The organism is Enterococcus sp. 3H8_DIV0648 (assembly GCF_002140655.1).
Lineage (GTDB): Bacteria > Bacillota > Bacilli > Lactobacillales > Enterococcaceae > Enterococcus_A > Enterococcus_A hulanensis.
On sequence record NZ_NGLG01000002.1, the window covers coordinates 196,978 to 238,752 of the forward strand.

46 protein-coding genes are annotated in these 41,775 nt (G+C 39.9%); 39 read left to right on the forward strand and 7 right to left on the reverse strand.

Features of this window, described 5'->3' with window-relative positions:
* On the forward strand, positions 1-592 hold a 592-nt coding region (locus A5875_RS17320; protein ID WP_369596962.1), incomplete at its 5' end, for a DUF6287 domain-containing protein.
* 234 nt (positions 593-826) lie between these two features.
* On the opposite strand, the gene A5875_RS17325 is transcribed toward A5875_RS17320, so the two are convergent.
* On the reverse strand, positions 827-1,228 hold the full coding sequence (locus tag A5875_RS17325; RefSeq protein WP_088934848.1) for an effector binding domain-containing protein: 402 nt from the start codon (positions 1,226-1,228) through the stop codon (positions 827-829).
* 97 nt (positions 1,229-1,325) lie between these two features.
* Here A5875_RS17325 and A5875_RS17330 point away from each other — a divergent pair, with 97 nt between their 5' ends.
* The 14 genes from A5875_RS17330 to A5875_RS17395 all read left to right on the forward strand — a co-directional run bounded on the left by A5875_RS17330 (position 1,326) and on the right by A5875_RS17395 (position 13,412).
* Positions 1,326-2,222, forward strand: a complete 897-nt coding sequence (locus tag A5875_RS17330; RefSeq protein ID WP_088934849.1) for a helix-turn-helix transcriptional regulator — start codon at positions 1,326-1,328, stop codon at positions 2,220-2,222.
* A 324-nt stretch (positions 2,223-2,546) separates the two neighbouring features.
* A complete protein-coding gene (locus tag A5875_RS17335) occupies positions 2,547-2,816 on the forward strand; it encodes a DUF2187 domain-containing protein (RefSeq protein ID WP_242551139.1) in 270 nt (89 codons plus the stop codon).
* The gene (locus tag A5875_RS17340) at positions 2,806-3,027 is read left to right on the forward strand and encodes a hypothetical protein (RefSeq protein ID WP_242551138.1); all 222 of its coding nucleotides are present in this window, start codon (positions 2,806-2,808) and stop codon (positions 3,025-3,027) included. The genes A5875_RS17335 and A5875_RS17340 overlap by 11 nt, the downstream gene beginning before the upstream one ends.
* 218 nt (positions 3,028-3,245) lie before the next feature.
* Complete coding sequence (locus A5875_RS17345; RefSeq protein WP_088934851.1) at positions 3,246-3,629, forward strand: hypothetical protein; 384 nt, start codon at positions 3,246-3,248, stop codon at positions 3,627-3,629.
* A 50-nt stretch (positions 3,630-3,679) separates the two neighbouring features.
* Positions 3,680-4,375 (forward strand): DUF2922 family protein, encoded by a 696-nt coding sequence (locus tag A5875_RS17350; RefSeq protein ID WP_088934852.1) that lies wholly within the window; start codon positions 3,680-3,682, stop codon positions 4,373-4,375.
* 439 nt (positions 4,376-4,814) lie between these two features.
* Complete coding sequence (locus tag A5875_RS17355) at positions 4,815-5,471, forward strand: YczE/YyaS/YitT family protein (RefSeq protein WP_088934853.1); 657 nt, start codon at positions 4,815-4,817, stop codon at positions 5,469-5,471.
* Between the two features lie 417 nt (positions 5,472-5,888).
* A complete protein-coding gene (locus tag A5875_RS17360) occupies positions 5,889-6,467 on the forward strand; it encodes an Asp23/Gls24 family envelope stress response protein (protein ID WP_088934854.1) in 579 nt (192 codons plus the stop codon).
* Positions 6,468-6,493: 26 nt separating this feature from the next.
* Positions 6,494-6,742 carry a GlsB/YeaQ/YmgE family stress response membrane protein gene (locus A5875_RS17365; RefSeq protein ID WP_088934855.1) on the forward strand — a complete coding sequence of 83 codons (249 nt, stop codon included), beginning with the start codon at positions 6,494-6,496 and terminating at the stop codon, positions 6,740-6,742.
* Between the two features lie 333 nt (positions 6,743-7,075).
* Positions 7,076-7,639 carry a hypothetical protein gene (locus A5875_RS17370; RefSeq protein WP_088934856.1) on the forward strand — a complete coding sequence of 188 codons (564 nt, stop codon included), beginning with the start codon at positions 7,076-7,078 and terminating at the stop codon, positions 7,637-7,639.
* A gap of 68 nt (positions 7,640-7,707) precedes the next feature.
* Positions 7,708-8,283: a hypothetical protein gene (locus tag A5875_RS17375; RefSeq protein ID WP_088934857.1), complete on the forward strand. Its 576-nt coding sequence runs from the start codon at positions 7,708-7,710 to the stop codon at positions 8,281-8,283.
* A 266-nt stretch (positions 8,284-8,549) separates the two neighbouring features.
* Entirely contained in the window at positions 8,550-10,598 is a 2,049-nt protein-coding gene (locus A5875_RS17380; RefSeq protein ID WP_088934858.1) for a PTS transporter subunit IIABC, read from the forward strand.
* A 23-nt stretch (positions 10,599-10,621) separates the two neighbouring features.
* Positions 10,622-11,605, forward strand: a complete 984-nt coding sequence (locus A5875_RS17385) for a hypothetical protein (protein WP_088934859.1) — start codon at positions 10,622-10,624, stop codon at positions 11,603-11,605.
* Between the two features lie 54 nt (positions 11,606-11,659).
* A complete protein-coding gene (locus A5875_RS17390) occupies positions 11,660-12,505 on the forward strand; it encodes a PRD domain-containing protein (protein ID WP_088934860.1) in 846 nt (281 codons plus the stop codon).
* Between the two features lie 334 nt (positions 12,506-12,839).
* Positions 12,840-13,412 carry a hypothetical protein gene (locus A5875_RS17395; protein ID WP_088934861.1) on the forward strand — a complete coding sequence of 191 codons (573 nt, stop codon included), beginning with the start codon at positions 12,840-12,842 and terminating at the stop codon, positions 13,410-13,412.
* A gap of 160 nt (positions 13,413-13,572) precedes the next feature.
* Here the strand turns inward: A5875_RS17395 and A5875_RS17400 are convergent, their stop codons facing one another.
* Positions 13,573-14,010 carry a MarR family winged helix-turn-helix transcriptional regulator gene (locus A5875_RS17400; RefSeq protein WP_088934862.1) on the reverse strand — a complete coding sequence of 146 codons (438 nt, stop codon included), beginning with the start codon at positions 14,008-14,010 and terminating at the stop codon, positions 13,573-13,575.
* 216 nt (positions 14,011-14,226) lie between these two features.
* Between A5875_RS17400 and A5875_RS17405 the strand changes: the two genes are divergently transcribed.
* The 8 genes from A5875_RS17405 (at position 14,227) to A5875_RS17440 (ending at position 22,478) form a co-directional block, all read left to right on the forward strand.
* A complete protein-coding gene (locus A5875_RS17405) occupies positions 14,227-15,966 on the forward strand; it encodes an ABC transporter ATP-binding protein (protein WP_088934863.1) in 1,740 nt (579 codons plus the stop codon).
* Positions 15,953-17,833 (forward strand): ABC transporter ATP-binding protein, encoded by a 1,881-nt coding sequence (locus A5875_RS17410; RefSeq protein WP_088934864.1) that lies wholly within the window; start codon positions 15,953-15,955, stop codon positions 17,831-17,833. The genes A5875_RS17405 and A5875_RS17410 overlap by 14 nt, the downstream gene beginning before the upstream one ends.
* A 131-nt stretch (positions 17,834-17,964) precedes the next feature.
* Complete coding sequence (locus A5875_RS17415) at positions 17,965-18,720, forward strand: hypothetical protein (RefSeq protein ID WP_088934865.1); 756 nt, start codon at positions 17,965-17,967, stop codon at positions 18,718-18,720.
* Positions 18,721-19,068: 348 nt separating this feature from the next.
* Positions 19,069-19,812 carry an SDR family oxidoreductase gene (locus tag A5875_RS17420; RefSeq protein WP_088934866.1) on the forward strand — a complete coding sequence of 248 codons (744 nt, stop codon included), beginning with the start codon at positions 19,069-19,071 and terminating at the stop codon, positions 19,810-19,812.
* A gap of 16 nt (positions 19,813-19,828) precedes the next feature.
* Positions 19,829-20,683 carry an aldo/keto reductase gene (locus A5875_RS17425; protein ID WP_088934867.1) on the forward strand — a complete coding sequence of 285 codons (855 nt, stop codon included), beginning with the start codon at positions 19,829-19,831 and terminating at the stop codon, positions 20,681-20,683.
* A 14-nt stretch (positions 20,684-20,697) separates the two neighbouring features.
* On the forward strand, positions 20,698-21,099 hold the full coding sequence (locus A5875_RS17430; RefSeq protein ID WP_088934868.1) for a MerR family transcriptional regulator: 402 nt from the start codon (positions 20,698-20,700) through the stop codon (positions 21,097-21,099).
* Positions 21,100-21,126: 27 nt separating this feature from the next.
* Positions 21,127-21,819: a flavodoxin gene (locus A5875_RS17435; protein ID WP_088934869.1), complete on the forward strand. Its 693-nt coding sequence runs from the start codon at positions 21,127-21,129 to the stop codon at positions 21,817-21,819.
* A gap of 80 nt (positions 21,820-21,899) precedes the next feature.
* Positions 21,900-22,478: a histidine phosphatase family protein gene (locus A5875_RS17440; RefSeq protein ID WP_088934870.1), complete on the forward strand. Its 579-nt coding sequence runs from the start codon at positions 21,900-21,902 to the stop codon at positions 22,476-22,478.
* 41 nt (positions 22,479-22,519) lie between these two features.
* Here A5875_RS17440 and A5875_RS17445 read toward each other — a convergent pair whose 3' ends face one another.
* Positions 22,520-23,392 carry a MurR/RpiR family transcriptional regulator gene (locus A5875_RS17445; RefSeq protein WP_088934871.1) on the reverse strand — a complete coding sequence of 291 codons (873 nt, stop codon included), beginning with the start codon at positions 23,390-23,392 and terminating at the stop codon, positions 22,520-22,522.
* 247 nt (positions 23,393-23,639) lie between these two features.
* Here A5875_RS17445 and A5875_RS17450 point away from each other — a divergent pair, with 247 nt between their 5' ends.
* From A5875_RS17450 to A5875_RS17530, 16 genes are all read left to right on the forward strand, one after another.
* A complete protein-coding gene (locus tag A5875_RS17450) occupies positions 23,640-24,659 on the forward strand; it encodes a Gfo/Idh/MocA family oxidoreductase (RefSeq protein WP_088934872.1) in 1,020 nt (339 codons plus the stop codon).
* A 21-nt stretch (positions 24,660-24,680) separates the two neighbouring features.
* On the forward strand, positions 24,681-25,658 hold the full coding sequence (locus tag A5875_RS17455) for a Gfo/Idh/MocA family protein (protein WP_088934873.1): 978 nt from the start codon (positions 24,681-24,683) through the stop codon (positions 25,656-25,658).
* An 83-nt stretch (positions 25,659-25,741) separates the two neighbouring features.
* Positions 25,742-26,722: an aldo/keto reductase gene (locus tag A5875_RS17460; protein ID WP_088934874.1), complete on the forward strand. Its 981-nt coding sequence runs from the start codon at positions 25,742-25,744 to the stop codon at positions 26,720-26,722.
* A 169-nt stretch (positions 26,723-26,891) separates the two neighbouring features.
* On the forward strand, positions 26,892-27,299 hold the full coding sequence (locus A5875_RS17465) for a MerR family transcriptional regulator (RefSeq protein WP_088934875.1): 408 nt from the start codon (positions 26,892-26,894) through the stop codon (positions 27,297-27,299).
* A 15-nt stretch (positions 27,300-27,314) separates the two neighbouring features.
* Positions 27,315-28,208 carry a MurR/RpiR family transcriptional regulator gene (locus tag A5875_RS17470; RefSeq protein WP_088934876.1) on the forward strand — a complete coding sequence of 298 codons (894 nt, stop codon included), beginning with the start codon at positions 27,315-27,317 and terminating at the stop codon, positions 28,206-28,208.
* Positions 28,209-28,659: 451 nt separating this feature from the next.
* Positions 28,660-30,516, forward strand: a complete 1,857-nt coding sequence (locus tag A5875_RS17480; RefSeq protein ID WP_088934878.1) for a beta-glucoside-specific PTS transporter subunit IIABC — start codon at positions 28,660-28,662, stop codon at positions 30,514-30,516.
* Positions 30,517-30,554: 38 nt separating this feature from the next.
* Positions 30,555-32,006: a 6-phospho-beta-glucosidase gene (locus A5875_RS17485; RefSeq protein WP_088934879.1), complete on the forward strand. Its 1,452-nt coding sequence runs from the start codon at positions 30,555-30,557 to the stop codon at positions 32,004-32,006.
* Positions 32,007-32,169: 163 nt separating this feature from the next.
* Positions 32,170-33,015 (forward strand): Cof-type HAD-IIB family hydrolase, encoded by an 846-nt coding sequence (locus A5875_RS17490; RefSeq protein WP_088934880.1) that lies wholly within the window; start codon positions 32,170-32,172, stop codon positions 33,013-33,015.
* Between the two features lie 151 nt (positions 33,016-33,166).
* Positions 33,167-34,048 (forward strand): LysR family transcriptional regulator, encoded by an 882-nt coding sequence (locus A5875_RS17495; RefSeq protein ID WP_088934881.1) that lies wholly within the window; start codon positions 33,167-33,169, stop codon positions 34,046-34,048.
* 96 nt (positions 34,049-34,144) lie between these two features.
* Complete coding sequence (locus A5875_RS17500) at positions 34,145-35,128, forward strand: aldo/keto reductase (protein WP_088934882.1); 984 nt, start codon at positions 34,145-34,147, stop codon at positions 35,126-35,128.
* Between the two features lie 26 nt (positions 35,129-35,154).
* Positions 35,155-35,676 carry a flavodoxin gene (locus A5875_RS17505; protein ID WP_088934883.1) on the forward strand — a complete coding sequence of 174 codons (522 nt, stop codon included), beginning with the start codon at positions 35,155-35,157 and terminating at the stop codon, positions 35,674-35,676.
* A 19-nt stretch (positions 35,677-35,695) separates the two neighbouring features.
* Positions 35,696-36,109 carry a cupin domain-containing protein gene (locus tag A5875_RS17510; protein WP_088934884.1) on the forward strand — a complete coding sequence of 138 codons (414 nt, stop codon included), beginning with the start codon at positions 35,696-35,698 and terminating at the stop codon, positions 36,107-36,109.
* Between the two features lie 12 nt (positions 36,110-36,121).
* Complete coding sequence (locus A5875_RS17515; protein ID WP_088934885.1) at positions 36,122-36,433, forward strand: carboxymuconolactone decarboxylase family protein; 312 nt, start codon at positions 36,122-36,124, stop codon at positions 36,431-36,433.
* A 47-nt stretch (positions 36,434-36,480) separates the two neighbouring features.
* Entirely contained in the window at positions 36,481-37,338 is an 858-nt protein-coding gene (locus A5875_RS17520; RefSeq protein ID WP_088935835.1) for an aldo/keto reductase, read from the forward strand.
* A gap of 190 nt (positions 37,339-37,528) precedes the next feature.
* Positions 37,529-38,062: a PadR family transcriptional regulator gene (locus A5875_RS17525; RefSeq protein ID WP_088934886.1), complete on the forward strand. Its 534-nt coding sequence runs from the start codon at positions 37,529-37,531 to the stop codon at positions 38,060-38,062.
* Positions 38,063-38,064: 2 nt separating this feature from the next.
* The gene (locus tag A5875_RS17530) at positions 38,065-39,132 is read left to right on the forward strand and encodes an alpha/beta hydrolase (protein WP_088934887.1); all 1,068 of its coding nucleotides are present in this window, start codon (positions 38,065-38,067) and stop codon (positions 39,130-39,132) included.
* Between the two features lie 37 nt (positions 39,133-39,169).
* Here A5875_RS17530 and A5875_RS17535 read toward each other — a convergent pair whose 3' ends face one another.
* The 4 genes from A5875_RS17535 to A5875_RS23820 form a co-directional block, all read right to left on the reverse strand.
* Positions 39,170-39,712 carry a serine acetyltransferase gene (locus A5875_RS17535; protein ID WP_088934888.1) on the reverse strand — a complete coding sequence of 181 codons (543 nt, stop codon included), beginning with the start codon at positions 39,710-39,712 and terminating at the stop codon, positions 39,170-39,172.
* A 130-nt stretch (positions 39,713-39,842) separates the two neighbouring features.
* On the reverse strand, positions 39,843-40,322 hold the full coding sequence (locus A5875_RS17540) for a DUF7000 family protein (RefSeq protein WP_088934889.1): 480 nt from the start codon (positions 40,320-40,322) through the stop codon (positions 39,843-39,845).
* Between the two features lie 297 nt (positions 40,323-40,619).
* Complete coding sequence (locus A5875_RS17545) at positions 40,620-41,231, reverse strand: Type 1 glutamine amidotransferase-like domain-containing protein (protein WP_088934890.1); 612 nt, start codon at positions 41,229-41,231, stop codon at positions 40,620-40,622.
* Positions 41,232-41,314: 83 nt separating this feature from the next.
* Entirely contained in the window at positions 41,315-41,467 is a 153-nt protein-coding gene (locus A5875_RS23820) for a hypothetical protein (RefSeq protein ID WP_171004838.1), read from the reverse strand.
* Positions 41,468-41,775: the final 308 nt, after the last annotated feature.

The window sequence follows — 41,775 nt, forward strand, 5'->3', positions numbered from 1 at the left end:
TTTAATGATTTCATTTATGAGTACTGTTTTAGTCGGCTGCACAAATAAATCAACTGATTCGGATAATTCTTCCAAAGAAACAAGTGAAAAGGTAAGTTCCAGTTCGGTTTCAGAAACTACTATAAGTATCAGTCAAGAGTCCAGTTCAACGTCAGTAGAGGTCCCAGAAGCTACTACAAATAGTTCAGAGCAGCAAATTGTGCCGATGGGATTGTCGGAAGAGGCAATCTTGAACAGCGATTATGCTTCATTGAATGGCACTTGGACAAACTCACATGGCTACCAACTAACCTTCAATAATGGTACCGTCACTTTATCTGGCGAAGGAACTGGAGGAAGAACTGAATTTTCATTGAGCGACCCCCAAAAGCAAAGTAATGTCATTTTTCTGTCATTTGATCCAGCTCCTCTACCAAATGGAATGAATTTAATGATTGCTTTAAAGGGGACTAGTCCAACAGAAGGCCTAGATGCAGATGGCACTGATTCAAATTATGATCGAATTATTATGGGAAATAATGGTGGAACTATGTTGTTTGCTCTTAAAGAAAACGGAGGCATTCCTGATACCGCCTATTATAGAGAAAAATAATAGATGGAGTGTTTTAATGACCTTTACAAACGCAATTCTCCCGAGTCAGTTGTGTTCTTGTAGCTAAGAAAGTTATTAATTACTACGTAAAGTTTTTTGATAAACATTTAATAAAGTGAAAATCGCCCTGTAAACCATCGATTTTGAGGGTTTATGGGGTGTTTGCTTTTGTAAAAAAAGACAGCGAACCCAGAAATTAAACGGGTTCTCTGTCTTTGGTAGGGCGTTGATAGTTTACTGAATAGCGATAAAAATAGAAATTTCCCCAGCAGGAGGATAGTTTTCAAAATCAAAATCATACACTCGCTGGATTATTTGTGCTTCTTCCTCTGACCATATCTTCTTCCAAGCATTTAGGACGCCCAATTCGTCAGAGCTATCTACTTTGTATTCTTTCCACTGATACTTCGAAGTATCAAAATCCTCCTCTGACTTGGTTTCTTTACAGATAGAAAGAGAATAGTCCCCTTTATAATCACTTTCGTAATCATGGTACACCGCTGCTATACTTTTTCCTTGTTCCTTCGCCTGTGCGATAAAGGCATTACTTTGCTGCCATAGGCCCATAATTTTTTTCTGAATAGCCGCGTCTTTAAAATTATTTGTTCTAATGGTATTCGAAATTGAAAATTTCATTTCAAAACCTCCTCTATAGTATGGTTTAATAGTACTATGGAAACTATGACATCTAATGTCATAGTTTATAAAAAAGTTTTTAAGAGGAGAAAATCTATTGAATAATGGTCGGTTATTTGGCATTATCTATCATCTTTTGAACGCAAAACGAACGACTTCCAGAGAATTAGCTACTATGTTTGAGGTGTCTGATAGAACCATTTTTAGAGATATAAACGCACTCAGCTCTCTAGGAATACCGATCTGTGCAGAAACGGGCAGAAATGGCGGCATTTATTTGATGGATCATTTTGTATTAGACAAGGTTTTATTTTCAAAAGAGGAACAAGAAAGTTTGTTGTTAGCACTTAAGGGCATTAAAGCTATTGAACCGGAAAAAAGTGAGCAGGCTTATTCAAAATTGCAATCCTTGTTCAAGCTTCCCGAGGATAATTGGCTGGAGGTGGATTTTTCTCCTTGGTATCAGGAAATCGACGGTGCCCAATTTGATAGGCTCAAATCAGGAATTTTAAATAAGAAGAAGGTCGAATTTGATTATATAAGTCAGTCCAATCGGCTGGAGAAAAGGGTGTGTAATCCACTAAAGCTGGTTTTCAAATCACAAACATGGTACCTGCAGGCCTTTTGTTTAACTAAAAAAGCTTTCAGAGTTTTTAAAATCAGCCGCATGCAGTCGCTCAAAATAATCGACGAAACTTTTACTCCGATGGTTGTTCCTGAGATAGCGGTTCCCGAAATGAAGGGAGAGGTGATTGATCTTTCGTTAGCCTTTTCTAAAGAAATTCTTTATCGAGTATTTGATGATTTTGATCATCAAGACATAACGATTCAAAAAGATGGGACTGCGATAGTAACCACTCAAGTAATTGATCAACGTTGGCTAATTAGGCATTTGCTGTCTTATGGGAAACACATGAAAATTTTGAGTCCAGACAGTATTAAGGAACGAATGAAGCATGAAATAGCGGAGATACGATCAAATTATGATTTTTAGGGTTGCTAGAAGACTATTTTTTAAAATCAGCTCTAAAGCTGCAGCAGGATTGTTTATAAATTAAAAGCGAATGACTGGAAAACCTTCGATAATGGAGGTTTTGTGGTTGTTGGCTTTTTTGTTGTCTTCCTTCTAAATATTAATTTTTCATTAAGCTTTTCTCAGTATAGCCTCTCTAATCAGTTAGAATAAGGAGAAATCACTAGCTAAAAGGCAGCGATAGTTATCGTAATGTCAGGTTTTGAACAGTTTTAAGATTGACTATTAAGAAACGATAAACGGTTTGCGTACTTTTTATAAAGAGTAGAAGAAGGGTGAGATGTTTTGAAAAATAGTCGTCAGGCAATTCCCAGCTCCATCATGGAGGTGCGAGAAAACACCTACAATATGCAGTTTATCGTTGGTGATGCGGTTGATTTTCTTTTCAACGAAGGCAAGAATGCTCTATCAGGCACGGTGCTCAAAAAATACACCAACAGCTGTTTGGTGGACATCAGTCAGGATTCTAGACTGACGAAGGATGAAATCGATCAATACAATCAAAGGGTAGTCGTCAATTATAAAAAGATCAAAGGAGTGGTTCATGATGAATGAAGCGGAGTTTGAAGATTTAGAGCTTCACGTACTTACACTTGCTTTTCAAATCAATGGCTTGAAGCAAAAGAAAAGCAGCTTGACTCGTGAACAACGGACGTCATTGGAAATTCTCGAAGAAGACTATCAGTATTATAAAAGCCGATATGACCAGAAAGTAAAAAAGGTGGAGAAAACAGTTCCCAATGAAGCGGGTTTTGGCGATTGGTAGCCTAAAATGAATCAGATGGACGATTATACAGGTGTATAGTCGTTTTTTTTTATCATGCAAAAACGCTTGATATAACAACGATTCGTTACTGATAATTACTATACTTAATTTAATATTAATTTTTGGGTGTGTAATTTGGTTGCAAATAAGCGTATTTTGATTATGTAGATATCTCACACCATAAAATTAAAACTATTTTTGATGAAAGGAGGAGTTTTTTGAAAGAGTATGGATTAAGCAACAAAAAATTGTTTTCGCTTTCACGTAAAACTTTGGAAAAAAGAATCAGCAGCTACTATCATAAAACAAACGATGGAACGGCCACCCTCGAGATGTTGATCACGCTGCAGGTCCGGCAAGAATTGTGTAAAGCGGATTTCTCATATGTATTAAGAAGTCTTGTGCAGCGAATCTTTTTAAAAACCAGATCTACTGCTGCCATGCGCCGCTATTATTTATATTTTATTGATTATTTCGGAAAAGAAGATTGGCAGTTATTGTCGGTCAAACTGTTTCCTGCGCAAACATTTATCTCAGAAAAGCTTGAGCATCTTTATAGCCAAGTCATTGGAAAGCCGCTGACAAGCATAGCAGAATCATGACGTAAGGGTTAGGAAGGAGGCAAAAAATACGAAAAAGAAGGGGTTAAAAAATGATGAATACATTTACTTTAGATGCAGAATTTGAAAATGGCAACGGCAAATCGCATCATTTTCATTTTAAAAATTTTGATGTGTCAAAAACTGGGGAGCAAATCCGTTCCTCATTAGAAAAATTAACTAAGCTTAGTCTGTTTGAAAAGGAGGGGGTTCAACTATTCAAACAGGTGAAGCATGCGACCGTCATTGAAGAAAGAGTAACTGATCTTTTTGATGATTCAGCGAAATTCAAGAATGCGCCAAAACCTGCAAATGATCCGTTGAGTGCGATGATGAAGGCGGCAACCAGCAGGCCGGTTGAAGAACCCGTAAAAACGGAGATTGAACCAACACCAGTAAAAGCAGCGGCTGATCTAGCAGCTATCCGTATTCCGGAGGACTTGCGGATTACAGAGGAACGACCAAAATCGGATGTTTTGATTCAACACATTGAATTTCCTGAAGGGCTCGATCCGTGGTCGCTAGATCAAGATCAAGCCATATCACTGATTTCGGCTTGTCTGCCAGAAAATACGGTGCCGGTCAATCTAGAGGTTGATGATAAATCAATACCTGCAAGCTTGATCGTTACAGCAATGGTGGAGGAAAAAGCGGCTCCGTCCAAGGCTCCAGCAGCCAATCCGTCGCCACCAGCGCAGCCAAAGAAAAAAAGAAAGCGGTTACTCGATCGCGTTCGCAGGCGAGAGTAGCTAATTGATTTCATCTCATCAAAAATCCAACGTTGGTATGGGCTGGAATAGTCAGTAAAAATCAGCATGAATAAAAATTTTAGCCCGTTTTATCGCGGGCTATTTGCCATGAGCGGATGCCAGCAGATTGAATAAACGTTTTTTTGAAAAGAACTCGATCGCATTGCCGCATCCTTTTTCAAGGAGGGAAACTGGGTGGACATCAAAAAAATGAACCGTTGATTTGATAAATCTTTTAAAGGAATGGATCAGCCGAAGCAGGTGAAGCGATCCTTTTTTTGAATTTCCATTGACAAATATAGAAAAGACCAGTAGCTTTGCACTATAACTGAAAAATTAATTCCAGTATCTTAAAACAGTGAACATCATTTCAGAGGATAGAAATGAGTCTAACAGTCGCTGCATATCGGCGGTTTTGAGAGTAGAAAGAAGGATGTTGATGAAGGGCTATAGTGTACGGTTGGCTCGCCTGATTTTTGGGCTGTTTTTATTTGCTTTGGGGTCGTTTCTGACGATTCAGGCAAATATCGGGTTGGCTTCATGGGAAGCATTTAGTATGGGGATCGCTAATTTAACGGGTCAAACATATGGAAATATTTTGATCATTAGCGGAGTTGTGATTCTAGGTGTGGATGTACTGTTGAAGGAAAAGGTCGGCTTTGGTACGATTCTGAATACGATTTTGATTGGTGTTTTTGTTGATATGATCCAAGCATTTGAGATTATTCCCCAGATGCACGGTTTTCTCTCTGGTGTCGTGATGTTGTTGTTGGGCCAAGTATCTATTTGCATCGGAAGCTTTTTTTATATCGGTGCCTCTATGGGCTGCGGACCGCGGGATGCGCTGATGGTGGCGCTTGGGAAACGTCTACCAAATGTTCCGATTGGAATCGTTCGTGGATGTATCGAAGGTGCGGTGCTTCTGATCGGCTGGTTATTAGGAGCTAAGGTCGGTATTGGAACAGTCATTTCGGTCTTTGGCATCAGCTTTATATTGGAGACAACCTTCAAAATCCTTCATTTCAATGTGACGAATGTGGAGCATGAAAGTGTTGTGGAGACGGTTAAGGCTATAAAAACTGAATATGTTAGATAAAACACTCAAATACTTTTTTCGAGTGTTTTTTTTATTGCGAGTGAAGAAACTTATTTGATAGAGTCGAACAATTTTTAGATATTGTTATTTATCTCTTTCGAAAAGTAAGTGAAAAAAATTGCTTAGGCTGCGTCAGTGATTTTTTTATTATTTCATTTTTCTGACAAACGCTTTTTTACTCAAAATTCAGCCTTATTTTTCAGGTTATTATGATGTTGCGAGCAGATTATTGTTAAAACTAAATAAAATAAGTTATGCTATTTAGTGAAGTTAACAAGTGATTCTGATAGCTTCAAAATTCATAAAATCAAAGCTTAGTTATTTTATCATGCGCATGATTGGAGCTCAGGTTGCTCAAATTGAGTTTTGTTTAATCGTTTATGAGAAACACTTTTATACTAACAGGAGGAAAATATCATGGTAGACAACTTTGAAAACAACCACGTAAATGAAAAAGCAGCACCTAAAACATCAGATCAAAATGTTCATGCCGACGTAAAAGGTGACGTTACTTATGACGACAAAGTGATTCAAAAAATCATCGGCGTTGCGATTGAACAAATTGATGGATTATTAACTGTCGACGGCGGCTTCTTCTCGAACGCTAAAGAAAAATTAGTTAATACAGATGATGTTACTGCCGGAATCGAAACAGAAGTCGGCAAGAAGCAAGTTGCTGTGGATATGGATGTTGTCATTGAATATGGCCGCGATATTACAGATGTTGCTGAAAAAATCCGTAAAGTGATTCGCGATGAAGTTGCGAAGATGACGCATCTAGATGTCATTGAAGTGAACATTCATGTGGTCGATGTGAAGACTAAGGCAGAATTCGAAAAAGATAGCGAGACCGTTCAAGACAAAGTAACGAGTGCTGCTAAAACCACTGGAGAATTCGCGTCAGAACAAACAGACAAAGCAAAAGATGCTGTGAACCGCGGAACGGACAAAGCACAAGAAAAAATCGAAAACAATCAAGACACACGAGTAAAATAATTACACACTATTAGGAGGAATTTATCATGGGTTTATTATGGTCATTAATTATTGGAGCAGTTATCGGAGCAATTGCCGGAGCAATTACAGGTAGAGGAAATAGTATGGGATGGATCGCTAACATCATCGCTGGTTTAGTTGGTTCATGGTTAGGACAAGCGTTATTAGGCTCTTGGGGACCATCATTAGCTGGGATGGCATTAGTACCATCAATTATTGGTGCGATCATCTTAGTATTAATCGTTTCTTTCTTCTTAGGTCGTTCAAATAGGTAATAACGATGTTAGTAATTGTGGATATGCAGAATCGAATTTTGGATGCTGATAACATTATTCTCAAGCCACTACACATCGCCGACAGATTCACTGATCAAAGTAAGAAAATTAACTAAAATATAGATAGAAAGAAGCTCTTGAACGTGAAAGAAGGTGCAAGAGCTTCTTTGTGCTTGTCGCTAAATTTTAAGGAAAACCGATCTTCATTATTGCGCATTAATTTTTGAATGATTTTTTTAAAAAAAGGTTTTTAACTAGTAAAAGTCGTATAGGAAAAGGGCGTATATTATCTTATACTGGGATTGGAAAAGGGAGATTCAGGGGGAGTTAATAGTGGAGATCGAGTATCAGAGTGAATTATTATTTTATGGTTATTATCAACCTGCACGAGTTGTTTGGATTACTACCTTAGAAGATGAGGTGCTATGCAAATTGGATGTCTTGGATAAAGACGGAAGAATTCTATATCGAGTTGTAGAGCATCCTGGTGATAGAGATCCAGAGGTGATTTTTGAAGAAATAACTGAAACACAAATACAGAACATTCAAGAGATTCTAGAGCAAAATGAAGTATATTACTATTGGTATGAGGAGGATTCGACTGAGAAATTAGGCTATTTTGGAACTTTATTGGCACAAATCGATTCGGTGAAGAAATATACGGAAGAGTTTGATCGTCTTGTCATTTTGTATGAGTTTTATTCTAGTCAGAAAGACGTTGATACTATTAGTGATTTGGAGTTTTTTGAAGATGTGACGCTTGAGCGAGAAGAGATCGAGCAATATCTGATTGCGCAGATGCTTGCACATAAAGAAATGAACACAATCACGATGAAATATTTCAAGGATGGTAGATGTTCTGCGTACAAATTGACTTTAAAGGAGTATAATTTTTAAATCAACATGTAAGCGTTTGATATTATACGGATTTTCAAACTAATAAATAGACAGCTGGAGGATAAAGGGTGAAAATAAAGTATTTATTAAAGCAGCTTGATTATGGAGAGTATCAAGCAGGCCGGGTTATTTGGATTCGTACGTTAAAGGACGAGTTGTTAATCAAGCTGAATGTTTTGGATAAGGATGGGGTTATCTTATATCGTATTACTGAGCCGCCAGAATCAGATAGTTATGAGATTGAACAAAAGTATCTTACAGCTAAGCATCTGGAAGTGATCGAGGATTTTATCAAAGGATATGAACCGGAGTTTGAATGTGAGGATGAAGACGACATCACTCTTATGTTAGGAGAATTTGGCAATCAGCTTGCCCGTCGCCATTGGTTGGCGCGTGATAGCAAAAAGACTAAGAAAATGATGGTTGACTATTACTTATATTCAACCAATGACTATAATGAAGAAAGGCTGTCTCGAACGGATTATCTTGATTCAAGCCTCACGATGGATGAAGTGATCGAAAAGCACCTGCTGCCAAAGATGATTGAAGCAGATGCTTTGAACAAGATTGATGTGACTATTGCTGAAGCAGGCGAGGTTAATAGCTACCAAGTGATGATTGAAGAAGTTGAGGGTTGGGAGTAGGATAAGAAGTTTATTGCAGAGAAGGCAATGTTTTTAAAAGAACGAACTGTTTTTAAGATTCAAAATAAAAAGTGATTGACACTTTCTATGTAAGCGGTTATGATGTGTTCAACAGCTGTTAATTGAATATTTATGTATGACTATTTAATTAGGTACATGTGCATTGAGAATTAGACTTCTCTGTGCCCATGTACCTATTTTTTGTTTTCTAGTGCACTGGAAAATGTTGGTACGATCAATTTTATTAAACGAGAGGGTTGAGAAAAATGGAAAAAGTTCAGAGAATAAAAACAAAATTACTTGATAGCTTACAAAAATTTGGCCCGGCAATGTTGCCAGTAATAGCGATGATTCCGATTGGTGGGTTGTTGTTGGGATTGGGTGTGATGATGCAAAATACGACATTCATTGAGACTTTACCAATTCTGGGTTCTGATGGGATACAGATGATCGCGGGCCTTTTTCAAGTTATTGGAAATCTGATTATTGGCAATTTACCAATTATTTTTGCATGTGCAATCTCATTTGGACTGAGCAACCAAGATGGAATCGCCGGATTGAGCGGAATGATTGGATATTTAACCTTTATTACAGCGCTTGGATTTTTAGGAAAGATTGATGCGGCTGCGGTAGCTAAGAGTTCGGGTGCGTACACAACCATACTTGGGATTCCAACACTGCAAACAGGCGTTTTTGGTGGGATGGCGATAGGACTTTTAGTGGCCTTTTTGTATAAAAAGTTCAAGGATTCAACATTACCAAAAGCATTTTCTTTTTTTCAAGGAAAGCGCTTTGTAGCAATTATTACTGTTTTGGCTTCGATTTTGTTAGCAGTTGTATTCCTAGTCATTTGGCCGCCAATCCAAAATGGGATTGAGTTTTTCTCAACAAAAGTGGTCGATCCTAATACTTCGTTTGGGTTGTTTACTTATGGGATTGTCAATTATTTATTAGTTCCGTTTGGGCTGCAGCATCTTTGGTATCCGCCGTTTTTATTCCAATTTGGTAGCTATACGACTGCAGCAGGTGAAGTGGTTCATGGGGATTTGGCTATGTTTATTGCACAATTAGCTGATGGTGTCCCTGTAACAGCGGGAGTATACAGTGGCGTCTTCATTACGGTTGGTGTTTGTATCGGGACGGCTTTGGCGATTGCAAAGGAAGCGAGACCAGAGAATCGAAAGAAAACGTTAGGACTCTATATTGCAGGAATGATCACTGTTTTTTGTACAGGAATTACTGAACCGATTGAATTTACTTTTCTATTTTCTTGCTTTCCGCTCTATTTAGTTCATTGCATTATGAAAGCCATTGCCTTTCCAGTGATGTCCTTTTTGAATGTGCATATTGCCTCCAGCTTTTGCGGAGGACTGATGGACTATCTTGTTTATGGAGTGTTTCAACAGGCGCCAGGATGGTTATGGGTTATTCCAGTGAATATTGGTTTTGCGGTTCTTGATTATTACTTAATCAGATTCTTAATTCGTAAATTTAATTTCCAAACACCAGGACGTGAGAAACAAATTTTAGAACAGGATAATTCTATTATCCTCGAAGATCAGCTCCCCGTTCTAGTGTTAACAGCTTTGGGAGGAAAAGAAAATATTAGCTCTTTAGACGCTTGTGCGACAAGACTTCGAGTGAAGTTTGTAGACAAACAAAAGTTTGAACAAAAGCAAGTGACTCTTTTAGGTGCTAGCGGAGTTATGGAGCTTGGAAATACGACTCAGATTATTTTTGGAACAAGAGCTTTATCATTGAAAGAGCAAATTCAAGCGATAATTGAAGGAAAAGTGATGCCAAAACTTAGCGATTCGACAACAGATGAAGCTGTTCAAAGTAAAGAGCAATCAGAAGAATTTGTTGTTCCTATCGAAGGAGAATTATTACCCCTTTCACAAGTACCAGATAAAGTATTTTCAGAAGAGATGATGGGACCGGGATTTGCGATCGATCCAGTTTCGGGTGAAGTCGTGTCTCCAGTAGACGGAAAAATTTTAGAAGTATTTCCTACGAAACATGCGATTAGCATTTTGTCAGAAAAAGGAAAAGAGATTCTAATTCACATTGGGATCGAGACCGTCGGCTTGAAGGGAATTCCATTTGATATTCTTATCAAAAAAGATCAAGAAATCAAAAAAGGACAATCATTGGCGATGGTAGATCTTGATTATATTAAAAAACATGCAGCTTCTGCTATTTGTTCCGTTGTATTTACTAACGCAACGAATCAGAAGGTTGTTCTAAAAAAAGTAGGTCAGGCGAAATTAGGGGAAAAAGACTTCTTCTCTTTTCAAGAAAAAATTTCGTATTAACAAGGAATCAGGAGGTAATACCTGTGAGAGAGAATTATGATGAAATAAAAAAGAAATTTACGACCTTTATGTGCGCATGGAGTGATCCAGAAAATACAGATCTTTCACAAATAATCACAGACGATATACTTTGCAACTTGAGTGTAGTTAAAGCCTACTCTGACGGTGCTCAGCATAGCAGGGTTGGAGTAGAAAGTTTTCTTAAACATTTTCCTCAAAAAGAATTCCTTTATTGGCGAATTTGTAATTTTGTTTGCCGAACCTCAGAAGATCAAGCACAACAGAGTGCGGTAGTCCCATGCCGCGCTCTGCAAACTAAACAAGATGAAGAAGTAAAATTTTGTGAATTTACTGTTCTTTTTGCGAACCATTGGCAGAAACATTCAGGTAGTTGGTGGTTACAAGAACTAAGAATGGATGTGGTGAAGCACTCGGGAGATTTGGAGACCATTGAAGAGGAATGGTTTTTTGAAGAAGGAAAACCTGGATATCGTCAGGGAATTCATTTACCTTGTATTGTTGGTGAGTTGGATTCCCCTTGGGCGCGAATCAAATTTTCTGATACCGTGCTAACTGAAGAGGAGCAAATTCAAGAAGTTGTCGCAAAGCATAATTTTGGTTTGGATCATCTCATTTTCGATTATACCGCGGATACGCTGCATGAAGATTTTCATACGATGAATTCAAATTTTGGTGGGATGGATAAGCGGTTTTGCATCAATGTTGAAAAATATCATCGCCAGTCAAATAGGCATTGGGTCCACCCATACTTATTATCTAATATAGAGATTAGAGGAGATGATGCCACCCTTGACTTTTATCGTATGGCGGGGCATTCACAACGGAAGCAGCCTTATATATTTACCCTAGATAACATGCACATGGAATACGCATGTGCAAAAGGTTCGTTCAGAATGATTAAGCAACTAGGAGAATGGCAAATTATTTCAATGAATTACTATCTCGGAATTTATGAACTAGGAGAATACGAATTGAAGTTGAAATGACACATCAAATTTTAGATAATTAATATAGAAGACAATTGGTGAGGAGGGAGGACCATGATCCGGTATAAAATCTTGCGGACTATCACGAACAATATCGTCAGAGCCGTGGATGATGATAGTCAGGAAATGATTTTAATTGGAAAAGGAATTGGTTTTGGCAAAAAGAAAAATGATATTTTAGTTTCCAATAATGTTGAAGATATTTTCCGTTTAGTTGATAAAGAAGAACAACAGCTGTATACACAAATGCTTTCAGAAATGCCGCTAAGTATCATGGATATTTCCTCGGAGATAATTTCTTATATTCAATCAAAGCTTTCTACACCGTTAAATGAGCACATCCATATTGCTTTAACTGATCACATTGCTTCAATAGTCAAAAGATGCAAGATGGGGCTGCAAGTTGATAACCCGTTTCTGCATGAAACAAATAGTTTGTATCCAAAAGAAGCAGAAATCGCTGAAAACGTTGTTCAACGTTTAGAAAAAGAATTGGACATTGAAATACCAAAAGGTGAAGTGGGATTTATTACACTGCATATCGTTACCGCTATCAGTAATGAATCACTAAGAGGTATCGAAAAGAAAGCCGAACTATTAGTTAGCTTAAAAAAAGTTATTGAAGACCAACTGGCTCTCACAATTGATGAAAATGATTTGTCTTATGTTCGATTAATTACACATATTCGTTTTATGTTGGAGAGAATCGAGCGAAATGAAGCAATCACTATTCCTGGAGAATTAGAAACAATCATTATTGAAAAATATCCATCCTACTATAACCTTGCATGGAAATTAGTGAGGATTGTTCAAAAAAAATTAGCGATTACTATCGAGCGAACAGAAACAGTTTATATAGCTTTGCACTTATATAGGTTTGCTGAGAAAAATGAGGCTTAGCTAAAATTACTTAACGTTCTGATTTTCCTTATTTCAAGAATACCCATTTTTGATCGATAGTTGCATGATTCTTTGACCGTTACCACTTAGAGCCGCCTTTCTTTAGTTAGGCGGCCTTTTTCATTTTCACTGAACCGATTGAATTATTCAATCTACAAATAAAAAGTTTTTTACTTTAATCAGATATCTAGGCAGATAACGAGGATTACTTTATACTGAAGGTGGAAAGAGAAATAGCCTAGATTTTGGGAAATACTGGCAAAAAAATGAAAACGGTTTAGATTTAGGGCGAGATTGCCTGTTTAAAAATAAAAAGATCAGGGAGAAAAAACGGGTGAAAATAAAATATTTGAAAAGGCCGCAGAGGTATGGCGATTATCAGGCTAGTCGGGTTATTTGGATTACTACATTAAATGATGAGTTGTTGGTCAAGTTCAGTATTTTGGATAAGGATGGAAATCTGCTCTATAAGATAACCGAACCTCCAGAAAGTGAAGATTTTGCCTTGTCTGATTGTGTCTTATCTACAGAGCAGCTGGAAGAAATCAAACTTCTTTTAGGCGAAAATGATCCTGATTTTGAATGGAATTTGAGTGATGAGGAGGAGGTTGTTTTTATGCTGGGCTTTTTTGGAGAAAGTCTTGCAAGGCGACATTGGTTGGCCAGAGACAGTAAAAAGGACACCGGCGTAATTGTTGATTACATCTTTGATTCTAGCGAGAAAACTTCAAAGGGTGAATTTTTCCAAATTGATTATTTCGAAGAAGGGATCACGGAAGATGAAGTCATTGAGAATTTTTTACTTCCTAAATTAATTGAGCGTGAGGAACTAGATACGGTTATGGTAAATATTGCCGAAGCCGGGGTGGTCAACAGCTATCGAGTCACGATACAGGGAACCGAATAATTTTTTGTTTAATCGTTCTTTAGGCAGGTACATTTATAGGTATCTGTCTTTTTTGTCGAAAAAATAAGTTCAATAAGCGTTGATCCTACATTCAAAAAAACTATTCCGGCAAGTTAAATGCCGGAATAGTTTTTTTTAAATAAGCAAAGAGATTCTTGATTTAAACGCGAGAATCATCATCTGCAATCAGGATCGACTTCTGACTCACTTTATGAACGAGTTCGATAAAAATGTTTTTCTCGATATCCGTTAAATCGGAGGTCACCAGCTGCACCCAAGTATCATGTGCTTCTCTAGCTGAGCTCATAATCTCATGAGCTTTAGCGGATAGTTCGACCAGGAAGGCTCGTGAATCATCTGGATTGACACGTTTATAGATAAAGCCTTCTTTTTCTAGCTTCGTCAGCATTTTGGCTACGGTACTTTTATCCATATCTAATTCTTTACAAATTTGATTTTGAGTGATCGCGCCATTGTCATCTAAGCAAAATAGGAACATCACTTTTCCGTTTGTTAAGCCTAGGGGAGCTAGCAATTTATCGAAGCCCATTTGCATTTTTCGATATAAGACAGATATGTCTCTCGTAATGATTGGCATAAGCACACCTCTTTTATGTTGGTATTGCAACTTAAATATTAGCGCTTTAGTAAGAGGATGTCAAATAGTAATTGCTTGATATAAATAAAACGTTGACATTCTTGCAAACGTATATATATTATTATAGTTGCAATACCAACTATATAACTGTTGAAGAGAACTTATTTTTTTAGCGAGATAGTTGGTATGCCAAATATATTTAAGGAGGTTGCTAAATTGATAAAAACATTAATGGGGTCAATCAGGGAATACAAGCGTGATTCATTTTTATCCCCTTTTTTCGTAATGTTGGAAGTAGTGATGGAGGTGTTGATTCCGTTACTGATGGCTAAGATCATTGACGAGGGGGTTGTAAAACAAAATATGAATTACATCATGCGGATGGGCGTGATTTTGATTGTTTTAACGCTTTGTGCTTTAGCATTTGGGATTATCTCCAGTCGTTTTTCCGCATCTGCATCTGCTGGCTTTGCCAAAAATATCAGAAAGGATATGTTTTCGAATATCCAAAAATTTTCGTTTTCTAATATCGATAAATTTTCGGCCGCGAGTTTGGTGACAAGAGTATCGACAGATGTAGTAAATGTCCAAATTGCGTATGAAAGTATTATTAGAGTCGCCATCCGTTGTCCGCTCTTGCTTATTTTTTCTTTGGTCATGGCGATGTCTGTCAATTTTCAGCTGTCATTGATTTTTATGGCCGCGATCCCGATTCTGGGAATTGGTTTATTTTTGATTATTAGTCGTTCGCAGCCGATTTTTCAGCGCGTATATAAGGTCTATGACAGACTGAATAATGTCGTCAGAGAAAATATTCGCGGAATCAGAGTAGTCAAAAGCTTTGTCAGATCAGAAGAAGAGAATAGAAAATTTCAAGAAGTCTCACAGGAAATTTACAATGATTACACCAAAGCGGAAAAAATCATGGCTATTAATGGTCCCTTGATGCAATTTACAGTTTATACATGTACGCTGCTTATTTCTTGGTTCAGTGCCAATTTGATCGTAAGCAATGTTATGACGACAGGCGAGCTGACCAGTATGATTACCTATTTGATGCAGATTCTTACTAGCTTGATGATTTTGGCTCAAATTTTTACGATGCTGACGATTGCGCAAGCTTCAGGAGATCGAATTGTCGAAGTGCTTGGAGAAAAAAGCAACCTGAACAGCGGGACTCTTTCGATTGAAACCGTTCCAGATGGTTCTATCGAATTCGAGAATGTTAGTTTTAGCTATCAGGAGGATTCAGATAAGCTGTCTTTGAGAAATATCAATCTGATGATCCATAATGGTGAAACAATCGGAATCATTGGAGGGACGGGAAGCTCCAAAAGCACCTTGGTTCAATTAATCCCACGGCTCTATGATGTTACTTCAGGAGTGTTGAGAGTCGGAGGGATCGATGTTCGAGAGTATGATCTATCTTTACTGCGTAATAATGTCGCGATGGTCCTGCAGAAGAATGAACTGTTTTCGGGCACAATCAAAGAGAATTTGAGATGGGGCGATGAAAACGCGAGTGATTCCGAATTAGAAAGAGTGTGTAAATTGGCACAGGCGCATGATTTTATTACCGCACTGCCGGATGGCTATGAGACAGTTATTGAACAAGGGGGAAGCAATGTTTCCGGCGGCCAAAAGCAACGTTTATGTATCGCCAGAGCCTTACTGAAAAAACCGAAAATCCTGATCCTCGATGATTCTACAAGTGCAGTTGATACCAAAACAGATGCGATGCTGCGGCAGGCATTTAAAGAGGAGATTCCGGATACAACCAAATTGATTATTGCCCAACGCATTTCATCCGTTCAAGATGCAGACCGGATTATTGTTTTGGATGCTGGCGGTATCAACAGTTTTGGTACACATGAAGAGTTGTTGGAAGAAAGCCGAATTTATCGCGAGATAGTCCAATCTCAAACGAAAGGAGCGAAAGTCGATGAAGCAGAATAGACCAGCAAGCTTAAAGGGCACACCGACATCTAAACGATTATTAAAATATGTAACGACTGACTTCAAAGTACCAACGCTACTCGTTGGACTATGCATTATTATCAGTGCGGCGGCCGGGGTAGCGGGTTCGATGTTCCTTCAGATCTTGATCGATGATTACATCACTCCGCTGATTGGAAGCCAGGGGCAAGGCTTCAATGAGTTATTCAAGGCTTTGATAATCATGGGCGGGATTTATTATATCGGCGTCGTTTCAACCTATATTTATGGACGCACGATGGCAATTATTGGGCAGGGAGTCCAAAAAGAAATTAGAAATAGTATGTTCCGAAAAATGCAGGACCTGCCAATCAAATATTTTGATCAAAATTCGTTTGGCGACATCATGAGCCGCTATACAAATGACGTTGACACACTGCGTCAGATGCTTAGCCAAAGTCTTCCGCAGCTCATTAATTGTGTGGTAAGCTGTACGTTCATTTTCTTCGCGATGCTGTATACAAGTCCGCTTTTAACGTTGGTGGTTGCTTGTATCCTTGCTATCCAATTGGTAATCACTAAGAAAATCAGCAGTCACAGCAGTTCGTGGTACGAGAAGCTGCAAAATTCCATTGGTGTCATAAATGGCTATACCGAAGAAATGTTAGCCGGACAAAAGGTGGTTAAAGTCTTCTGCCACGAAGAGCAAGCCATGTCAGGCTTCAATGAGTTGAATGAAGAGCTTTACTTCAATGCTACTTGGTCTGCCAGATATTCAAATATTTTGATGCCGATCATGAATAATTTTGCCAACATCCAATATGTCGTTCTTGCTTTAGTCGGCGGCGCGTTAACAGTCAGTGCCATCTCTCCTATTAGTCTAGGCGCTTTGGTCGCTTTTCTGCAACTGTCTAAATCCTTTAGTATGCCGATCGGACAAGTTTCGCAGCAATTAAGTTCGATCGTGATGGCGATGGCCGGTGCTCAACGTATTTTCGCCTTGATGGATGAAGAACCTGAGGTGGATAACGGGTATGTAACGCTCGTAAATGTCAGATACGAGGTTGATGGAGAAGTTGTTGAAGTTAAAGAGCAGAATGAGCAATGGGCTTGGAAGCATCCGCATAGTGATGGGAGTGTCAGCTATACCCCCTTACAAGGAGATATTCGTTTTTATGATGTTGATTTTTCTTATGACGGAAAGAAAGTGATTCTAAAGGATATTAATTTATTCGCCGAGCCGGGACAGAAATTAGCTTTTGTGGGAGCGACCGGTGCTGGAAAAACGACGATCACGAATTTAATCAATCGCTTTTATGACATTGATGATGGAAAGATTAGATACGATGGTATTAACATTCATAAAATAAAGAAAGCCGATTTACGACGTTCTCTAGGAATCGTTTTGCAGGATACGAATTTATTTACAGGAACGATTCGGGAAAATATTCGCTATGGTAATTTAGCCGCGGATGATCATGCGGTTGAAGAGGCGGCGATTTTGGCTAGTGCCCATGACTTTATTATGCAGCTTCCAAATGGATATGACACGATCATAGATGGTGAAGGCAGCGGCTTGTCACAGGGACAAAAGCAATTGTTGTCAATCGCGCGAGCAGCTATTGCCAATCCGCCGGCGATGATCCTTGACGAAGCTACCAGCAGTATTGATACTCATACCGAAGTTCTGGTTCAAAAAGGCATGGACTCGCTAATGTCTAACCGTACGACTTTTGTAATCGCCCATCGCCTTTCGACTATTCAGAATGCAGATGCTATTATGGTAATGGCTGCTGGTCAAATCATTGAACGGGGAAACCACGACGAATTGATCGAGGAAAAAGGACAATACCATCAACTATATACAGGCGCTCTCGAATTAGAATAGCCTGTCAGTGTGTAAAAATTCGTGGAGTATTCTTTTTACGAGTAATACTATAGTAGGAAAAAATAATAGGAGGACATACGACATGAATGCAGAAATAAAAAACAAACCATATCGTTACGGTAGCAATTATCATGGTTAAGTTTGGGTTTGTAAAAGTAATAGCTGGGAAAAGCAGCGGAAGGATTGGCCGCTTCGTCGGTTATGACCTCGATGATTTAAAGGCGAAAATTGCCTTTGGCTTTGAAAATGATGTTTTGACGTATACTAACTACAAATTTTATAGCCTAAACAGCATCAGCAATGAGATCCAGAAGCAAGATCTGATCGATCGCTACTTTGATATTAGACAGGAGTTGAAGGCAATCGATGTCAGAGGGCATCCTGAAATCAAAAAATATTCCGCAGAACACACAAGTCTGATCAGTGAGCTTAATATGATTTGCGGTTTATTCAATCAAATTTTTTCAATCGCTAAATTAGATAAGCATCAGAAAGATCAGAATGTCATTATATTTTGTTCCTTCTTGGACCGGTTATGGATCAATGAATTCATTTTAGATTTAGAGCTTAAGAACTTCAACGTCGCTATTGACGATCATAGTCTACAAGAAGAGAAACTGAATGAAAGGTTGTTCGATTCATTGGAATTGGCGGTCCATTTTATTATTCTTGAGAGCGTCGCTGAAGACGCTGATTTTTGCAGCTGGGAGCGCTCGTTCTTCAGCGAAAATATTGATTCCGCCACTCAAACATTGTCTATCATAACTCCTGACCGAAGCAGAGAAAACATCAAAAAAGGAACGTACTATTTCGGGGAAACTTTTAGCTCGCAATATGAGAAATCGTTCTATCATTTAACTCAGAGATTGGAGTTTATGACTGATTAGTCTTCAGCATGAGGTTACTCAATTCAGAAAAGCAACGCAAAATGATTATTAGTGAAGGTAAAAGGCTGAGAGCTGATCTCAGCCTTTTTTGACTATAAAGTAAGTATAAAATTTTCAGATGAATAAATCGCTTTGTAGCGGGTATCTCCATGTTTGGCTTCACGAACTAGCTTTATCGGCAATAAGCAAAAACATTTCGAAATTTGAGAAGCAATTTAGAAATATTTTGGTCTTATTGCTCAAAAGCTGAGCGAGTTCGCGAAGCCTTTCTTATACTTTTCGCAAAGTTTTCTCTTGCCTTGAAGTGAACTCCAAGGTGTATGCTTTATTCATCAGGAGGGATTTCTTATGACAGCAAGTAAAGTAATCGTTATTACAGGAGCCTCAAGCGGGATCGGCGAAGCGAGTGCAAAGTTACTGGCCGCAAAGGGCAATAAAGTTGTTTTAGGTGCACGACGTGAAGGACAATTGAAGCAGATCGTTGAAGAAATCAAGGCCGATAATGGTGAGGCGCTTTATCAAGTGACGGATGTCACCGATAGCGAAGACGTTGAAAAACTAGTCAAACTGGCGGTCGATACTTTCGGCAGGATCGATGTATTGATCAATAGTGCGGGGATCATGCCTCATTCTCCACTCAAGGATAAGCGAATCAATGATTGGGATCAGATGATCGACATCAATATTAAAGGAACCTTGTATGGGATCGGTGCGGCGCTTTCTTATATGAACGAACAAAAAGCGGGACAGATCATTAATATTTCTTCGGTCGCCGGACATTATGCTCATGCAGGTGGTGCAGTTTACTCGGCAACTAAGTGGGCGGTTCGTGCGATTAGTGAATCGCTGCGGGAGGAAGTGGCACAAGACGGATCGAACATTCGAGTGACGATCGTTTCACCGGGAGCCATTAATACAGAGCTGTTATCCTCTGTAACTGATCCGAAATTGAAGAAAAACTATCAGCAGTTTTACGACAGCTTTGGGATCTCAGTCGATCGGGTCGCAACGACCATTCAACAAGCAATCGATTTACCAGCGGATGCTGCTTGGAATGAAATTATTATTCGTCCGACAAAACAAGTACAATAGAAGGGAAGAAAAAAGTATGGACTATGTAACATTGAATAATGGGGTTAAAATGCCGATTTTAGGATTTGGCGTGTTTCAAATCGCTGATTTAAACGAGTGTGAAGAAATCGTTTATCAAGCGATCACTCATGGGTATCGCTTGATTGATACGGCCGCTTCTTATGGCAATGAAGAAGCCGTCGGCAAAGCGATCAAACGCAGCGGTGTTCCTCGTGAGGAATTATTTATCACCACAAAACTCTGGATCACCGATGCGACGTATGAAGGAACCAAGCAAGCTTTTCAACGTTCATTGGATCGACTGGGGTTAGATTATTTGGATCTTTATTTGATTCATCAACCGTTAAACGATGTCTATGGTGCGTGGCGGGCGATGGAGGAACTTTATGAAGAAGGTAAAATCAGAGCAATCGGCTTGGCTAACTTCTACCCTGATCGTTTGATTGATCTAGCTGCCTTTAACAAAATTACTCCGGCGGTGAATCAAATCGAAGTCAATCCATTTTTCCAGCGGGCAGAAGATCAAAAAGTAATGCTGGAAAAAGGTGTGCAAATGGAAGGCTGGGCCCCCTTTGCGGAAGGCAAGAATGACTTATTCAAAAATGAACTGCTGCAAACCATTGGCGACCAATATGGGAAATCAATCGCCCAAGTTATCTTGCGCTGGCACATCCAACGCGGGATCGTAGCGATACCTAAGTCAGCGAATATTGATCGGATGCAGCAAAACTTTGACGTGTTTGACTTCCAGCTATCGGAGGCTGACATGCAGAAAATCGCGACATTGGATCAAAACCAATCAAGCTTCTTCGACCATCGCGATGCGGCAGCAGTGGAACGCTTGGTAGGTATGGTGAGAAATACGAATTAAAAGGAGTGAAGTAAATGAACATTAAAGAAGTTAGTGAAAAGTATGATCTTTCCCCGGACACGATCCGCTATTACGAACGCATTGGGGTGATCCCATCGATAACTCGTGATAAAAATGGGTATCGGGATTTTTCTGAAAAGGATTTGAACTGGGTCTATTTCGCCAAAGTTTTGCGCAATGCCGGAGTATCGGTGGAAGGCTTGATCGACTATGCCAGCCTTTCTCGTGAAGGCGGCGAAACACTAGGTGCTAGAAAAGCGATCTTGCAGGAGCACTTAGATGATGCGGAGAAAAAAATCAAAGCTTTAGAAGAAGCGCGGGATTATTTGAAATATAAATTGGATAATTTTGACACTCATATGGTGAATTACGAAAAGGAAAAATTACAGATCAATAATGAGTTGAAGGAAGAGTGATGGCTTACTTGGGAAGGTGGAACACAAATGAAAAAACGCTTCGGGATTATCGCAGCAATTTTTACCGTTACAATGTTGTCAGCTTGTGGCAATAATGCAGCAGAGGATTCAACTACAAGTGAAAGCAAGAACGAGACTTCGGTTTCGACGATTCAAGACAAAGAAAAATTCGGCAATTCGTTAGTCGTCTATTTTTCTATGCCGGAAACCGATGATTCGGAAAATATGACGGAAGAAGAAGAGAACAGTGCAGTCGTGATTGCTGGTAAGGTCTTAGGTAATACACAATATGTTGCCGAAACGATCCAGACACAACTCGGAGCAGAAATCTTTAGGATCGAACCAGAAACGGCTTATCCAACCGATCATGAAAAATTAGTCGACTTAGCCAACCAAGAGCAAGAGGACAAGGCAAGACCAGCCATCAAAGAAAAAATTGCGGCGATCGATCAGTATGATACGATTTTTCTTGGCTATCCCAATTGGTGGGGCGATATGCCGATGATTCTTTACAGCTTCTTGGATGAAGCGGATTTGGCAGGGAAAACGATCATTCCTTTCAACACCCATGGCGGCAGCGGCTTTTCCGATACGATCAATTCCATCAAGCAGGAAGAACCGGAGGCGACAGTGATTGAAGAGGGCTATTCCGTCAATCGTGATGCGGCAGCGGAAAGTAAACCAGAGATCATTGCTTGGCTGAATGATCTGGATATCTAACTATTGAAGAGATCGTTGCGAGATATTTTCGCAGCGATTCCGTATTGATTAAAAAAATAAAATCTACAAGGAGCGATAAAATGAAAACGGTCTACTTGATGCGTCATGGGGAGACGCTGTTTAATCAACAAAAAAAGATTCAGGGCTGGTGTGATTCACCGTTGACAGAACTTGGAAGAAATCAGGCTTTGATCGCCAAAAATTATTTTATTGAAAATGGGATTGAGCTTGATAGTGCCTACTCTTCAACCTCAGAAAGAGCCTGCGACACCTTGGAGTTAGTGACCGATTTGCGTTATGCAAGAGTGAAGGGCTTGAAGGAATGGAACTTCGGTGATTTAGAGGCGGAGCATGAGTATTTAAATCCTCCTTTGCCCTATGGTGACTTTTTCGTGGCCTTTGGCGGTGAGGGAGAGCAGGAATTTCGAGCGCGGGTCGCAAAGACGGTTCTTGAATTAGTCCAAGCTGATGAAGGAGAAAATATTTTAATGGTTTCACATGGTGCTTCATGCAGACAATTTATGCGGGCGTGGGAGCATACGAGCAAGGTTGAATTGCAGGGGAGAATAACGAATTGTTGTATTTTGAAGTTCGCCTTTGATAAGGATCAGTTCGAACTGTTAGAAATCATTAATCATGACTTCTCTGGGATTAGGTAAAAAAACCGATTCTACTTGAAATTTTAAGTAGAATCGGTTTTTTATGTTTTCGGATCATCCGACAATATGCCGTTTTCGATCCATTCATTTTTCTTTTTAAATGCAGCGAGATTTTGTTGAAACTCCTTTGCGTATAACAAAGAAAAAAGAGTATCCAAGATATACTCAAAGGCTACTTGCGAAGAAAAGGTGCTGACCTTTAAGAAGTCCATCTCTTCTTGAGTGAATACGATCGCCTGAGCAGCAAGCGGGATCAAGTTTGATTGACTATTGCCGGTAAGCAGCACAGCAGGAATATTTTCGTTCAAAAAGTGTTTCATCATCCGCTCATATTGTGGAACTCTGGCACGGTAGGTGATAAAAATCGCGCAGTCTCTACTTGTCAGGCTGGCGGCATTCCAATCTTCATCGGCATATTCGTCGGCGATGATCAAAAATTTATTGATTTTTACCAGCTTGTTTTGGAAGCTGCGGGCGCGAATCTGGGAATCCCCTTGTGCGAATAGGAAGATTCGATCTGCCTTTGCCAAAAGATCGACAGTCTCATCCAGCACTTGCTCATTTAATTGAGCGTAGGTACGTTGGACCGTATTAATCGTCAGATCGGCAATTTTTTTGGCGATGTCATTTGTTGAGTCCTGCGGCAGAAAGGGAAAATTAGCATCAACTGGATTGGAACGATAAAGTTCGCTGTGAGCGATCTCCGAAACAGCGATCCGAAAATCACGAAAGCCGTCATAGCCCATTTTTTGTGCTAAACGAATCACTGAAGAATGGGAGGTATAGGTATTATTCGCCAGCTCTGCGACATTGATCGCCGGGATCGTCGCCAAATTCTGCAAAATATAGTCTGCGATCCGTTTTTCGGTAGTGGTCAGGTCCTTTTGCAGCCGCAACTTATCAATTAATAGCACGTTATCACCTTCTAGTTTGTCTTAATGAATTTTTTTTTTAAATTTCTCACACTGGTATCATACCGTAATTTCAACGATTTCAGAAGAATTGTTCGTTAGTTGAAAGAAATTTTGGTATAAATGTTCAGGATTTGACTGGAAAGACACGAATGGCTGGATTAAGCGACCTGTTTTACTGAAAACTCTTTTCAATCAATCGGATTCTTCTATAATAAAATTATCAAAAGAAATCTGGAGGGATTTATTCATGTTAACCATCGCATATATCGGCAACGGAAAGAGTACCAACCGTTATCACTTACCCTTTTCAACAAAGCTAGCGGACAAAATCAAGGTCAAAACGATCTATTCACCAAGCGGACGAATCACGTGGGAGAAAAATCCCGGCACAAATTATACTTCGGAGATCAACGATATTTATGATGATCCGGAAATTCAATTAGTTGTGGTAACGACACCAAGCCCCTTGCATTTCAAACTAGGCAAGGAAGTCTTAGAGCATGGAAAAAATGTCTTGATCGAAAAGCCGTTTACCGAGACTGCTGAAGAAGCGAAGGAATTGTTCCGTTTAGCAGAAGAAAAAGGCTTGTTCATTCAATGTTATCAAAATCGTCGTTATGATTCCGACTTTTTAACGGTTCAAAAGGTCATCGAAAGCGGTGTGCTGGGAGATCTGTTGGAAGTTGAAATGCATTATGATTACTATCGTCCCGAAGTTCCAGAAAGTGTTGAAAAATTTTCGATCGGAACGAGTTACCTTTACGGCCATGCTTGCCATACCTTGGATCAGGTAATCTCTTATTTCGGCCGGCCGGATGATGTTCATTACGAAGTGCGCCAGCTTTTAGGCGACGATCGAATGAATGACTATTTTGACTTGGATTTATTCTATGGTCGCATGAAGGTGTCTGTAAAATCCAGCTATTTCCGTTTGAAGGAACGCCCAAGCTTTGTCGTTTATGGGAAGAAGGGTGTCTTTGTCAAAGAGACGAAGGACCGTCAAGAAGAGCATTTGAAGATGTTTTATATGCCGGAAAACAAGGATTTTGGGATTGATTTGCCTGAACACTATGGTACGCTGACTTATATGGATGATGCAGGCGTGTTTCATGAAGAAAAAGTTGTTTCAGAGATCGGTGATTACAGTCGTGTGTATGAGGATATCTATGAAACGCTGATCAACGGCAAACCAAAAGCCGTGAAGGATGAAGAAACGCTGCTGCAAATCGAAATGCTGGAAAAAGGGATTCAACAAGTTTCAAAATAGTCGAAGAAAGAAGGGGTATTGATGAAATTAGCCATTTTTGGTTCGGGCAAGATTGTCCAAGAATTTTTACCAATTACACAAGACTTGCCTGAAATTGAAGTAAAGGCCATTTTGGGAACGAAAAGAAGTCAGGAAAAAACGAAAAAAATCCAAGCGGAGTATGGGATCGACGCGTCGTATACCGACATCGATGAGTGTCTGAAAAGTGCTGCTTTCGATACGGTATACGTCGCAGTGCCGAACCACCTGCATTACAATTTCGCGAGAAAAGCTTTGGAAGCAGGCAAGCACGTCATCTGTGAAAAGCCATTTACGCTGAAGCATGCGGAGCTTTTAGAATTAGAAAAAATCGCGTTAGAAAAAGATTTAGTCCTGGTAGAAGCTATCACTAATCAATATTTGAAAAACTATCAAGGAATCAAAGAAGCCAGTCAAAATATCGGCAAATTAAAAATCATTGAATGTAACTATTCGCAATATTCTTCTCGCTATGACGCCTTTAAAGAAGGAACGATTTTACCTGCCTTTAATCCTAAAATGGGCGGCGGGGCTTTAATGGATATCAATATCTATAATATTCATTTAGTAGTCGGTCTGCTGGGCAAGCCGCAGAAAGTACAGTATTACGCGAATATCGAGCGCGAGATCGACACATCAGGCATGCTGATACTGGATTATGGGGATGTAAAAGTTGTTTGTATCGGGGCGAAGGATTCTGAAGCAACGATTCGTTCAACGATCCAAGGAACGGAAGGCTCCGTCGTGGTGAATGGTCCAACCAATACGCTGGACAGCTACACTACCGAATCTCTTTCTGGGGAAAAAGCAACCTTTGACCATAAGGATCATCCACATCGCATGTTTGATGAGTTCAAGCTGTTCAGTCAGGTGATCGCTGACAAGGATATGAGTTTTGTAAAACAGCAGCTGGAGCATAGTAAGATCGTGATGGAGATTGTTGAAACAGCGATTAATGATGCAGGGATTGTTTTAGGTTAATTCATATTTTTTTGAATAAAATGCTTGCCTTAAAGTGAACTTCAACGTGTATGGTAGGAGTAGTTAAGGAAGGTGTGAAATAAATGGAATATGCAAAACTTGGGAATACAGGATTAGATGTTTCAAGAATTTGTTTAGGCTCGATGAGTTTTGGCGATCCTAAAAACTGGATTCACAAATGGGTTTTAGAAGAAGCTGACAGCAGACCATTGATCAAGAGAGCTTTGGAGCTGGGCATCAATTTTTTTGATACGGCCAATGTCTATTCTTTAGGTCGCAGTGAAGAGATTCTTGGCCAAGCGCTGAAGGATTATGCCAATAGAGATGAGATCGTCCTAGCGACGAAGGTCCACCAAAAAATGTTCGATGGGCCCAACGGTCAAGGCCTATCGAGAAAAGCCATCATGTCGCAAATCGATCAAAGCCTGCAGCGCTTGCAGACGGATTATGTGGATCTATATATTATTCATCGGTGGGATTATACGACGCCGATCGAAGAAACGATGGAGGCGCTGCATGATGTCGTGAAGGCCGGTAAGGCTCGATACATCGGGGCCTCTGCCATGTATGCTTATCAATTTCAGCAGGCCAACAATATTGCTGAAAAAAATGGCTGGACCAAATTTGTCTCAATGCAAAATCATTTAAATCTGATCTATCGTGAAGAAGAACGTGAGATGATCCCGTATTGCCGTTCAGAAAAAAATGCCTTAACGCCATACAGTCCTATGGCATCCGGTAGATTAATCCGTGATCGCTCAGAAGCGACCAAGCGCAGTACCACAGACACGGCGCAAAAATCGAAATACGATGAAACCGCCGATATGGATCAAGTCATTATCGATCGGGTAGCTGAATTAGCCGATAAATATGAAACGAATCGTGTGAATATCGCATTAGGCTGGTTGCTGCAAAAAGATCCAGTGGTCGCACCAGTCATAGGCGCGACAAAAATGAGCCACATCGAAACAGCAGTCGGTGCGGTGGATTTCAAATTATCAGCAGAAGATGTAGCATATTTGGAAGAGCCATATATTCCTCATAAAGTGGTTGGTCATAACTAAATTAAAAGGGAAACTGTGTCAATTTAATTGGCACGGTTTTTTGGTATGTAAAAATGATTTTAAAGGAATAGGAGCTGTGATTTGGTAGGGAAGCACAGAATTATTTTGTATCTAGGATTAACTTGAAGTACACTTTAAGTAAATAAATAGTAAAAAAGGAGTGAGCTTAGTGAACATTTCTGAAGTAGCAGCGAAATTTGAAATGACACCAGCGACGATCCGGTATTATGAAAAGCAAGGATTGATCCCGCCAATTACCAGAAATGCCTCTGGAGTAAGAGATTTCCAAGAAGAGGATCTGAATTGGGTCGAGTTTATTAAATGTATGCGAGATTCGGGATTATCGATTGATTCATTAGCTCAATATTCCAAGCTGTATCAGCAGGGAGACTCAACGTTAATCGAACGTAAAAAGATTTTGATAGATGAATATCAGAAACTGCTGGAAAAGCAGCGGCTGATCAATGGAACTGTCGCTCGTTTAGAGACGAAACTGGATAATTACGATCATATGATCCAAGAATGCCAGCAGCAAATTTTTTCTAGTACAAATGAGGCAAAAGTAGAGAGGGTTTAGAAAGGAATGTGAGGTATGTATCTATTTCAAAGAATTGAAGAAGCAGCGTTCAAGCAAAATGATGCGCGACGTACGATTGGCGAGTTTATTCTTGAAAATCGGGATCAGCTGCAGGAATTAAGTATGGATGAAATAGCCAAGAAAACCTTTACTTCGAAGCCGACACTGGTTCGTTTTGCCAAATATTTTGATTATTCTGGCTGGAAGGAATTCATGTATGCTTTTACTCATGAAGTCGCTTATTATGATGAGAATGCTTATGAGGATGTCGATCCTAATTTCCCCTTTTCTGCAGAAGATGATTCGCTGGAAATCATTGAGCATCTAGTGACGTTAAAAATGCAAAGCATCAAAGACACGGTTTCTCATATCGCAGCAGAGGATCTGAATCGAGCGGCGGAACTGATTCAAAAGGCGGAGAATGTCGTCATCTACGGGACAAGTCCTAACTATTATTATGGCGAACTATTCAAACGAAACTTATTAGCGATCCAGAAAAAGGCTTTTATGTCGAGCTCTGGAGAGAATGGATTGATCTCTAGTTCATTGACTGAGCGGGATTGTGCATTGATTATTTCCTATTCGGGAAATAGTCCCGATGAAAATCCTACAAGGAACGTTAAAATTTTGAAACGTGCGGGGGTTCCGATTATCAGTATTACCAGCGGCGGCAAGAATTATCTCAGGGATTATTCAGATGTAGTGCTGAATATTTCCAGTAAAGAGAAGCTTTATTCCAAGATCGCTAATTTCGCTACGCAAGAGTCGGTCCTTTTTTTATTGGATACATTATTTGCTAAGGTTTTTGCACTAAATTATGAAACCAATAAGGAAAAGAAAATCGCAAATTCAAGGGCTCTAGAATCGAAGCGGCAATCCGCTGCCAAAGAAATTTCAGAACAGTTTTAAGGAAGAACACCTAATCACAGGTGTTCTTTTTTTGAGCTGATGTGGAACAGTACCCACTGGGTGCTTAGCTAACTAAGAAATCATTTTTTAAAATCGTGAAAAATGAAGCTGATTGTCGTTGCGCAGACCATTCCACTAATCTCGCTAGTCATCTCTCAGTCGCTGTGGATAAATTCCTGGCAGAATTTAACTGTATTTTTGATGAACCTAATCACGCTGAAGTGTGAAGAAAAACTGGCAAAGCTGAGCGAGTTCGCGAAGCCTTTCTAAAGTAAAAATGAAACGAATTTCGAGAAACACGCTCATAATTTTAGAAAAGGTGGAATACGTTTCAAGGTGCTGAGAAAGTATTGGAAACGCTATCTGCGCGTGGTAAAGTTCAACTACAAGCAAGACTTGATTAACCGGTTCGATCAAAAAAAGCATCTTGTTCCGTTGAAAGGAGAATCCCATGAGTAAGAAATATGAAGGGTTGGCTCATGCTATCGTTGAAAAATTGGGCGGCAAAACAAATATTATTGAAGGCTACCATTGCCAAACGCGTCTTCGTTTTAAAGTGGTAGATGAAACTAAGATTGATATCGAGGGTTTAGAAAGTTTAGCTGGCGTCACGAAATATATTTTTAATGCGGGTGTTCATCAAGTAGTGATCGGTACCCATGTGAAGGATGTCTTTGAAGAAATCGAAAAAATCATTGAGCTTAATCCAACTAATGATGGACAGGCAGAAAAGAAGGGCATATTAACAGCGATTATTGAATTTGTCGCCGGCACATTCCAACCTGTTATTCCAGCATTATCTGGAGCTGGGATGGTTAAGGCAGTATTGGCCTTGTTGATTGTTTTTCAAGTAATATCTCCGGAATCACAAACCTATTATTTGCTGAACATGTTTGCTGACGGTGTTTTCTTCTTCCTGCCGATCATCTTAGCTTTTACTGAAGCACAAAAATTACGCTGCAATCCGATTTTAGCTGCATCTGTTGCCGCCATGATGATGCATCCTAATTGGGGAGCGCTAGTAACAGCAGGAGATCCAGTCCATTTTTTTGAAATTATTCCATTTACACTTGCTACGTATACTGGTTCAGTAATTCCAATTTTACTAGTGATCTTTGTTCAGTCTTATGTTGAGAAATTTTTGAATCGCGTGATACCTAAATCCGTTGAGCTGGTTTTTGTCCCGATGTTGACTTTCTTAGTCATGGGAACCTTGGCATTCTCTATTTTGGGTCCGGTGGGCACTATTCTTGGCGGCTATTTGGCGACATTCTTTACTTTTTTAAGTGTCAACGCAAGCTGGGTACCGGCTGTTTTGATCGGTGGATTTTTACCGATCATGGTCATGTTCGGGCTTCATAATGGCGTGGCGCCTCTTGGTGTTATGCAAATGGCTGAGCTTGGTTATGATAGCATTTTTGGCCCGGGCTGTGTTTGTTCAAATATCGCGCAAGCAACGGCCTCTGCAGTTGTCGCTTTTAGAACAAAAGATAAGAAGCTTCGTCAATTAGCGACATCAGGTTCGATCACGGCTTATATGGGGATCACAGAACCTGCACTGTATGGTGTGAATTTACCGAAAAGATATCCGTTGATCTCTGCTATGATCGGCGGAGGATTAGGTGGACTCTATGCGGGTCTGACGAATACACATCGATTTGCGACGGGTTCATCGGGACTTCCGGCAATTTTATTATACATTGGGGATGACACGATGCGCTTCTTTTGGAATATCGTCATCGCATTGATTATCTCGGCCGTATCAACGGCTATCCTGACTTATGTTTTAAGCTTCAAATTTGAAAAAGACGAGGTCATCTCAGAAGTTCCTGAGCTGAAAGAAGTTATTTTAGAGGATACGCATATGATTAGTCCGATTAGAGGACAGGTTATTCCATTAAGCGAAGTGAATGATGAAGCTTTCGCCACTGAAGCACTCGGCAAAGGCTTTGCAATCGAACCAAGTGAAGGAAAAGTCGTTGCACCGTTCGACGGAAAAATTGCTGCCATCTTTCCAACGAAGCATGCGATCGGGTTAGTTTCAGATACAGGAGTAGAAATCTTGATTCATGTTGGATTGAATACGGTGGAATTGAATGGAGAATTTTTTGAAGCATTTGTAAAAGTGGACGATAGAGTTAAAAAAGGCCAAATGATTCTAACCTTTGATTTAGAAAAAATTCAAGCGGCTGGTTATGATACGCAGGTGCCAATCGTTGTGACCAATACCCCGCAGTATTCATCAATTGAAACAATCAATCTTGGTCAAACCGACTGTGAACAGGCTATTTTAGCTGTTAAAGTTTAACAGGTAATTTTAAAAAGTGTTCAAAAAGGAGAATCAGAATGTCTTTAGATAAAGATTTTTTATGGGGCGGAGCGACTGCGGCGAACCAAACGGAAGGCGGAGTGTTAGCAGACGGCAGAAAATTGGCCAATATTGATGTCTTACCATACGGAGAAGATCGAAAAAAAGTCGCTGCCGGAGAATTAGAAATGCTTGATTGGCAGGAAGGGTACTACTATCCTGCCAAAGAGGCGATTGATATGTATCATCATTATATGGAAGATATCAAGCTTTTTGCTGAGATGGGATTCAAGGTATATCGAATGTCGCTTTCTTGGTCGCGGATTTTCCCCAACGGAGACGATAACGAACCCAATGAAGCGGGTTTGAAATTTTACGAGGATATTTTTAAGGAATTAAAGAAATACAACATTGAACCGTTAGTAACGATTACTCATTTTGATATTCCGATTCATTTGATAAAGGAGTACGGAGGCTGGAGAAATCGAAAATTGATTACTTTTTATACTCGTTATGCTGAAGCAGTTTTAACGCGTTACAAAGGACTGGTCCGCTATTGGCTGACGATCAATGAAATCAATATTTTACTTCATCAACCTTTCGTAGGCGGAGGAATTATTTTTAAAGATGGGGAGAATAAAGAAGAAATCAAGTATCAGGCGGCTCATCATCAGCTAGTCGCAAGTGCGTTAACAACGAAAATCGCTCATGAGAGTGATCCTGAGAATAAGGTTGGCTGTATGCTGGCTGGCGGGAGTCATTATCCGTATACTTGTCGACCGGAGGATTATCAAGAAGCAATCAAGCGGGATCGCGAGGGCTACTTCTTTATTGATGTGCAAGCAAGAGGGAAATATCCAAATTATGCATTAAAAAAATTTGAACGAGCAGGTTTGTCGATCCAGATGGAACCAGAAGACCTAGAGATATTAGCCGCATCACCTGTAGATTTTGTGACATTCTCTTATTATTGTTCAAGAACGGTCAGTGCTCATCCAGAAGATTATGAACAGGCTACTGGAAATCTCTTTGCTTCGATCAAAAATGAAAATTTACCATCAACCGAATGGGGCTGGCAGATTGATCCGTTGGGCTTGAGAAATTCCTTAAATCAGCTTTATGACCGCTACCAAAAACCATTATTTATTGTAGAAAATGGTTTAGGTGCAGTAGATATCCCTGACGAGAATGGGTATGTCGCTGATGATTACCGGATTGATTATCTAGAAAAGCATGTCCAAGCCTTTATGGATGCGGTAGAAATTGATGGGGTAGAACTCATGGGCTATACAACATGGGGCTGCATTGACTTGATCGCAGCGAGTACTGGACAAATGAGTAAACGCTATGGATTCGTATATGTTGATCGTGATGATCAGGGCAAAGGAACTTTAAGACGCACGAAGAAAAAATCCTTCGACTGGTATAAAAAAGTGATCGCCTCAAATGGAGAATTCGTAAGGAAGCAGCCTATTTCAAATGGACTATAAGAATTAATTATTAAGAGGCCGTACCTGCAATTGAATTTTTTACTGTAACTAAAGTTGGAGTATGGAAGTTTTTCTATAATTGCCAAAAGTAAATTGAAAATCCCCGTCAAGAATAGTACCCTAGATAGAAATACTTGTTTTTTTGGAAATGTGAGGGAAATTGATGGGGAAGATAATATTTTTAGATATTGATGGTACTTTGTGTAATGATGTTGGGGTTGTTCCAGCGAGTGCTAAGCAAGCGATTATTCAGGCTTATGAAAATGGGCATCGCTTTTATTTATGCACGGGACGATCTAAGGCCGAGATTTCTGAGGAAGTGCTGGACTTGCCGATTAGCGGGATCATCGGCGCGGGAGGCGGTTATTGTGAGGTCGACGGTGAAGTGATTCTGCATCAAGTTTTTGATTCAAATGAATTGAAAAAGCTGATCGGTTTCTTAGAGGAGCATCGTGTGGAGTATTACCTTGAATCGAATCAGGGCTTATTCGCAAGTGCTAATCTAAAAAGTCGGCTTATCCAGCTTACATTAGGTGACACTAAAGAGGATTCTGCAGAAGGGCAAGAAAAAATCGCTGCCATTAACTGGTTTTTAGATTTGCTGATTGATGATCCGAGTTTGATCGATTATGAAGATGTTAATAAAGTCTCTTTTGTCAATCACTCGATTCCTTATGAGGTGATTGAGGCAGAATATGATGGTGATTTTTATATGCTGAGAAGCACGGTTCCAGCCTTTGGACCAGACAGCGGCGAGATCGGGATTAAAGGGATCAATAAAAAAACTGCGATTGAAACGTTGTTAGAACATATCCAGCGGGACAAGGAAGATTGTCTGGCTTTTGGTGATGGCAATAATGACTTCGTGATGTTTGAAGCAGTGGGAACTGGGATCGCGATGGGAAATGCTAAGGACGAACTAAAGGCCGCCGCCGATGAGATTACGTTGACTCATGATGAGGGCGGTATCGCTCATACATTAGCTAAATTAGATTATGTTAAAATTTAGGCGAGTACACCTTAAAGTATGCAGTTGTTTAAGCTGCATACTTTTTTATCTGTGGGGAATAAACTACTTTATAACTGGTGCGGATTTTTAAATGTTTTGGTGCTGTGAGTGAATCTGCTATAGTTAAAAGAAAAGAGCAAAGAGGGAAATTATGGAGATCAGACTTTTACGTTACTTTTGGGCAGTCGCACAAGAAGGAAATATCTCGCGGGCCTCACGCATTTTAAATATCACTCAGCCGACATTGAGCCGCCAGATCAAGGAGCTTGAAGAACGGATCGGTGCGCCGCTTTTTCATCGCGAAAAGAATCGCCTGAGTCTAACTAAGGACGGCTATTTTTTGAAAGAGCGGGCGGAAGAAATTCTAGCTTTGGATGAAAAATTAGAACAGGCTTTTTCTGCCCAGCGGAACGAGCAACTGAGCGGGACAATCTCGATTGGCTGTGTTGAGGCGGATAATTCCGATACGGTTGCGATGCTGCTGGAGGAACTGATCAGCGATTACCCTCAAATTCAGTTCAATTTAGTGACAGGCACTAGTGATGATATCTCGGATCGCCTTGAAAAAGGGATTTTGGATCTAGCGATATTATTGGAGCCAGTGATTTTGAATGAAGTAGAGACATTGATTTTACCGCGAGAGGAACGCTGGGGCTTTTTGGTTTCGAAGGAGATGTTTATTGCTGAGAAGGAATTTTTGAAACCTGAGGATATCAAGGGCTTGCCGATTCTTTGCTCCAGCCGAAGTGAGGTGCAGAATTTATTGTCTGACTGGTCGGGAGAACCTTTGGATCAACTGAACATCGTTGGAAACTTCAATTTGATTTTCAACGTGCTGCCGCTGGTTAATCATAAAGTCGGTGCAGCATTGTCGGTCGAAGGCGCGATTTTAGATCGGAGATTGGAAGAAGCCGTCTTCATTCCTTTGCAACCATCGGTCAAAACACACTGCGTTTTAGTCTGGAAAAAAAGAGTCCAAACACCGGCTGTCCAAGAATTAATTAATCGATTTAATTATGCCTTCAAGCTATAGTGCTATGACTATATAGGCATTAGACATAGATGGAAATGAGTCGTATTCTGAAATTGTTCAGAGTATGACTCATTTTTTTATTGAAGGAGGCTATTTATGAAGAAGAGAATTATTGGTCAGAATAAGCTGGAAATGTCGGAGTTAGGTTACGGCTGTATGGGCTTGAATCATCATCGCGGCCCAGCTAAAGACCCAAAGGAAATGATGCGCGTTGTTCAAGCGGCTTATCAACAGGGAATCACAATGTTTGACACAGCGGAAGTCTACGGTCCGTATACAAATGAAGAACTTGTTGGTGAGGCCATCAAGGAGTTTCGCCAAGAAATTGTTTTAGCGACAAAGGGTGGATTCAAGATCGACGGACAAACGAATTATCCAGATAGCAGTGCTGCGACATTGAGAGCGTCACTTGAAGGCTCCTTGAAACGACTGCAAACAGATTACATTGACTTATATTACATTCATCGAGTAGATCCCAATACACCTATCGAAGAAGTGGCCGAAACGATTCAGCAATTTAAACAGGAAGGCAAAATTTTGAATTGGGGATTGTCCGAAGCCAGTGGTGAAACGATCAGACGAGCACATAAAATCGAACCGTTGACTGCGATTCAAAGTGAATATTCGATTTGGTGGCGTGATTTAGAAAAGGATATTTTCCCTGTTTTAGAAGAACTAGGGATTGGTTTAGTAGCCTACAGCCCATTAGGAAGGGGCTTTTTAACAGGGAAAGTCACGAAGGATTCCATCGCCAACGAAAATGATAATCGTGCGGACCTGCCGCGTTTCACAACAGAGGCGATGGCAGCCAATCAAGTAGTTTTGGATTTACTGCAAGAAATCGGTAATCAGAAGAATGCAACTTCCGCACAAATCGCCATCGCTTGGATATTAGCTCAGAAAGAATGGATCGTACCAATTCCGGGCACAACGAATCTGAAGCGTTTGAGCGAGAATAATCAAGCCGTCGATATTACGTTTACTAATGAAGAATTAAGTCGGATCAACACGGCAGTTGATCAAATGACGATTGTCGGTGATCGCTATCCTCAATCAGAAAAAGAGCGGACAAGAAAATAAGGCAATCAAAATTAGGAGGGGAGTTTATGCAAGCAGGAATCATTTTTTTCTCGCGGGCGGGAGAAAACTATATCAATGGAAGGAAACAAGTAGTTTCAATCGGAAATACAGAAATATTAGCACAAAAAATCAGTGAACAAACGCAGCTTCCGGTCTATTCGTTGCGACCGCTTGAGCCTTATTCGGTGAATTATGATGAGGCAGTTCAAAAAGCAGAAAAGGAAAAGCAGACTTTAGCAAAAGTAGGCTATGAAAAGTTAGCAGCAGACGTCGAACAGATGGAGACGATTTTTCTCGGCTTTCCTAACTGGTGGGGGACGTATCCCAGAATAGTCGCGACTTTTTTAGAACAGCAGGATTGGAAAAATAAAACACTCTATCCATTTTGTACCCATGAAGGCAGTGCTTTTGGTTCAAGTATCCAAGAGCTGCATAATCATTGCCCGGGTGCTGAAATCAAAAAAGGTTTGGCGGTTCGAGGTTCAAAGGTTGAGCGAGCAGATACAGCGGTGAAAAACTGGCTGCTTTCTTATCAAAATAATTATTAACGATTTGGAGGAAGATCTAATGGCAAAACACGAAGAAGTAAAAAATGGTGTGATTTTCCCGATTGGCGAAAAAAATGACGCCTTCGCGCAATATTTTATTGGACAAAGCTATCTGCAGGGGCTGATTTCTGATCCGAAGATCAATGTGGGCGTAGCGAATGTAACTTTTGAACCTGGCTGCCGCAACAACTGGCACATTCATCATGAGGGCTTTCAATTATTGTTAGTGACCGGCGGCGAAGGCTGGTATCAAGAAGAGGGCCAACCCGCCCAGTTTTTGAAGGCAGGTGACGTGATTGTGACTCATGATGGTGTCAAGCATTGGCATGGTGCCGCGCAGGATAGCTGGTTTGAGCACATCGCCATCACAGCTGGGACACCTGAATGGTTGGAGCCAGTAAATGACGAGTGGTATGAAAAATTAGAAAAGTAAGGGGAAATTACGATGAAAAAACAAACAGCTGGCAGAGAACAATTAGGAGATTTCGCACCGCAGTTTGCGGCGTTAAATGATGATGTTCTATTTGGCGAAGTCTGGGCAAAAGAGGAGGAACTCTCTGCACATGACCGCAGTATGATTACCTGTTCTGCACTTTTGGCGATGGGTGCGCCTCAGCTTGAGGCACATTTGAAGATTGCTAAGGAAAATGGCGTGACGAAAGAAGAAATCAGCGCATTGATCACCCATTTAGCATTTTACGCTGGTTGGCCGAAAGCATGGAGCGCCTTTACACTGGCAAAAGAAATTTTCGAATAGAAAATCGCATTCCATAATAGTTAATTTAAGAATAGAGGAATAAAATGATGGATCTACAGGAAAGCTATACATTAAATAATGGAATTGAAATCCCTAAACTAGGATTCGGAACGTGGATGATTGACAATCAAGCAGTCGTTCAAGCCGTGAAAACTGCTTTAGCGATCGGTTATCGTCATATTGATACCGCGCAAGCCTATGAAAATGAAGAAGGCGTTGGTGCGGCTATTCGAGAATCTGCTGTTGATCGAAAAGATATTTTTGTGACCAGTAAAGTTGCTGCGGAATGGAAAAGCTATCAGGAAGCAGCTAAATCAATTGATGATTCCTTGAACAGATTGGGCTTGGATACGATTGATTTAATGACTATCCATGCACCTCAACCGTGGGCCGAGTTTAGAGAAGCAAATTATGATGCTGAAAACATTCAAGTTTGGCGTGCGCTAGAGGATGCCTATAACGCAGGAAAGGTTCGGGCGATTGGTCTTTCAAACTTTAAACAGCAGGATGTGGAGAACATTTTACAGCATGCTGCTATAAAGCCCGCAGTAAATCAGATTCTAGCACATATTTCGAACACCCCTATTGAATTAATCGACTACTGCAAACAAAATGACATTTTAGTCGAAGCATACTCACCTGTAGGGCATGGCGAGTTATTAAAAAATGCGAAGTTAAACGAAATTGCAGAAAAATATCAGGTTAGTGTACCTCAATTAGCAATTCGCTATTGCTTGGAGCTAGGTTTGCTGCCGTTGCCGAAATCAGCGAATAAAGACCATATCCAAAATAATGCTGACTTAAACTTTGAAATTTCTCAAGCTGATATGAATGAGCTAAAAGCAATGAAGCCCATTGATGACTATGGCGAGTCGAGTCATTTTCCAGTTTATAATAAGAAATAGAGAGACAATATATAACTATATAGGGTAATAACTTTTTTTACGAAGTGCGCAAGCATGACACAAACCAACTGGTCTTTAAGTTTATGGGCTAGTTGGTTTTTTGTGAGTCAAAAGAGTAAACCGTCTAGACAGACCAATAGTCAATACTGTATACTCAACGTTGAGTATACGGCGATAGGAGGAGACTATTATGACGAGGTTAATTGTTTTAGGCTTATTAAGCGAAAAGCCGATGTCTGGTTACGACATTCAGCAAAGCATCAGTGATAGGGATGCAGAACGTTGGGGCGGTGTGTTGGTTGGCTCGATTTACCATGCTCTAAAGAAATTAGAAAAAGAACAGAAGATTGAAGTGGCAGGGGTTGAACAAACCGGACATCGTCAAAAGACCGTGTATCAGATTACGGATCAAGGAAGAAACTATTTGCAGTCATTAGTGATCGATTCATTAAGAACTACCTCGGTCAGCTATCCGACTACCCTTTATAGCGGACTATCTTTGCTGGATAAAATTCCGAGAGAAGCGGCCATCAAGGCATTAAAAGCACAAAAAGAGTTGATTGATCAAGAGTATGAAGCAATCATTGAAAAGAATCGAGGCAATGAAGAGTCAGAAGAAGAGATTTCCGAAATCTCTCAGCTTACGATAGACAACATGTTTGCGATCGTCGAGCAACAGCGGCATTATATTGAATGTCTATTGAAAGTATTAGCGGGTGAATAGTTATGAAGACTATTTTGCTCTTTTGTGCAGGAGTGTTTCTTTTAATCTTAGCGATTCTTCTAGGTGGAAAGTCCTTCAATAGGATGAAATACAAAATTCGAACAAAAAATGGTATTCAAAAATCTGGCTATTTGCGGATTGGTGGGATCGATCAGTATTATCAAATTCGAGGGGAAAATATAGAGAATCCGATTATTTTGGTGCTTCATGGCGGACCTGGAAATAATATGTCAGACTTTTCTTATTGTTGGCAGACGGATTTGGAAAAAGAGTATACGATTGTTCATTGGGATCAGCGTGGTTGCGGAAATACTTATTATCGGGATACACAAGCCGAACGACCTTCACTGGAATTGTTACTAGCGGATCTTGATGAAGTTGTAAATTATTTGCGAGCTGACTATCACAAAGAAAAACTTATCATTATGGGGCATTCTTGGGGAACATTTTTAGGTGCAATCTATGCTGGAAAACATCCTGAAAAAGTATCGGCTTATATTTCGGTTAGCCAAGTGTTGGATTTTAACCAATCGGAAAGAATTTCTGCACAAGAAACTGTTCGTTTAGCGAAAATCGCTGGAAATGAGCAAGATATACCGAAAATAAATGATTTGCTTGAACAGATAACGACCTATCAAAAAATTGGCAAAGCAGAAGTTAAAAGCTTACTGGAATTTCGACAGCTCAAAGAAAAATATCTGCCTAAACAATATGGAAATAAGATGATTCTGTATCGTTTGTTTTCTCCATATATGAATCTCAATGAGATAAGATGGATGTTCAGTATCAATAAAATGCTAGAATCAAACAATAAAATTTATGAAATGCTGATGATTGATGGAAGGTTGTCAATGTATGACTATCCATTGCATTATGACATTCCGGTCATTATGATCATAGGAAATCAAGATTGGACTACACCTTATAGTATGGCCTTGGATTATTACCAAGCAATTTCAGCCCCGCAAAAGGAGTTCATCACCATAGAAGGATCAGGACATCTGCCATTCATTGATCATTCGAAAGAATTTTCTCAAGTGCTGGAAAAAGCGTTGAACAAAATAGACTAGATTTTTACGAAAAAAAAGCAGGAAGGATATTAGATTTTTAATATCCTTCCTGTTTTTTATTAAAGTCAGCTACTCGCTGTGCATCAATCGCCATGATCTCTTCGCCGGAAATCATATTTGGATTGAAGACAAGATCGTAAGTTGGATCTTTGGGTTTGTATTGGTTTACACCAAAAGCGACACTGTTTGCTGGAATGTCTTTGGTAATGATCGCGCCTGCGCCGATCACCGTGTTTTCGCCGATCGTAATCGGTCCGAGAACTTTTGCGCCGTCAGCGACGATCACATTTTTTGCCAGAATCGGACTTCCAACCTGCTCCCATTTCTCCTGTATTTTGTTGTAGCGCATATTTGAACCAATCGTCACGTTTTGATAAATGATGACATTTGCACAAATTTTGGCAGCTACTACCGTACAGCCGCGAGCATGATGCGCAAAGCGAACGCTTCGATCCATATCCGCACAATGGATTTCACAGCCATAGCGAAATTCCAATAATTCAGCAGCCTTGGCTTGCTCAGCCGGATCTTCGGAAAAGCAATTGAACGCCAACAGTTCGTCAAAGGAATAATCTTTCATTAATAAAACCTCCTTATAGGTCAATCTCGTTCTAATTTCATTCATTATAGCGCAGATAAAAAAGAAACGGTCTTTTCTGAACTTTTTAAAGCAAAAAATCATTTGAACAATTTTGTCCAAATGATCCGTATTATAAATAAGTTCGTATCGTAGCGACTTGCGTCAATGCTTCTGTGATGATCGTTTGCTTTAGTTGGCTGGGATCTGAAAAATCAGGTTCTGCCACAAGTACGGTATCCAATACTGTATATTTCGGCATTTCGGTCTTAGCGGCATTCCATTTAAGCTGTTTCAATTTATCCCAATAGGTGATTTGCAGATCGGCATTTTGGGCCATCAGCCAAAGCTCAAAGCGCATCTCTTGATGATTCAAGACGATCCCAAAACGCAAGCCGTCATTTCTGAGCTGCTCATCAAAGAAGGGGAAATAAGTATAGTCCAAGTAACCTGCGGAAAGGTTGCCGACTTTATAATCAACGGCATCGATAAAAAATTCAGTCCGAACACTTCCGATAAATTTCAAAAGACCCGCATACGCACGACAAACGGGACTATCTTGATAAACATGCTGCTGGTAAATTTTGATATCTTCGGTTAAATTTGGCTCCATAAAAAGACCTCCATATTTTTAAGTAGCGTTCTAACGGCTGTTACTTTTTGCGAAACTGTTGGATCAAAAAAACAAAGACAAAGAAGAACAGTGCCTCCCAAAGCGTTGTTGTCCAACTGTATCTTGGGCTGATACCAAAAATGAGGTTGCCGATGTTGGAGATGAGCAAATAAACCAGTGTAATTAAGAAAGAATTCAGTAATCTTCGCATCATAAAAAAACACCCTCCGTTCATACCTTAGAGTATAAACGAGGATGATCAGCGCGTCCAATCATGAATGATCGTGCTTAGTAAATTTATCTGATAAAAAATGAATGATCTTCTATAATTAAGGCTTCTTTGTTGGTCAGCGGTACTAATTCAATCAGATCATTAAAGTCATGGAAAATCTCAAGTGAGACTGCTGAAAAATATTCTTCCTTATAGTGAGGAAGCGGGTAGCAGGTAGTCAAATTCAAACCATCTTCAGAAATCAGATTTTCGGCTTGATTTCGGTCGTCCATTTTAGCGATATAAGAGATACTAGGCGCAGCGACAATCGCACCAGCAGATTCTCCTAGATAGACTTTTCCAGCATTGACTGCTTCGATAATTTGTTTGGCTGCTCCTGATGATTTCAACTTTTCTAAAAGAAAGAAGCTGTTTCCGCCAGAAAGATAAATAAAATTATTCCGCTGCAAGGTTTCTCTGATTGTTTCAGGGTCTGCAATAGCTACATCCAGTTCTTCAATTTCAAATCCTAATAATTTGAAGGTCGCTCGCGCCTCATCCACATAAAAATCGATTTCCTCAACCAAACTGGCTGTCGGGATGAAGGCTACCGTTTTTGCTAAAGAAAATTTCTTTAGATAGTCTTCAAATTGCTCCTGAACGTCTGCGAACGAGGATGATAGAAACATATTAATCATAAACAAAGCTCCAATCTGTTTTGATTATAAGTCTACCATTTCATAACCACAAAAACAAACATACGTTCTATTTAGACTCGTATTTATTTTGTTTTCTTTTTTTTGATCGCAAAAGCACCAGATGCACCTAAAGCAACACCAAGCGCCATACCAAGTGCCAAATTGTCAAAAAGAAGTCCGAAAATTAACCCCAGTGACAATCCGATTGCTAGCGAACCTCCATCGTCCTTTTTCATTGTAACAACCCCCATTGTCTAATTTATTCTACTTCTATTGTAAAGGATGCCAAAGGAAAATAATAGCTATCCAGAAGGAGTAAATTTATTAGCCGCAGCCGTGATACCATTTGTTCCATTTCATATTCAAAAAAATTTTTCACCATTTTTCAGCTATAATAGACAGAGAAATACCGACCAAATAACCGAAAAAACTTCCACTTTTGTGGGAGTTTTTTGTTTGATTTTACTTAGTTTAAATAAGTGAAGGGGGAATTATAGATGTGTATAAGAGACAGGTATAAACGAGGATGATCAGCGCGTCCAAT

What these genes read in the sequence shown, in the direction of transcription:
- A5875_RS17325 (WP_088934848.1), bottom strand. Translation starts at nt 1,228, where the DNA reads ATGAAATTTTCAATTTCGAATACCATTAGAACAAATAATTTTAAAGAC.
- A5875_RS17340 (WP_242551138.1), top strand. Translation starts at nt 2,806, where the DNA reads ATGATGAATGAAGCGGAGTTTGAAGATTTAGAGCTTCACGTACTTACA.
- A5875_RS17350 (WP_088934852.1), top strand. Translation starts at nt 3,680, where the DNA reads ATGATGAATACATTTACTTTAGATGCAGAATTTGAAAATGGCAACGGC.
- A5875_RS17355 (WP_088934853.1), top strand. Translation starts at nt 4,815, where the DNA reads ATGAAGGGCTATAGTGTACGGTTGGCTCGCCTGATTTTTGGGCTGTTT.
- A5875_RS17360 (WP_088934854.1), top strand. Translation starts at nt 5,889, where the DNA reads ATGGTAGACAACTTTGAAAACAACCACGTAAATGAAAAAGCAGCACCT.
- A5875_RS17365 (WP_088934855.1), top strand. Translation starts at nt 6,494, where the DNA reads ATGGGTTTATTATGGTCATTAATTATTGGAGCAGTTATCGGAGCAATT.
- A5875_RS17380 (WP_088934858.1), top strand. Translation starts at nt 8,550, where the DNA reads ATGGAAAAAGTTCAGAGAATAAAAACAAAATTACTTGATAGCTTACAA.
- A5875_RS17390 (WP_088934860.1), top strand. Translation starts at nt 11,660, where the DNA reads ATGATCCGGTATAAAATCTTGCGGACTATCACGAACAATATCGTCAGA.
- A5875_RS17400 (WP_088934862.1), bottom strand. Translation starts at nt 14,010, where the DNA reads ATGCCAATCATTACGAGAGACATATCTGTCTTATATCGAAAAATGCAA.
- A5875_RS17410 (WP_088934864.1), top strand. Translation starts at nt 15,953, where the DNA reads ATGAAGCAGAATAGACCAGCAAGCTTAAAGGGCACACCGACATCTAAA.
- A5875_RS17415 (WP_088934865.1), top strand. Translation starts at nt 17,965, where the DNA reads ATGGTTAAGTTTGGGTTTGTAAAAGTAATAGCTGGGAAAAGCAGCGGA.
- A5875_RS17420 (WP_088934866.1), top strand. Translation starts at nt 19,069, where the DNA reads ATGACAGCAAGTAAAGTAATCGTTATTACAGGAGCCTCAAGCGGGATC.
- A5875_RS17425 (WP_088934867.1), top strand. Translation starts at nt 19,829, where the DNA reads ATGGACTATGTAACATTGAATAATGGGGTTAAAATGCCGATTTTAGGA.
- A5875_RS17430 (WP_088934868.1), top strand. Translation starts at nt 20,698, where the DNA reads ATGAACATTAAAGAAGTTAGTGAAAAGTATGATCTTTCCCCGGACACG.
- A5875_RS17435 (WP_088934869.1), top strand. Translation starts at nt 21,127, where the DNA reads ATGAAAAAACGCTTCGGGATTATCGCAGCAATTTTTACCGTTACAATG.
- A5875_RS17440 (WP_088934870.1), top strand. Translation starts at nt 21,900, where the DNA reads ATGAAAACGGTCTACTTGATGCGTCATGGGGAGACGCTGTTTAATCAA.
- A5875_RS17450 (WP_088934872.1), top strand. Translation starts at nt 23,640, where the DNA reads ATGTTAACCATCGCATATATCGGCAACGGAAAGAGTACCAACCGTTAT.
- A5875_RS17455 (WP_088934873.1), top strand. Translation starts at nt 24,681, where the DNA reads ATGAAATTAGCCATTTTTGGTTCGGGCAAGATTGTCCAAGAATTTTTA.
- A5875_RS17460 (WP_088934874.1), top strand. Translation starts at nt 25,742, where the DNA reads ATGGAATATGCAAAACTTGGGAATACAGGATTAGATGTTTCAAGAATT.
- A5875_RS17470 (WP_088934876.1), top strand. Translation starts at nt 27,315, where the DNA reads ATGTATCTATTTCAAAGAATTGAAGAAGCAGCGTTCAAGCAAAATGAT.
- A5875_RS17480 (WP_088934878.1), top strand. Translation starts at nt 28,660, where the DNA reads ATGAGTAAGAAATATGAAGGGTTGGCTCATGCTATCGTTGAAAAATTG.
- A5875_RS17485 (WP_088934879.1), top strand. Translation starts at nt 30,555, where the DNA reads ATGTCTTTAGATAAAGATTTTTTATGGGGCGGAGCGACTGCGGCGAAC.
- A5875_RS17490 (WP_088934880.1), top strand. Translation starts at nt 32,170, where the DNA reads ATGGGGAAGATAATATTTTTAGATATTGATGGTACTTTGTGTAATGAT.
- A5875_RS17495 (WP_088934881.1), top strand. Translation starts at nt 33,167, where the DNA reads ATGGAGATCAGACTTTTACGTTACTTTTGGGCAGTCGCACAAGAAGGA.
- A5875_RS17500 (WP_088934882.1), top strand. Translation starts at nt 34,145, where the DNA reads ATGAAGAAGAGAATTATTGGTCAGAATAAGCTGGAAATGTCGGAGTTA.
- A5875_RS17505 (WP_088934883.1), top strand. Translation starts at nt 35,155, where the DNA reads ATGCAAGCAGGAATCATTTTTTTCTCGCGGGCGGGAGAAAACTATATC.
- A5875_RS17510 (WP_088934884.1), top strand. Translation starts at nt 35,696, where the DNA reads ATGGCAAAACACGAAGAAGTAAAAAATGGTGTGATTTTCCCGATTGGC.
- A5875_RS17515 (WP_088934885.1), top strand. Translation starts at nt 36,122, where the DNA reads ATGAAAAAACAAACAGCTGGCAGAGAACAATTAGGAGATTTCGCACCG.
- A5875_RS17520 (WP_088935835.1), top strand. Translation starts at nt 36,481, where the DNA reads ATGGATCTACAGGAAAGCTATACATTAAATAATGGAATTGAAATCCCT.
- A5875_RS17525 (WP_088934886.1), top strand. Translation starts at nt 37,529, where the DNA reads ATGACGAGGTTAATTGTTTTAGGCTTATTAAGCGAAAAGCCGATGTCT.
- A5875_RS17530 (WP_088934887.1), top strand. Translation starts at nt 38,065, where the DNA reads ATGAAGACTATTTTGCTCTTTTGTGCAGGAGTGTTTCTTTTAATCTTA.
- A5875_RS17535 (WP_088934888.1), bottom strand. Translation starts at nt 39,712, where the DNA reads ATGAAAGATTATTCCTTTGACGAACTGTTGGCGTTCAATTGCTTTTCC.
- A5875_RS17540 (WP_088934889.1), bottom strand. Translation starts at nt 40,322, where the DNA reads ATGGAGCCAAATTTAACCGAAGATATCAAAATTTACCAGCAGCATGTT.
- A5875_RS17545 (WP_088934890.1), bottom strand. Translation starts at nt 41,231, where the DNA reads ATGATTAATATGTTTCTATCATCCTCGTTCGCAGACGTTCAGGAGCAA.
- A5875_RS23820 (WP_171004838.1), bottom strand. Translation starts at nt 41,467, where the DNA reads ATGAAAAAGGACGATGGAGGTTCGCTAGCAATCGGATTGTCACTGGGG.